The 57,671-nt window shown below is 69.2% G+C and carries 50 protein-coding genes and 2 pseudogenes (1 of these 52 running past the window's edge); 22 read left to right on the top strand and 30 right to left on the bottom strand.

The window, feature by feature from the left end:
* A protein-coding gene (locus tag D5S19_RS29860) for a serine/threonine-protein kinase (RefSeq protein WP_120026678.1) crosses the window boundary here: on the top strand, positions 1 to 894 show its 3' portion. It extends 273 nt beyond the left edge of the window; only the last 894 of its 1,167 coding nucleotides appear in the window; the start codon falls outside the window, past its left edge; the stop codon is at positions 892 to 894.
* 7 nt (positions 895 to 901) lie between these two features.
* On the opposite strand, the gene D5S19_RS29855 is transcribed toward D5S19_RS29860, so the two are convergent.
* On the bottom strand, positions 902 to 1,804 hold the full coding sequence (locus tag D5S19_RS29855) for a LysR family transcriptional regulator (RefSeq protein WP_120026677.1): 903 nt from the start codon (positions 1,802 to 1,804) through the stop codon (positions 902 to 904).
* Between the two features lie 102 nt (positions 1,805 to 1,906).
* Here D5S19_RS29855 and D5S19_RS29850 point away from each other — a divergent pair, with 102 nt between their 5' ends.
* Entirely contained in the window at positions 1,907 to 2,821 is a 915-nt protein-coding gene (locus tag D5S19_RS29850; protein WP_120026676.1) for a DMT family transporter, read from the top strand.
* Between the two features lie 4 nt (positions 2,822 to 2,825).
* Here D5S19_RS29850 and D5S19_RS29845 read toward each other — a convergent pair whose 3' ends face one another.
* The gene (locus tag D5S19_RS29845; RefSeq protein WP_098511490.1) at positions 2,826 to 3,494 is read right to left on the bottom strand and encodes a response regulator; all 669 of its coding nucleotides are present in this window, start codon (positions 3,492 to 3,494) and stop codon (positions 2,826 to 2,828) included.
* A 40-nt stretch (positions 3,495 to 3,534) separates the two neighbouring features.
* Positions 3,535 to 4,884: a PspC domain-containing protein gene (locus D5S19_RS29840; RefSeq protein ID WP_407641803.1), complete on the bottom strand. Its 1,350-nt coding sequence runs from the start codon at positions 4,882 to 4,884 to the stop codon at positions 3,535 to 3,537.
* 228 nt (positions 4,885 to 5,112) lie between these two features.
* On the opposite strand from D5S19_RS29840, the gene D5S19_RS29835 reads away from it, so the two are divergent.
* The 6 genes from D5S19_RS29835 (at position 5,113) to D5S19_RS29810 (ending at position 10,301) form a co-directional block, all read left to right on the top strand.
* Positions 5,113 to 5,661, top strand: coding sequence for a DUF3558 family protein (locus D5S19_RS29835; protein ID WP_120026675.1), 549 nt, complete (start codon positions 5,113 to 5,115; stop codon positions 5,659 to 5,661).
* Between the two features lie 223 nt (positions 5,662 to 5,884).
* Positions 5,885 to 7,327 carry a hypothetical protein gene (locus D5S19_RS29830; protein WP_120026674.1) on the top strand — a complete coding sequence of 481 codons (1,443 nt, stop codon included), beginning with the start codon at positions 5,885 to 5,887 and terminating at the stop codon, positions 7,325 to 7,327.
* A 43-nt stretch (positions 7,328 to 7,370) separates the two neighbouring features.
* Complete coding sequence (locus D5S19_RS29825) at positions 7,371 to 7,874, top strand: hypothetical protein (protein ID WP_120026673.1); 504 nt, start codon at positions 7,371 to 7,373, stop codon at positions 7,872 to 7,874.
* Positions 7,871 to 8,425 (top strand): DUF3558 family protein, encoded by a 555-nt coding sequence (locus tag D5S19_RS29820; RefSeq protein WP_147397532.1) that lies wholly within the window; start codon positions 7,871 to 7,873, stop codon positions 8,423 to 8,425. Before D5S19_RS29825 ends, D5S19_RS29820 begins: the two co-directional genes overlap by 4 nt.
* A gap of 396 nt (positions 8,426 to 8,821) precedes the next feature.
* Positions 8,822 to 10,087, top strand: coding sequence for a PspC domain-containing protein (locus D5S19_RS29815; protein WP_233574240.1), 1,266 nt, complete (start codon positions 8,822 to 8,824; stop codon positions 10,085 to 10,087).
* On the top strand, positions 10,080 to 10,301 hold the full coding sequence (locus D5S19_RS29810) for a hypothetical protein (RefSeq protein WP_120026670.1): 222 nt from the start codon (positions 10,080 to 10,082) through the stop codon (positions 10,299 to 10,301). Before D5S19_RS29815 ends, D5S19_RS29810 begins: the two co-directional genes overlap by 8 nt.
* Positions 10,302 to 10,373: 72 nt before the next feature.
* On the opposite strand, the gene guaA is transcribed toward D5S19_RS29810, so the two are convergent.
* Positions 10,374 to 11,930 (bottom strand): glutamine-hydrolyzing GMP synthase, encoded by a 1,557-nt coding sequence (gene guaA / locus D5S19_RS29805; RefSeq protein ID WP_120026669.1) that lies wholly within the window; start codon positions 11,928 to 11,930, stop codon positions 10,374 to 10,376.
* A gap of 120 nt (positions 11,931 to 12,050) precedes the next feature.
* On the opposite strand from guaA, the gene D5S19_RS29800 reads away from it, so the two are divergent.
* From D5S19_RS29800 to D5S19_RS29790, 3 genes are all read left to right on the top strand, one after another.
* Positions 12,051 to 12,599, top strand: coding sequence for a DinB family protein (locus tag D5S19_RS29800; protein WP_120026668.1), 549 nt, complete (start codon positions 12,051 to 12,053; stop codon positions 12,597 to 12,599).
* Positions 12,600 to 12,723: 124 nt separating this feature from the next.
* Positions 12,724 to 13,758 carry a zinc-binding dehydrogenase gene (locus D5S19_RS29795; RefSeq protein WP_120026667.1) on the top strand — a complete coding sequence of 345 codons (1,035 nt, stop codon included), beginning with the start codon at positions 12,724 to 12,726 and terminating at the stop codon, positions 13,756 to 13,758.
* Positions 13,759 to 13,801: 43 nt separating this feature from the next.
* Positions 13,802 to 15,247, top strand: a complete 1,446-nt coding sequence (locus D5S19_RS29790) for an aldehyde dehydrogenase family protein (RefSeq protein WP_120026666.1) — start codon at positions 13,802 to 13,804, stop codon at positions 15,245 to 15,247.
* 61 nt (positions 15,248 to 15,308) lie between these two features.
* On the opposite strand, the gene D5S19_RS29785 is transcribed toward D5S19_RS29790, so the two are convergent.
* The 3 genes from D5S19_RS29785 to guaB form a co-directional block, all read right to left on the bottom strand.
* Entirely contained in the window at positions 15,309 to 17,015 is a 1,707-nt protein-coding gene (locus tag D5S19_RS29785; protein WP_120026665.1) for a GMC family oxidoreductase, read from the bottom strand.
* Between the two features lie 355 nt (positions 17,016 to 17,370).
* Positions 17,371 to 18,510, bottom strand: a complete 1,140-nt coding sequence (locus D5S19_RS29780; RefSeq protein WP_120026664.1) for a GuaB3 family IMP dehydrogenase-related protein — start codon at positions 18,508 to 18,510, stop codon at positions 17,371 to 17,373.
* Between the two features lie 191 nt (positions 18,511 to 18,701).
* On the bottom strand, positions 18,702 to 20,213 hold the full coding sequence (gene guaB / locus D5S19_RS29775; RefSeq protein ID WP_120026663.1) for an IMP dehydrogenase: 1,512 nt from the start codon (positions 20,211 to 20,213) through the stop codon (positions 18,702 to 18,704).
* A gap of 128 nt (positions 20,214 to 20,341) precedes the next feature.
* Between guaB and D5S19_RS29770 the strand changes: the two genes are divergently transcribed.
* On the top strand, positions 20,342 to 20,737 hold the full coding sequence (locus D5S19_RS29770; RefSeq protein ID WP_199730771.1) for a DUF5319 domain-containing protein: 396 nt from the start codon (positions 20,342 to 20,344) through the stop codon (positions 20,735 to 20,737).
* A 359-nt stretch (positions 20,738 to 21,096) separates the two neighbouring features.
* Here the strand turns inward: D5S19_RS29770 and D5S19_RS29765 are convergent, their stop codons facing one another.
* From D5S19_RS29765 to D5S19_RS29745, 5 genes are all read right to left on the bottom strand, one after another.
* The gene (locus D5S19_RS29765; protein WP_120026662.1) at positions 21,097 to 22,050 is read right to left on the bottom strand and encodes an anti-sigma-D factor RsdA; all 954 of its coding nucleotides are present in this window, start codon (positions 22,048 to 22,050) and stop codon (positions 21,097 to 21,099) included.
* A 1-nt stretch (position 22,051) separates the two neighbouring features.
* Positions 22,052 to 22,624 carry a sigma-70 family RNA polymerase sigma factor gene (locus tag D5S19_RS29760; RefSeq protein ID WP_098511513.1) on the bottom strand — a complete coding sequence of 191 codons (573 nt, stop codon included), beginning with the start codon at positions 22,622 to 22,624 and terminating at the stop codon, positions 22,052 to 22,054.
* A 539-nt stretch (positions 22,625 to 23,163) separates the two neighbouring features.
* Positions 23,164 to 23,760, bottom strand: coding sequence for a response regulator transcription factor (locus D5S19_RS29755; RefSeq protein ID WP_020662719.1), 597 nt, complete (start codon positions 23,758 to 23,760; stop codon positions 23,164 to 23,166).
* Positions 23,761 to 23,891: 131 nt separating this feature from the next.
* Positions 23,892 to 24,941, bottom strand: coding sequence for a hypothetical protein (locus tag D5S19_RS29750; RefSeq protein ID WP_407641802.1), 1,050 nt, complete (start codon positions 24,939 to 24,941; stop codon positions 23,892 to 23,894).
* 9 nt (positions 24,942 to 24,950) lie between these two features.
* Positions 24,951 to 25,859, bottom strand: coding sequence for a MerR family transcriptional regulator (locus D5S19_RS29745; protein WP_199730770.1), 909 nt, complete (start codon positions 25,857 to 25,859; stop codon positions 24,951 to 24,953).
* Between the two features lie 247 nt (positions 25,860 to 26,106).
* Here D5S19_RS29745 and D5S19_RS29740 point away from each other — a divergent pair, with 247 nt between their 5' ends.
* Complete coding sequence (locus D5S19_RS29740) at positions 26,107 to 26,409, top strand: WhiB family transcriptional regulator (RefSeq protein WP_170069712.1); 303 nt, start codon at positions 26,107 to 26,109, stop codon at positions 26,407 to 26,409.
* Positions 26,410 to 27,122: 713 nt separating this feature from the next.
* Here D5S19_RS29740 and groL read toward each other — a convergent pair.
* Together groL and groES are read right to left on the bottom strand one after the other, a co-directional pair.
* Complete coding sequence (gene groL, locus D5S19_RS29735) at positions 27,123 to 28,733, bottom strand: chaperonin GroEL (RefSeq protein WP_120026660.1); 1,611 nt, start codon at positions 28,731 to 28,733, stop codon at positions 27,123 to 27,125.
* Positions 28,734 to 28,831: 98 nt separating this feature from the next.
* Complete coding sequence (gene groES, locus D5S19_RS29730; protein ID WP_009072407.1) at positions 28,832 to 29,125, bottom strand: co-chaperone GroES; 294 nt, start codon at positions 29,123 to 29,125, stop codon at positions 28,832 to 28,834.
* 296 nt (positions 29,126 to 29,421) lie between these two features.
* Between groES and D5S19_RS29725 the strand changes: the two genes are divergently transcribed.
* Positions 29,422 to 31,350, top strand: coding sequence for a peptidoglycan recognition protein family protein (locus D5S19_RS29725; RefSeq protein ID WP_120026659.1), 1,929 nt, complete (start codon positions 29,422 to 29,424; stop codon positions 31,348 to 31,350).
* 80 nt (positions 31,351 to 31,430) lie between these two features.
* Positions 31,431 to 31,853: pseudogene (locus tag D5S19_RS29720) on the top strand (UDP-N-acetylglucosamine 2-epimerase); the annotation flags it as partial.
* Between the two features lie 219 nt (positions 31,854 to 32,072).
* On the opposite strand, the gene tsaD reads toward D5S19_RS29720, so the two are convergent.
* Genes tsaD through tsaB form a run of 3 tightly spaced genes read right to left on the bottom strand, consistent with a single transcriptional unit; the run spans position 32,073 to position 34,260 of the window.
* A complete protein-coding gene (tsaD, locus tag D5S19_RS29710; RefSeq protein WP_120026657.1) occupies positions 32,073 to 33,119 on the bottom strand; it encodes a tRNA (adenosine(37)-N6)-threonylcarbamoyltransferase complex transferase subunit TsaD in 1,047 nt (348 codons plus the stop codon).
* Complete coding sequence (gene rimI / locus D5S19_RS29705; protein WP_120026656.1) at positions 33,119 to 33,598, bottom strand: ribosomal protein S18-alanine N-acetyltransferase; 480 nt, start codon at positions 33,596 to 33,598, stop codon at positions 33,119 to 33,121. Before rimI ends, tsaD begins: the two co-directional genes overlap by 1 nt.
* Positions 33,595 to 34,260 carry a tRNA (adenosine(37)-N6)-threonylcarbamoyltransferase complex dimerization subunit type 1 TsaB gene (gene tsaB, locus D5S19_RS29700; RefSeq protein WP_120026724.1) on the bottom strand — a complete coding sequence of 222 codons (666 nt, stop codon included), beginning with the start codon at positions 34,258 to 34,260 and terminating at the stop codon, positions 33,595 to 33,597. The genes rimI and tsaB overlap by 4 nt, the downstream gene beginning before the upstream one ends.
* A gap of 282 nt (positions 34,261 to 34,542) precedes the next feature.
* Here tsaB and D5S19_RS29695 point away from each other — a divergent pair.
* The 5 genes and pseudogenes from D5S19_RS29695 to D5S19_RS29680 all read left to right on the top strand — a co-directional run.
* A pseudogene (locus D5S19_RS29695) lies at positions 34,543 to 34,758 on the top strand (ESX secretion-associated protein EspG); the annotation flags it as partial.
* Between the two features lie 93 nt (positions 34,759 to 34,851).
* Positions 34,852 to 36,270, top strand: a complete 1,419-nt coding sequence (locus tag D5S19_RS29690) for an acyl-CoA synthetase (RefSeq protein ID WP_120026722.1) — start codon at positions 34,852 to 34,854, stop codon at positions 36,268 to 36,270.
* Between the two features lie 172 nt (positions 36,271 to 36,442).
* Positions 36,443 to 37,057 carry a hypothetical protein gene (locus D5S19_RS31835; RefSeq protein WP_147397531.1) on the top strand — a complete coding sequence of 205 codons (615 nt, stop codon included), beginning with the start codon at positions 36,443 to 36,445 and terminating at the stop codon, positions 37,055 to 37,057.
* Between the two features lie 26 nt (positions 37,058 to 37,083).
* A complete protein-coding gene (locus tag D5S19_RS29685) occupies positions 37,084 to 38,367 on the top strand; it encodes a carboxyl transferase domain-containing protein (RefSeq protein WP_120026721.1) in 1,284 nt (427 codons plus the stop codon).
* Between the two features lie 499 nt (positions 38,368 to 38,866).
* On the top strand, positions 38,867 to 40,204 hold the full coding sequence (locus D5S19_RS29680; RefSeq protein ID WP_456061918.1) for an MFS transporter: 1,338 nt from the start codon (positions 38,867 to 38,869) through the stop codon (positions 40,202 to 40,204).
* Between the two features lie 59 nt (positions 40,205 to 40,263).
* Here the strand turns inward: D5S19_RS29680 and tsaE are convergent, their stop codons facing one another.
* Genes tsaE through D5S19_RS29645 form a run of 7 tightly spaced genes read right to left on the bottom strand, consistent with a single transcriptional unit; the run spans position 40,264 to position 46,963 of the window.
* Positions 40,264 to 40,737 (bottom strand): tRNA (adenosine(37)-N6)-threonylcarbamoyltransferase complex ATPase subunit type 1 TsaE, encoded by a 474-nt coding sequence (gene tsaE / locus D5S19_RS29675; RefSeq protein ID WP_456061917.1) that lies wholly within the window; start codon positions 40,735 to 40,737, stop codon positions 40,264 to 40,266.
* Entirely contained in the window at positions 40,725 to 41,813 is a 1,089-nt protein-coding gene (locus D5S19_RS29670; RefSeq protein WP_199730769.1) for an alpha/beta fold hydrolase, read from the bottom strand. The genes tsaE and D5S19_RS29670 overlap by 13 nt, the downstream gene beginning before the upstream one ends.
* Positions 41,810 to 42,928: an alanine racemase gene (gene alr, locus D5S19_RS29665; protein ID WP_120026653.1), complete on the bottom strand. Its 1,119-nt coding sequence runs from the start codon at positions 42,926 to 42,928 to the stop codon at positions 41,810 to 41,812. The genes D5S19_RS29670 and alr overlap by 4 nt, the downstream gene beginning before the upstream one ends.
* 29 nt (positions 42,929 to 42,957) lie before the next feature.
* Positions 42,958 to 44,058: an ABC transporter ATP-binding protein gene (locus D5S19_RS29660; protein WP_120026652.1), complete on the bottom strand. Its 1,101-nt coding sequence runs from the start codon at positions 44,056 to 44,058 to the stop codon at positions 42,958 to 42,960.
* A gap of 3 nt (positions 44,059 to 44,061) precedes the next feature.
* Positions 44,062 to 45,501, bottom strand: a complete 1,440-nt coding sequence (gene xylB / locus D5S19_RS29655) for a xylulokinase (protein WP_120026651.1) — start codon at positions 45,499 to 45,501, stop codon at positions 44,062 to 44,064.
* Entirely contained in the window at positions 45,491 to 46,294 is an 804-nt protein-coding gene (locus D5S19_RS29650; protein ID WP_120026650.1) for a DeoR/GlpR family DNA-binding transcription regulator, read from the bottom strand. Before D5S19_RS29650 ends, xylB begins: the two co-directional genes overlap by 11 nt.
* 51 nt (positions 46,295 to 46,345) lie before the next feature.
* Positions 46,346 to 46,963, bottom strand: a complete 618-nt coding sequence (locus D5S19_RS29645; protein ID WP_120026649.1) for a TetR/AcrR family transcriptional regulator C-terminal domain-containing protein — start codon at positions 46,961 to 46,963, stop codon at positions 46,346 to 46,348.
* A 61-nt stretch (positions 46,964 to 47,024) separates the two neighbouring features.
* Between D5S19_RS29645 and D5S19_RS29640 the strand changes: the two genes are divergently transcribed.
* Positions 47,025 to 48,545 carry an MFS transporter gene (locus D5S19_RS29640; RefSeq protein WP_120026648.1) on the top strand — a complete coding sequence of 507 codons (1,521 nt, stop codon included), beginning with the start codon at positions 47,025 to 47,027 and terminating at the stop codon, positions 48,543 to 48,545.
* A 3-nt stretch (positions 48,546 to 48,548) separates the two neighbouring features.
* On the opposite strand, the gene D5S19_RS29635 is transcribed toward D5S19_RS29640, so the two are convergent.
* Positions 48,549 to 49,991: an NAD(P)H-hydrate dehydratase gene (locus D5S19_RS29635; protein WP_120026647.1), complete on the bottom strand. Its 1,443-nt coding sequence runs from the start codon at positions 49,989 to 49,991 to the stop codon at positions 48,549 to 48,551.
* A gap of 15 nt (positions 49,992 to 50,006) precedes the next feature.
* Positions 50,007 to 51,869 carry a glutamine--fructose-6-phosphate transaminase (isomerizing) gene (glmS, locus tag D5S19_RS29630; protein WP_120026646.1) on the bottom strand — a complete coding sequence of 621 codons (1,863 nt, stop codon included), beginning with the start codon at positions 51,867 to 51,869 and terminating at the stop codon, positions 50,007 to 50,009.
* A gap of 218 nt (positions 51,870 to 52,087) precedes the next feature.
* Here glmS and D5S19_RS29625 point away from each other — a divergent pair, with 218 nt between their 5' ends.
* Entirely contained in the window at positions 52,088 to 52,918 is an 831-nt protein-coding gene (locus D5S19_RS29625) for a poly(ethylene terephthalate) hydrolase family protein (protein ID WP_120026645.1), read from the top strand.
* 21 nt (positions 52,919 to 52,939) lie between these two features.
* On the opposite strand, the gene D5S19_RS29620 is transcribed toward D5S19_RS29625, so the two are convergent.
* The 4 genes from D5S19_RS29620 to glmM all read right to left on the bottom strand — a co-directional run bounded on the left by D5S19_RS29620 (position 52,940) and on the right by glmM (position 57,605).
* Positions 52,940 to 53,320: a hypothetical protein gene (locus D5S19_RS29620; protein WP_120026644.1), complete on the bottom strand. Its 381-nt coding sequence runs from the start codon at positions 53,318 to 53,320 to the stop codon at positions 52,940 to 52,942.
* A 14-nt stretch (positions 53,321 to 53,334) separates the two neighbouring features.
* Positions 53,335 to 55,824, bottom strand: a complete 2,490-nt coding sequence (locus tag D5S19_RS29615) for a hypothetical protein (protein WP_120026643.1) — start codon at positions 55,822 to 55,824, stop codon at positions 53,335 to 53,337.
* Positions 55,821 to 56,132, bottom strand: coding sequence for a hypothetical protein (locus D5S19_RS29610; RefSeq protein ID WP_120026642.1), 312 nt, complete (start codon positions 56,130 to 56,132; stop codon positions 55,821 to 55,823). The genes D5S19_RS29615 and D5S19_RS29610 overlap by 4 nt, the downstream gene beginning before the upstream one ends.
* A gap of 135 nt (positions 56,133 to 56,267) precedes the next feature.
* Positions 56,268 to 57,605: a phosphoglucosamine mutase gene (gene glmM / locus D5S19_RS29605; protein WP_120026719.1), complete on the bottom strand. Its 1,338-nt coding sequence runs from the start codon at positions 57,603 to 57,605 to the stop codon at positions 56,268 to 56,270.
* Positions 57,606 to 57,671: the final 66 nt, after the last annotated feature.

Genomic DNA, 57,671 nt, shown 5'->3' with positions numbered 1-57,671 from the left:
GTGATGGAGTACATCCCGTCTCGCGGGATGTCGGTCTTCCTGACCGAGTACGGCGCGCTGTCCGCGGAACAGGCGGCGGCGCTGGGCATCCTGCTCGGCGACGCGATGGCCACCATCCACGCGGCCGGGATCGTGCACCGCACCCTGGAACCGGGCACGGTGCTGCTGGCCGACGACGGTGGCGTCAAGCTCACCGACATCGGCATCACCGGCGGCGGCCCGCACGCGGCGTACCGGGCACCCGAGGTCACCCGTGGCGGGCCTCCTTCGCCGGCCGCGGACGTGTTCTCGCTGGGCGCGACGCTGTACACCGCGGTGGAAGGGGTGCCGCCGTTCGGCGAGGACGGCACGGCCGCCGAACGGCCGCCGCAGAACGCGGGCGTGCTGACCGGGGCGTTGCAGAAGATGCTCCGCAGCGACCCGACGATCCGGCCGACGATGGCCGACACCGTCATCGCGCTGAAGGCGATCACCGAAGGGCAGGAGCGGACGGCGTTCGTCCCGCCGACCGCGCCCGCGATGCCGACCATGCCGGTCGCCTGGATGGCGCAGCAGCCGGGTGGAGGACCTCCCGGCCAGCAGGCTCCACCGAGCCTGCAGGCACAGCCGACTCAGCAGATTCAGCCCGGGCCGCTCATGCAGCTGCCGGTCCAGCAGGTACCGCAGGCTCCCGCGCCGCCGCAGCCGATGGTGCCGATGCAACCACCGCAGCCGATGCTGCAGTCGCCCGCTCAGCCGACCGCGCGGTACCAGCCCACCCCCGAGCAGCGGGCAGCCGCCGCGCAAGCCATGCGGGAGAAGGCCGCGGCCCGGCGGCGGATGATCCTCACCGTCGCCGCGGTGCTCTGCGCGGTGCTGATCGGCATCGGCGTGGCCGAGCTGCTGTTCGTCTGACACGGGCTCAGGCGACGTCCGCGACCGCTTCCTGCATCGCGGCGATCAGCGTGCGCACGGCCGGGCTGCCGGCCATCCGCCCGGCCACCGCGGCGTGGATGGCCCGGCTCGGCTGCGGATTGCGGACCCGGCGCACCACCACCCCCGGATGCGGGGTGCCGAGACCGAGCGCGGGCACCAGGCCGACGCCCAGCCCGGCCGCGATGAACCCTTGTGCGGTCGGGTAATCCTCGGACTCGACCACGATGTTGGGGTGAAAACCGGCCGACGCGCAGGCGCCCGCCAGGATCGCCCGGCAGGCACCCGGCAGCGGGTCGATGCCCACCCACGGTTCATCGCCGAGTTCGGCCAGGTCCAGCACGCGTTTGCGGGCCAGCGGGTGGGTGCGTGGGAGCACCGCGCAGTACGGATCGTCGAGCAGGTGCACCAGCTCGATCCCCTCGGCGGGCCGGGCGGACCGCGGGACGACCACGATCGCCACGTCCGCGCGGCCTTCCTCGACCTCGGGCAGCGGGTCGAGTGGCTCCATCAGCTTGAGGTCGAGCCACACGCCGGGGTGTTCCCGGCGGACTGCCGCGACGGCCTGCGGCACCATCGACGCGCCCGCGGTGGCGAAGTAGCGGATGGCGAGCTTGCCGGTGCGGCCTTCCTTCAGCTCGGTGAGTGCCGCCTCGGCCCGCGCCAGCTCGGCGCTGAGCGCTTCGGCGTGGCCGGACAGCAGTGTGCCCGCAGGGGTGGGCCGGACACCACGGCCGACGCGTTCCAGCAACGGCGTGCCCGCCTCGCGTTCGAGGACGGCCAGCTGCTGGCTGATCGCCGAAGGCGTGTACCCGAGATTCCGCGCCGCGGCACTGATCGAACCGCTCGTGATCACCGACCGGAGCACTTGCATACGCCGTACGTCGAGCATGGCCGAATAGTACAGCTGTGCTTAATCGTCCCTGCAGTTATTTTCGCTTGTTCTTACGTCTCATCGCGGTGAAGCTGGCTGTCAGGAGACGAAGGAGGCACGGTGGGCGAGACCAAGACGTTGCTGCGGATCGCGGCGCTCGCGGTGATGTGGGGGTCGAGTTTCTTCTGGATCAAGCTGGGACTCGCCGCGTTCTCACCGGTACAGCTGGTGCTCGCCCGGCTGACGCTGGGTGCGGTGGTCCTGCTGGCGCTGTGCCTGCTCGGACGGCGCCGGCTGCCCGCGGACCGCCGGGTCTGGGGCCACCTGGTGGTCGCCGCGTTCTTCCACAACGCCTTGCCGTTCCTGCTCTTCGCCATCGGGGAGACCACTGTGGACTCCGGCATCACCGGCGTGCTGAACTCCACCACCCCGCTGTGGGTCCTGGTGGTCGCCCCGTTCCTCGGTGTGCCGAACCGGATAACCGGGACGCGGGTAGCCGGGCTCGTCGTCGGGCTCGCCGGGATTCTGCTGATCTTCGCGCCGTGGCAGGCCTCCGGTCTGCTCAGCTGGGGCTCGCTGGCCTGCCTGACGGCTGCGGCCAGCTACGGGTTCGCCTTCGTCTACGAGGGCCGCTACCTGTCCGGCACCGGTCTCTCGCCGTACGCGCTTTCGGGCGGGCAAATGCTGCTGGCGACCGGATTCCTGCTGCTCGTGATGCCGTTCGGCGGGTTGACGACGGTGCACCTGAGCCCGCTGGCGGTGAGCGCGGTGCTGGTGCTCGGCGTCGGCTCGACCGGGATCGCGTTCGCGCTCAACTACCAGCTGCTGGCCAGCGAGGGCGCGGTGGCGGCGTCCGTGGTCGGGTACCTGCTGCCGGTGGTGTCCGTGCTGCTGGGCGCGGTGTTCCTGCACGAACAGCTGAGCGTCCGGGTGATCCTGGGCATGGTCGTGGTCCTCGGCGGCGTCGCGCTCACCCGGCTGCAGCGCAAACCCACGGCCATCGCGGAACCGGCGCCCGTGGCGGAACGGGTCTGACGCTTCAGACCAGACGGCGGTCGGAGGCCCAGCGGGACAGCTCGTAGCGGTTGGACAGCTGGGTCTTGCGCAGGACACTGGACACGTGCGTCTCCACCGTCTTCACGGAGATGAACAGCTCAGAGGCGATCTCCTTGTACGCGTAGCCTCGCGCCAGCAGGCGGAGGACGTCGCGTTCGCGAGGCGTGAGCAGGTCCAGCTCGGGGTCGTTGATCGGCGCGGAGCCGGGACGGTCGGCGAAGGCGTCGAGGACGAAGCCCGCCAGCCGCGGGGAGAACACCGCGTCGCCGTCGGCCACCCGGACCACCGCGCGCACAAGCTCCTTCGAGGAGATCGTCTTGGTGACGTAGCCGCGCGCGCCGGCGCGGATCACCGCGATCACGTCCTCCGCCGCGTCGGACACCGACAGCGCTAGGAACACCACATCCGGCAGCTCCGGACGGACCCGGCGGAGCACTTCCGCACCACCACCGTCGGGCATGTGCACGTCCAGCAGGACCACCTGGGGCCGGGCCCGGGCGATCCCGGCGACCGCTTCGGCCACCGAGCCCGCCTCGCCGACCACCTGCACCTCGTCGGTGATCGAATCCAGCTCCGTGCGCACTCCGGCACGGAACAACGCGTGGTCGTCCACGAGGAAGACCTTGACCGGCTCCCGCTGGCTCTCCGTCACGACTGCACTCCCTCACTCGCCTGCCTTGAGCATAGCCAGGTCAAGCCGCGGTCTTGCCCGCTTTGACCGGCATGGCGAGCTGGACCTCGGTCCCCTCGCCCGGCGCGGTGCGCAGTGTGCACGTCCCACCATGGCGTTCCATCCGGCCGCGGATCGAATCGGCCAGCCCGTGCCGGTCGCCCGGCACCAGGTCCGGGTCGAAGCCCTTGCCGCGGTCCCGCACGAACACGGTCACCGCCGTGGGCTCGACCTCGGCGAACACACTGACCTCGCCGACCCCGGCATGCTTGGCCGCGTTCACGATCGCCTCGCGCGCGGCCTGCACCAGCGCGGCGAGCGGTTCGTTCAGCTCGACGTCGCCGACCACGACCTGACCGACCGAGATGGCGAACTGATCCTCGACCTCGCCGCACGCGGTGGCCAGCGCCTCCGACAGCTGGCGGGCGCCTTCTTCCTCTTCCTTGGTCCGTTTCTCACTGGGCTTGCCGTACCCGTCGGGTCCGTACAGCCAGCCGCGCAGCTCACGCTCCTGCCCACGGGCCAGCCGGGCGACCTCGTTCGGCTGATCGGCCTGCCGCTGGATGAGCGCGAGCGTCTGCAGCACCGAATCGTGCAGATGCGCGGCGATCTCCGCACGCTCGTCGGTGCGGATGCGCGCCCGGCGCTCGTCGCCGAGGTCACGGACCAGCCGCAACCAGAACGGCACGGTCAGCACGGCGACCCCGAACAGCGTCGCGAACACCGCGATCAGGGCGAACTTCACCTGGTCGAAGCTGCCGCTCTGGAACACGGTCACGCCGATGCCGGTGATCACGAGCGCGGCCCCGGCAAGGATGCGGATGATCGCGGAAACCCGCCCGCCTTCGCCGACCAGCGCCCCCGCCACCCCGTCGCGGGCGCCCCGCCATCGCCGTCGCTGCGACTCGTCGGCCTCGCGCCAGACCACCCCCGCCCCGATCACGGCGAGTGCCAGCGGAATCACGACCCAGCCCCGGATGGCCCCGGTGAGCGTGCCGCTGGCGATGCCGAGCCCGACGCCGAGCGCGATCAGCCCGTAAGCCTGCTGGCGCTCCTTGGGGTTCGGCTGCGTCTCCGGCTCGTCGTCCCGCTGCGGCACGAACACCCAGAGCAGCCCGTAGGCGAGCAACCCGGCCCCGTTGAGCGCCGACAGCAGCGCGAAGGCAGTCCGGACCCAGACCACCGGCACCCCGAGATGCTCCGCCAGCCCACCGGCGACCCCGGCCACCGCCCGCCCGGACCGCTGCCGGTACATCCGCGGCCGCTCCGGCCCGGCCCCGGTCACTTCTCCCGAACCGGACCGGACCGGCAGCACCCCGCCTGCGGCCTCCGTACCCCGTACCGGGGCGCCGATGTCGAGAAAGTCCTGCACAGATCCATCGTCACACGACACGGCGAAGCGGACATCGGGGAAGCCCCTGATCATCGGATCGGTCGGAGTTCTGCTGACAGGCCGAGGCGGCCCCCAGTAGCTTGTACGAGCAGAGAGCGAGCGATCACAGGATGCAGGGGTGAGGGGTATGGCGGCAGGGGCGCACTTCGGGACCGGAAGCCCCGTCCGAACCGGCGCTGCTGCCGAATCTCGGACTCTGAACGACCGGTGAACGACGCACAGGCCAAACGGGCCGTCGCGACTCTCGGTGTGGCCGCGATGGCGTTGCTGACCGGGTGTGCCAGCTCGGTCAGCGGGTCACCGCAGCCTGGCGCTTCGGCAAGCGCGTCACCACCGGCTGCCGCGAACCCGTTCGCGGCCATGAATCAGTGCGCTCTGCTCGACGAGCTTCTCGCGGGGCAGGGCTTCCCGAAGGCAAGCCCGGATGTCGCTGATCCCGACCATGCCTGCGGGACCAGCAAGCCGTCCAGCGCCACGACCCGCGGCCTCGACGTCGGATTGAACCTGCAAGCCGGTCGAGGATACAAGGAGAACATCACCGATCCGGGCAAGGCGCGGACCGGCGATGTCAACGGCCGACCCGCCATCGAGGAACCCGCACCGCTCGGTTCACCGGGTCAGTGCAGCATCGCGATGTCCGTCGAACCCGGTTCCCGTGCGATCGTGGACGTTAGCTCCGGCTCCGACACGGTCGCGGCCTGCGACACTGCCAAGCAACTCGCCGTGCAGTTCGAACCCAAGCTCCCGAAAAGCTGATCACCGTGCCCGCACAGGGCCTGGCGAAGTGGACATCCGGGAAGCCTCTGATCATTTGGAGGGACAGATGGTTCAGCCCTGCCGCTCCGACGGAAAGCCCGCCGCTGTGAGAATCGCCGAAGCCCCCGTCCGTCGCACCGGCAGTCGGTACGATGCGTGAGGCGCCATCAACTGGTCACGGTGTGTACATTGCGGGCCGACGACAGCGGCGGGGAGGCCGACGATGACTGAAGAGCACCGAGCGCAGCAGGTCGAGTCCGCTGGCGACTTCTATGCGCGGACTCAGCAGACGAACGAAGTCTTCAACGTCGGCATCGACAGCCCGGACGTCCGCAGGGCCACTGAGCAGGCCGCCTCGCAGTACTCGGTGCAGCAGGGCGAGCAGCTCCTTGAAGGCCAACAGACCCGCTCGGACGCGCCGGCGCCGGACGCGAACTACGCCTCCCACAGCCACGACGAGCTGTACAAGATGGTCCACGACGGGCTGGACTTCCACACCATCAACGACCGCAGCCAAGTGACGAACCACTACGGCAACTGGCTCGCCCAGGCGTCCAACGCCTTCCGCGACGCGGCCAAGACGGCCGGCGCCGAATGGCAGGGCGCCGCCGCCGACCTGGCGCACTCGTTCTTCCAGAGCACCGCCGATCACACCGAAAAGACCGGTAGCGCGATGCAACTGGTGTCGAACCGGTACTCCCAGCAGTCGGCCGCCGCGGACTACGCGCAGAAGAACATGCCCGAGCCGACCGGCTTCAATCAGCAGGCCGAGCTGGACAAAGCCACGCAGCAATTGACCGGCGGCAACCCGCTGACCGCGGCGGTCACGATGAACCAGGTCAACCAGAAGCAGCAGCAGGCGGACGCCGCGCACCAGCAGGCGGTGCAGGTCATGCACGGGCTCGACAGCACGTATCACGAAACGTCGACCACCCAGCCGACCTACGCCCCACCTCCCCAGATGGGCGGCGACAGCACGCACGCCAGCAGCGCCGCCCCGGTCACCACGCCCGGCGGATCCGTCTCGAGCGGCCCTTACTCCGGGCCCGGCGGTGGCGGCTTCTCGTCCGTGGCCCCGCCCGGCTCCCCCGGCAACGCCACGTTCGCCGCGCCCCCTCCCTCGGTCACCGGTGGGGCCGGCAACGCCCCCATTCCCGCCCCCGGCATCAGCACGGGCGCCGGAACGTTCAACAACCCAGCCAACACCGGCCCCGGTTTCCGTGGCCCAACCGGCCCCGGCGGCATCGGCGGCCGCCTCTCCCCCGACGCGCTCAGCATGGGCGGCGGAGGCAATGTCGGCAATGCGGGCGAGAACACACCGCGCAGCCGCCCCGGTATCGGCACCGGCCGCTCCGGTGGAGGCTACGCAGGGAGCCGTGTCTCTGGCGGCAGCGGAGGTGCCACCAGCGCACCCGGCGAGGGAGAGGCCACCGGCAAGGGCAAAGCGGGCGGCCTCGAACGTGGCGCCAAGTCCGCGGCCGAAGCCTCGAAGAGCGGTAAGCCCGGCGCTGCCGGCGGGACCACCGGTAGCGGGAGGAAGAAGGAAGAGGACAAGGAGCACACGAACAAGATCCCGGCCCAGCTCGACCCGGACGAGGTCTTCGAAGTCCACCCCGAGCGTGGTCCGGATGGGGAGAAGATCACCCCGCCGGTGATCGGCGGCTGAGAGTTCCCAGCGAGAACGCGTATACGGACACAGGAGTCAAGAGATGGCAGGCATCCACTGGGCCGCACCCCCACCGGCGACCGGTGACTCTTCTCCTGCTGCCGCGGCAGGGAATGAGTTCATCGACGGACTCACCGAAGGACCTGGCAGCCGCGAAGCCGCAGAGAAAATGCGCAACGCCGGAAATACACTGAAGACTCTCGCGCAGAACGGGAAGTTCTCCGTGAACGAGGCCGGGTTTCAAGCCTACGCAAAGGCGTGCAAATTCTTCCTCGACGGCTTCGATCATATGTACGGTGACCTGGAGTCCCTGACTCAAGCGGCAGCAATGGGCAGCTCCGACTACGCGCGCAAGGTAGCCAAATTCAACACCTCCGTCGCCAACGACGGAACACACGAGTCAATGCTCCCGAACATCGAAATGATGCGCGACGCAATCAAGGCGGCCTTCGAAGCAATGGAGCTGGCAAGAAAGAATTACCGAGAAAGCGATAATGAGAACGCGATATCATTCATCGAATTGAGCAAGAAGCTGGACAGCCAGTGACGAAAACAGGAACTTCAGCGCAGCTGATCGGCGCCATGCTGCTCACCCTTGCCGTCACCGGCTGCAGCAGCACAGTCAATGGAGCACCAGAGCCCGCCGGCGCCTCAACTCCAGCCGCCACCCCCACCGGCCCCGCCAACCCGTTCGCCACACTGAATCAGTGCTCGCTGGTGAACGAAATACTTGCCGGTCAAGGTTTCCCACCGGCACAGCCGACTATCGCGGACGCCAAACGTACATGCCGGGCGACGATCCCAACATCGAGCGCCGATACCGATGGCATAGGTGTCGCAATTTCGCTGCAGAACGGGCAGAAATACACTGAGAACATCAACCATCCCGACACTGCACGCAATGGCGATATCGACGGACGCCCCATCATCGAGCAGCCCGAACCACTGAGAGTTAAGGGCGGTTGCCAAGTAGGTATGGCAGTGGGAGATAACGCACGCGCACTAGTGATGGTCGTCTCTGGAAGCGATACGAAAAGAGCCTGCGCCAAGGCTGAGGAAGTCGCCACGGCCTTAAGCGCAAGGCTTCCTAAAAATTGATTCGATGACGGTGTCAAGTGGTGGATGCACCAGTTGACACCGCCCCGGCTCACAGAACTCGCGGAGCGGAAAGATCGGCGGGCGGCCGTTCATCGAGCAACGCGAGCCGCTCGGGGTCTCCGGCGGCTGCCAGATCGGCATGGCCGTCGGCCCCAACGCGCGCGCCCTCGTCATCGTCTCAGGAGCGACACGACGGTCGCGTGCGACAAGGCTCAGGCTGTCGCCGTCGCGCTGGACGCCAAGCTCCCCAAGAACTGACGACGTCGCCCGGCAAATTGATCATCATTCTCAGGCGCTCGTAGCCACCGCCCCGCCGCCGAACCCCGGACCACCTCCGGGGAAACTCAGGGACCACCCCCGATGCGTCGCCCCGCCGGGTCCCGCATGCTCTTCGGTATGAGTGCTGTGTCCAGGGGGAATCCGCTGAACGGGTTCGAGGAGACCGTCAAGGACTTCTGGGGTAGCCGGCCGCGGCGCCCGCAATCCGGGCGGAAGGTGGCCGGGGTGGCGGCCGGTCTGGGGAATCGGTACGGCATCGATCCGGTCGTCATCCGGGTGGCGCTGGTCGCGGCCACGGTGTTCGGGGGGTTCGGGCTGGCCTTCTACCTGCTGGGCTGGCTGCTGTTCCCGGCGGAGGGGGACGAGGTCTCGGGAATCGAGGCGCTCGCCGGGCGGGGTCGCTCCAGTATGTCGAAGGGCTTCGCCCTGGTGCTGGCCATTGCTCTGCTCCCGGTGCTCGGTTTGACGTTCACGGGGGGCTGGTTCGACGGAGGGGGGCTGATCGGGCTGGCCCTGCTCTCTCTTGGTCTTTACCTCCTGCACCGCAGCCGCGGGCAGGACAATCGCCCCGTTCCGGTCGCCGCGTTCGCGGCGGGACCGGCCGAGGCCGGAACCGGAGCGTTCACCATGAGCAGCGACGCGACCACGTCCGCCACTGCGGCCGCGGGACCGGGCTGGGATCCGCTGGCCGCCGATCCGGCGGGCTGGGATCTGCCCGCGCCGAGCCCGCCCGTCCCGCCGGTGCCGCCCGAGCCGGAGTATGAACGGCTGCGGAATTCGAAGATCGGGCCGGCCGTGTTCGGGCTGGCGGTGATCGTGGCCGGGACCGGGATCGCGCTGAACCTCAACGGTGTGCCGTGGTTCTCCCTGCAGCACATCATCGGGATGGTGCTCGCGGTGCTCGGGGTGGGCATGGTGGCGGGCGCGTTCGTCCGCGGCTCGCGGGGGCTGGTCGGGCTGGCCGTGCCGCTGTCGATCGTCGGCATGCTGCTCACCACGAGTACCTTCGGCGATCTCGATCTGCGAGGCGGGGTCGGCGACCTGAGCGCCACGCCGCGTTCGGTGGCCGAACTGCAGCCGGAGTATCACCACGCGGCAGGGCAGCTCAACCTCGACCTGACTCAGCTGCCGCCCACCGGCCCGATCACCACCACCGTCAACAACGGCGCCGGCGATACCAACATCGTGGTGCCGGCGAACGCGGACGTGACCTACAGCTGCGAAACCAGCGCAGGCAACGTCAACTGCTTCAACCGCTCGTCCGACGGCGTCGGCCAGCCCCCGCTGACGGGCACCGACAACGGAGAAGACGGTGTCGGCGGCCAGCAGATCACGCTTCACGTCACGAACGGCGTGGGCACAGTGGAGGTGCACCGTGGCTGAGAACTACGACGAACCGAACGCCCCGGCCCGCCGCCGCGGAGTGGACGTGTTCACCCTCGTCGCCGGGATCGCGACCCTGCTGGTCTCCGGTTACGTGCTCAGTGACGGCACGAGCTGGCTGCCGTCGTTCGACTTCCGCTGGATCGTCGCGGGCGGCGCGGTGTTCATCGGGCTGCTGATGCTCGTCGCGTCGTTCGGCAAACGGCGGCGCTGACCCGAAAAGCTGTGAAGGGAACCTTCACGGACGCAGAGTCCGTGAAGGGTCCCTTCACAGCCTTGATGAGGCCTATTCCCACTCGATGGTGCCCGGCGGCTTGCTCGTCACGTCCAGGACGACGCGGTTGACCTCGGGCACCTCGTTGGTGATCCGGGTCGAGATCCGCTCCAGCACCTCGTACGGCAGGCGGGTCCAGTCCGCGGTCATGGCGTCCTCCGAGGACACCGGACGCAGCACGATCGGGTGACCGTAAGTCCGGCCGTCGCCCTGTACGCCCACGCTGCGCACGTCCGCCAGCAGCACCACCGGGCACTGCCAGATCTCCTGGTCCAGTCCGGCCGCGGTGAGCTCCTCGCGGGCGATCGCGTCCGCCGCGCGCAGCGTCTCCAGCCGGTCCGCGGTCACCTCGCCGATGATCCGGATGCCCAGCCCGGGGCCGGGGAACGGCTGGCGGCCCACGATCGTCGCGGGCAGCCCCAGTTCGAGCCCGACGCGGCGGACCTCGTCCTTGAACAGCAGCCGCAGCGGCTCGACCAGCTCGAACTGCAGGTCGTCCGGCAGGCCGCCGACGTTGTGGTGGCTCTTGATGTTCGCGGTGCCCTCGCCGCCGCCGGACTCCACCACGTCCGGGTAGAGCGTGCCCTGCACCAGGAACTTGTAGTCGCCCTGCGCCTTGAGGTCGCGCTCGGCCTGCTCGAACACCCGGATGAACTCGCGCCCGATGATCTTGCGCTTCTCCTCCGGGTCGGTGACCCCCCCCAGCGCGTCGAGGAACCGCTCCCGCGCGTCCACGGTCACCAGGTTGACCCCGGTGGCCGTCACGAAATCGCGCTCCACCTGCGTCCGCTCCCCCACGCGCAACAGGCCGTGGTCGACGAACACGCAGGTCAGCCGGTCCCCGATGGCGCGCTGCACGAGGGCGCCGGCGACCGCCGAATCGACCCCGCCCGACAGCCCGCAGATCGCCCGCCCGTCGCCGATCTGCTCGGCGATCCGCCATACCTGCTCGTCCACAATGGACGAAGTGGTCCACTGCGGACGGATACCGGCGATGTCGTGCAGGAACCGGCGCAGCACCTCCTGCCCGTGCGGCGAATGGGCCACTTCCGGGTGGTACTGCACGCCGGCGAAACGCCGTTCGACGTCTTCGAAGCCGGCCACCGCCGCGCCGTCCGAGGAGGCCGTGACAACCGAGCCCGCGGGCGCTTCGGTGACGCTGTCATTGTGGCTCATCCACGCCGTCTGGTGCGCGGGAAGCCCGGCGTGCAGCACGCCGCCCTCGCCGATGGTCCGTACGTCGGTGCGGCCGAACTCGCGCACGCCGGTCGGCTCGACGACCCCGCCGAGTGTCTTCGCGAGCAGCTGGTGGCCATAGCAGATGCCGAGAATGGGTACGCCCGCTTCGACCAGCTTCGGGTCCATCCCGGGTGCGCCGTCGGCGTACACGCTGGACGGGCCGCCAGAGAGGATGATCGCCGCCGGATTCTTGGCCAGCAGCTCGTCGGCGGTCGAGGTGGACGGCACGACTTCGGAGTAGACCTGCGCCTCACGCACCCGCCGTGCGATCAGCTGGGCGTACTGCGCCCCGAAGTCCATGACGAGTACCGGGCCGGTGGGAGTGGCCAACTGACGACCTCCAGGCGAATGAGCACGTTGACCTCCATCGTCCCAGGTGGGCCGGGTCACGTCGGCGCTGGCCCCGGAACGAGGACCGCGCCTGACCGCGATCAGGCCTACCGTGCCGGTATGACTGTCGATTGGACCACCGAATTGCACGATCAGCTCGACTGGCACTGGCAGCACCACGTGCGTTCGAGGCTGGACGGGATCACCGACGAGGAGTACTTCTGGCAGCCCGTGCCGGACTGCTGGACCATCCGCCCACGTGCGGAGAATCCGGACGGCCCGGGATCCGGCGATTTCACCGTCGACTTCGCCTTCCCCGAGCCGACGCCGCCCCCGGTGACCACGATCGCGTGGCGGCTGTCGCACATCATCATCGGCGTACTCGGAATGCGCGCGGCGTCGCATTTCGGCGGCCCGCCGATGAGCTACGACACCTTCCCGTACGCAGGTACAGCTACCGAAGCGCTGAAGCAGCTCGACGACGCGTACGCGAACTGGATCGAGGGCGTACGCGGGCTCGACGCCGAAGGGCTCGCGAGGCCGTGCGGCCCGGCCGAAGGGCCGTACGCGGATGCGCCGCTCGCGGCGTTGATCCTGCACATCAACCGGGAGGCGATCCATCACTCGGCCGAAGTACTCCTGCTGCGCGACCTCTACCGAAATCGCTGAGCGCAGGCGCGCAGAAGAGCCCGGACATCAGTCACTTTCCCCGGTCAAAGATGCGCCAAGGGGAATGAATTCCCACGCTGAGGACTCACAACCAGGTGGGGCGACCGATCTGGAAAGGATCTTCATGCGAGCGACACTCATCTACGGCGCGGGCGACGTCCGGGTGGAGACCGTGCCGGACCCGAAGCTGGTAGAGCCCTCTGACGCCGTGGTCAGGGTCGTGCGCGCGTGCGTCTGTGGCAGCGATCTGTGGCCTTACGCCAGCCTGCCCGCCCGCGAGCACGGCAGGCCGATCGGGCACGAGTTCCTCGGCGTCGTCGAGGAGACCGGCGCGGATGTGACCGGCGTACGCAGGGGCGACCTGGTCGTCGCGCCGTTCAAGTACTCCGACGGCACCTGCGAGTTCTGCCGCGAAGGCCTGCAGACGTCGTGTCTGCACGGCGGCAACTGGGGCGAGCCGGGCGTCGACGGTGGGCAGGGCGAGGCCGTACGCGTGCCACAGGCAGACGGCACGCTCGTACGGCTGCCACACACTGAGGACGAGGAGTTGCTTGCTTCGCTGCTCACGCTGTCCGACGTGTTCCCCACCGGGCACCATTCCGCCGTCACTGCGGGCGTCAGCAAGGGCAAGACCGTGACGGTAATCGGAGACGGCGCGGTAGGCCTCTCCGCCGTACTGGCCGCGAAGCGGCTCGGCGCCGAGCAGATCGTCCTGATGGGGCGGCACCCAGCGCGCACCGACCTCGGCCGCGAGTTCGGCGCCACGGACGTGGTCACCGAACGTGGTGAGGAGGGCGTCGAGAAGGTCCGCGAGCTGACGGCCGCGCGCGGTACGCACACGGTGCTGGAATGCGTCGGCACGTTGCCCGCGTTCGAGATGGGCCTCGGCGTCGTGCGGCCAGGCGGCGCGCTGAGCCGCGTAGGTGTGCCGCAGTACCCGGAGGGCCCGATCGGGCGACCGGTGTTCCTGAACAACATCACCATCACCGGCGGTGTGGCGCCGGCTCGGCACTACATCCCGGAGCTGCTGCCGGACGTGCTCGAAGGCCGTTATCAGCCGGGCCGGGTGTTCGACCGGACTGTCGGTATCGAGGACGTGCCGACCGGCTATCAGGCCATGGCCGACCGTGAAGCGCTGAAGGTGCTCGTGGCGTTCTGACGCCGACGTGCCACGGCCCGCGAGGCCGAATACCTTGGTGCGCATGGACACGATCACCCCACAGCCGCGGGCGGCATGGGTCGCCGGGAAGGCCGAGCAGGGCGCGAGCACGCTGGAGGTGCACCACCCGCTGGACGGCAGCGAGGTGGCGACCGTCGCGGTGCCCGGTCCGGAGCAGGTGGAGCGGGCGGTGGCTGCGGCGGCGGGCGTCGCCAAGGAATTCCGGCGCAGCCCGGCGCATCTGCGTGCCGGCGCGCTGGAGCACGTGTCCCGCGGGCTTGCGGCCCGCGCCGAGGAGATCGCCGAGGTGATCACCGCGGAGAACGGAAAACCGCTCAAATGGGCCGAGGCCGAGGTGAACCGGGCGGTGTCGGTTTTCCGGATCGCGGCCGAAGAGGCCCGCCGGTTCAGCGGAGAGGTGCAGCGGCTCGACGCCGACCCGTCCGGGGACGCACGACTGGCGCTCACCCGACGAGTACCGCGCGGGCCGGTCCTCGGCATCGCCCCGTTCAACTTCCCGCTGAATCTGGTGGCCCACAAGGTCGCGCCGTCGCTCGCGGTCGGTGCGCCGATCATCGTGAAGCCCGCGCCGCGCACCCCCTTGTCCGCGCTCGTGCTCGGTGAACTGCTCGCCGAGACGGACCTGCCCGAGGGTGCGTTTTCCGTGCTGCCGCTCGGTAACGAGGAAACCCGGGCCCTTGTCGCCGACCCACGGCTGCCGGTGGTCTCGTTCACCGGGTCCGGCCCGGTCGGCTGGTCCATCGCGGACGCCGCCCCGCGCAAGCATGTGGTGCTGGAACTCGGTGGCAACGCGGCCGCGGTAGTCCTGCGCGACTGGCCGGATCCGGAGGGCGCCGCGCACCGGATCGCGACCTTCGGCAACTATCAGGCCGGGCAGTCCTGCATCGCGGTGCAGCGGGTGATCGTGGATTCGGCGATCGCGGACGAGTTCGTGCCCGCGCTGGTGGAGGCGGTCGAAGCGCAACACACCGGCGATCCGTACGACCGCAACACCGACGTAGGCCCGGTGGTCGACGAGGCGGCCGCGAAACGGATCATCGCCTGGGTCGAGGAAGCGGTGGCCGGGGGCGCTCGCGTCCTCACCGGAGGGACCCGCGAGGGCACCTCGGTCGCGCCGACCGTGCTCGCCGATGTTCCGGCGGATGCGAAAGCGTGGGCGGAAGAGATCTTCGGGCCGGTCCTGGCAGTGTCCGTTGTGGACGGTGTGGATGAAGCTCTTGCGGCAGTGAACGATTCGGCGTACGGCTTGCAGGCCGGCGTGTTCACCAGCGACGTACAGCTGGCTTTTCACGCCTCCGCGGAACTGGAGGTGGGCGGCGTGATCATCGGCGACGTGCCGTCCTACCGCGCGGACCAGATGCCCTATGGCGGCGTGAAGGGCTCCGGCGTCGGCCGGGAAGGCGTGCTGGCGGCGATGCACGACCTCACCGAGGAACACGTCACCGTCTTCACCGGCGTGGAACTCTAGTCTGTGAAGGGACCCTTCACAGACTCAGAGGCTGTGAAGGGACCCTTCACAGCCCGCAGTCTCAGCGTCGCAACGCGGCCGGCGCGTCCGAGGGCACGGCGGGGTTCTTCGGCGTCACCGGGTCCAGCCGCCGGTAGCCCTCGCTCTGCGACGGACGCCGATCCGGCTCGCCCTTGTTCGGCCAGAACGAGAACGCGCGCTCGGCCTGTGCGGCGATGGTCAATGAGGGGTTCACCCCGAGGTTCGCGGTGATCGCCGAACCGTCCACAACGGACAGTCCGGGATAGCCGAAGACGCGGTGGTAGGGATCGATCACCCCGGAGCCGGCACTGTCGCCGATCGGCACCCCGCCGATGAAATGCGCGGTCAGCGGGATGTCGAAGATCTCCCCCCAGGTACCGCCCGCGATCCCGCCGATGTGCTCGGCGGCACGTTCGTTCGCCTCGTGCCCGGCCGGGATGAAGCTCGGGTTCGGTTCGCCGTGGCCCTGCCGGGAGGTGTATCTGCGCCTGCCGAACAGGCCACGCCGGGTGTAGGTGGTGATGGAGTTGTCCAGGCTCTGCATCACCAGCAGGATCACCGTGCGCTCGCTCCAGCGATACGCGTTGAGCAGCTTGGCCGACTGCACCGGATGCTTGGCCAGGAACGTGACGGCCTGCCGCCAGCGGGGAATCTCCGACGAGCCGTCCGTGGCCACCGTCTGCAGCAGGCTCATCGCGTTGCTGCCCTTGCCGTACCGCACCGGCTCGATGTGCGTGTTGTCGTCCGGGTGAATCGACGAGGTGATCGCCACACCGCGGGAGAAGTCGCGGCTTTCGTCCACTGTGGCGCGTCCGGCCCCGATGATGGCCTCGGAGTTGGTCCGGGTCAGCTCACCCAGCCGGCGCGACAGCTTCGGCAGCAAACCAGTGTCTTTCATACGGTGCAACAGGTTCTGCGTTCCCCAGGTACCGGCGGCGAACACCACCTGGGAAGCGGTCACCGTGGCGCGGAAGCGCCGCGAGCGGGTACCCGTCTTCTGCAGGGTGACCTGATATCCCGCGCCATCCGGGCACACCGACGTGACCGTGGTGAGCGGGATGACTTTCGCACCGCCCTTTTCCGCGAGGTACAGGTAGTTCTTCACAAGCGTGTTCTTCGCCCCGACCCGGCAACCGGTCATGCACGAGCCGCATTCCGTGCAGCCGACCCGATCCGGCCCCGCACCACCGAAGTACGGGTCGGCGACAGGCTCACCGGGCTTGCCGAAATACACCCCGACCGGTGTCGGGTGGAACGACTCGGACACGCCCATGTCCTGCGCGACCTGGCGCATCACCACGTCCGACGGCGTGCTGGTCGGATTCGTGACCACGCCGAGCATCCGCCCGGCCTGGTCGTAGTGCGGCGCCAGCTCGGCTTCCCAGTCGGTGATGTGTGCCCACTGCCGGTCGGTGTAGAACGGTTTGAGCGGGCGGTACAACGTGTTCGCATACACCAGCGAACCGCCGCCGACCCCCGCGCCGGCCAGCACCATCACGTTGTTGAGCAAGTGGATGCGCTGGATTCCGTAGCACCCCAGCCGCGGAGCCCACAGGTACCGTTTGAGGTCCCACGAGGTCTTCGCGAACTCGTCGTCGGCGAACCGCCGTCCGGCCTCGACCACCGCGACCCGGTAGCCCTTCTCGGTCAGCCGCAACGCCGCGACGCTGCCCCCGAATCCGGAGCCCACCACGACGACGTCGTAGTCCGGTTCGGTCCGCACAGTGGTGGTGTTACTGGCAGTCACAGGTCGCAGCGTAACCCCGGCGAGGCCTCCTGACCAGAGGTAAGTTACCGGCGGGTCACAGCACTCCGCGTAGCCGGGGTGTGCTGCTCCCAGGAAAACCGCGTCCTGGTCGGCCCGGCTTTTCCGGCCGAAGATCGGTGCTGGAAGACCTTGGAAGAGACCGTCGCGGCACCGGCGTCCGGGCGGCCAGCTCGCTGACCTGGCATCGGTCGGATTCGGGCTGGCGGGTCACGTGGGACCGCACGACCTGGTACGCCATCGACGCAGAAGCGCTCGCCGTCGCGATGGACACGCTGCCCGGCCGGGACGAGCGGAACGGCCCCCGCGCGTGCGGGGGCCGTTCCCTCCAGCAAGCTCAGCCGCGCACGGTCAGGCCGACGCGCTGGAACTCCTTCAGATCCGAATAGCCGGTCTTGGCCATCGCACGGCGTAGGGCACCGAACAGGTTCACCACGCCCTCCGCGTCCGAGGACGGGCCGAAGAGCAGCGTCTTCAGGTCCACGGCGTACTCCGAATCCGGACCGGCGACCACCCGCGAACGCGGCAGCGACGGGTGCGCGGCCGCGGCCGTCCAGTACAGACCCTGGCCCGGCGCGTCCGACGCGGCCGAGAGCGGCGCACCGAGCATCACGGCGTCCGCGCCGCAGGCGATGGCCTTCGCGATGTCGCCGGAACTCGTGATGCCGCCGTCGGCGAGTACGTGCACGTAGCGGCCACCGGTCTCGTCGAGGTAGTCACGACGGGCCGCGGCGGCGTCCACGATCGCGGTGGCCATCGGCACCCCGATGCCGAGCACGCGATCGGTGCTGGTGACGCCCTCGGAGTAGCCGTGCCCGACGATCACGCCGGCCGCGCCGGTGCGCATCAGGTGCATCGCGGTGCGGTAGTCGCTGACACCGCCGGCGATCACCGGCACGTCGAGCCGTCCGATGAATTCCTTGAGGTTGAGCGGTTCCGCGTCCCGCTGGACGTGCTCGGCGGAGATGATCGTGCCCTGCACGAGGAGGATCTCCACCCCCGCGGCGAGCAGATCCGGGGTCAGCTCGGCGGCGTTCTGCGGGCTGACCCGCGCGGCCACCGTGACGCCCGACTCGCGGATCGTCTTGATCGCCTCGGTCAGCAGGTCGAGCCGGACCGGCGCGGCGTGCAGCTCTTGCAGCTCCCGCACGACCGCGGTCGGGTCCTCCCCGTCCTCGGCGGCCCGGACCAGCCGGAAGATCGCCTCTTCCACGTTGGCGTGCCGCGCCCAGAGCCCCTCGGCGTTGAGCACGCCGAGCCCGCCCAGCTCACCGATCGCCACCGCGGTCCCGGGCGAGACGATCGCGTCCGTGGGGTGGGTGATCAGCGGCAGGTCGAACCGGTACGCGTCGATCTGCCAGGCCGTGGACACCACCGACGAGGACCGCGTCCGCCGCGACGGCACGATCTCCACCTCGTCCAGGCCGTAGGCCCGCCGAGCGGTGCGGCCCATGCCGATCTCGACCAGATCCCGCACGTGATGTCCCTTCTCGAGCCGACGACAACACTGTCCATTGTCGCCAGCCGGGGTCGGTGAGCTGCGCACGGGGGGCGGTTTCAGAACGAAACATCGGTGTGCGGCACCGGCTCCCGGTCGAACAGCCGACCCACCCGGATCTGCGCCGGCTCGGTACGGTGCCAGACCTCGCCCGGCGCCGGGAAACCGGACTACCGGGTCGTGTAGTTGGGCGCCTCGACCGTCATCGTGACGTCGTGCGGGTGGCTTTCCTTCAGCCCGGCTGCGGTGATCCGCACCAGCTGCGCCTCCTGCAGCTGCGCGACCGTCGAGGCACCCGCGTAGCCCATGCCCGCCCGCAGGCCGCCGACGAGCTGGTGCACGACGTTCTCCAGCGGGCCGCGGAACGGGATGCGGCCCTCGATGCCCTCGGGCACCAGCTTGTCCTCGTTGAGCACGTCGTCCTGGGCGTACCGGTCCTTGGAGTACGACTTCGCCTGGCCGCGCGACTGCATGGCGCCCAGCGAACCCATCCCGCGGTAGACCTTGAACTGCTTGCCATTGACCAGAATCAGGTCACCGGGAGACTCCGCGGTACCGGCCAGCAGGCTGCCCAGCATGACCGTGGACGCGCCGGCCGCGATCGCCTTCGCGATGTCGCCGGAGTACTGGATGCCGCCGTCGGCGATCACCGGCACCCCGGCCGGGCGCGCGGCCTGGTCGGCCTCGTAGATCGCGGAGATCTGCGGCACGCCGACGCCCGCGACGATGCGCGTGGTGCAGATCGAGCCCGGGCCGACACCCACCTTCAACCCGTCGACCCCGGCGTCCACCATTGCCTGCGCACCCGCGCGGGTTGCCACGTTGCCGCCGACGATGTCGACGGTGTCGCCCAGCTCCTGCTTCAGCAGCCGTACGGCGTCGACGACGGCGCGCGAATGTCCGTGCGCAGTGTCGACCATCAGCACGTCTACGCCTGCCTCAGCGAGCGCCATGGCGCGCTTGTGCCCGTCCGCGCCGACGCCGACCGCCGCACCGACGATGAGCCGGCCGTTCGGGTCCTTGCTGGCGTTGGGGTACTGCTCGGTCTTGACGAAGTCCTTGACCGTGATCAGGCCGCGCAGCTTGCCCGCGCCGTCGACGATCGGGAGCTTCTCGATCTTGTGCCGGCGCAGCAGGCCGAGTGCGGCCTCCGCGGTGACGCCGACCTGCGCGGTGACCAGCGGCGCCTTCGTCATGACTTCGCTGACCACGCGGGTGTGGTCGACCTCGAACCGCATGTCGCGGTTGGTGATGATGCCCACCAGCGAACCGGACGCGTCGGTCACCGGGACACCGGAGATGCGGAACCGCGCGCACAGCGCGTCGACCTCGGCGAGCGTGTCGTCCGGCGAGCAGGTGACCGGGTCGGTGACCATGCCCGCCTCGGACCGCTTCACCACCTCGACCGCGGCGGCCTGCTCCTCGACCGGCAGGTTCCGCTGCAGCACGCCGATGCCGCCCTGCCGCGCCATCGCGATCGCCATCCGGCCCTCGGTGACGGTGTCCATGGCGGCCGAGACCAGCGGCACGTTGAGCGTGATGTTGCGGCTGAGCCGGGTACTCGTGTCCACCGCGCTGGGCATGATGTCGGATTCGGCAGGCAGCAGCAGCACGTCGTCGAAGGTGAGGCCGAGCATCGCGAATTTGCTGGGCACGGCGGGGGTGATGCTTTCGCTGGTCATGCGGGCGAACGGCCTTCCTGGCGGGAGTGAGCGGAGCGGTGGTGGACGGGCTCGGACCTTCCCTTCATGATATCCGCGCCGCGCCCCCGGCCCGGGCGGGTGGGGACGGGCGCCACACTGCGGGTAGCGTGCAGGTCGTGCCGCACGATGTGTTGCCCCCCGACCCCTTTCAGGACGATCCGGACGACCCGGCCCGGGCCTTCCTCGATTCCGACGACCAGCCGGGCGAGCCGATCAGCTCGGACGAACGCACCGAACTGCTGGCCGACCTCTCCGATCTCGCCGTCTACCAGGCACTGCTGCAGCCACGCGGGGTCCGCGGCATCGTGGTCGACTGCGGGGAGTGCGACGAGCCCCATTACCACGACTGGCACCTGCTGCGCGCCAGCCTGGAGCAGCTGCTGTCGGACGGCCGGATGCGCCCGCACGAACCGGCGTTCGACCCGAACCCCGGCGACTACGTGAGCTGGGACTACTGCCGGGGCTTCGCCGACGGAGTGACGGCGAACGAGAGCGCCTACTGACAGTCGTCTTCCCCTTCGCGCCCTGGTGAGGTTGCTCACCAGGGCTTTTTCCCCGTATCCGAATGTTGTCCACAGGGTTGTCCACAGGGGGTGATAGCTGTGGATAACCCAATCAGGGGATGCCCGGTGCGGCGGTCTCGACGCGTGGTCCCGGCGTGTGATCGGGGTGCCTGGATCGCTCCGCATCCCGACGGTTTTCCCTGGTCGAACGGGTCCGGCCCGGGAGCCCGGATCGTGCGGCCGGTCGTCGATCGGGCCGTTCCGCCCGTTCGACGGTGCGGAAGGCCGCTTCGGCTGACCGGACCACGACCGTAGGGCTCGCGAGTTTCCGTTGGCTACGCCAATCTCGGCGGACCAGGTCACGAAGCGCTGGTCGTGCCGTTCAGGCTCGCCGCCGTGCCGTTCTGCGTCGACTCGTTGCGTGGGCTGCCGTTGGTGCCGCTGCCGGATCCCGGTTCGTGCGGCGGAGCACTGGAACTCGGCGCAGGAGGATCGGTGGTCACCGAACTGGGCGGCGCGGAGGTCGTCGGAGCCGGCTGGCTGGTGCTGCCGGAACCGGGCACTGACGTCGGAGCGGCAGCGGTGGGCTGCTGCTGTGGCTGGCTGGTCGGCGGGTTCTTCACCGGCGGCGCGCTCGCCTGCGTCGAGGGCAGCTGCCCGCCGGTCGGCGGGGCCGGGACGCCGAGCTGCGCGGCCAGCTGGCGATGCTGCTCCAGGAGCTGATCGCGGTTTTCCGCGTCGGTCACCTGATTGAGCGCGGCCTGCGCGTCGGCGAGTGCGCGACGGGCATCGGCGAGCCGGTTGTCCGCCAGTGCCAGGTTGGCTTTCTCCAGGTCGAGCTTCGCCGTGGCGGCGGCCTCGACGGAACGAGCGTGATCGCCGTACAGGACCTTCGTGAGCCCCCACAGCGTGTCTCCGGGCTGAGCGTCCCGGGCGGCGAGGCCGGTGCCGGTGAACGCGATCGCGGCGGCGGCACAGGCGGCGGCCACGGGGACGAAGATGCGGCGTCTTCGGCTGCGCGCGGCCTGCCGGTGGGCCAGCGAGGCGTTCTTCATCGTGGCGACGGCGGTGCCGACATCGACGAGCTCGGCGAGCGGCTCGCTGTCGACGTCCCTTCGCCAGGACAGCAGGAGCGCGTTGAGTTCCTGGTCGCCGAGTTCGTCGGCGAGCGCCGGATCGGTACCGCCGAGTGCGTCGAGCAGTGCGTCATCGGCCTGGATCGCCGTGAGGTCACCGTCGGCCTCGGCTTCGTAGCCGGTCAGGCCACGGGTCTGCGCGGAAGGCGTCAGATCGCGGTCGTCGTGGTCGGCCACTTCAGATCACCTCCTCAGCGGCGAGCACCTTGCGCAGCCGGGCCAGCGCGCGGTGCTGGGCGACACGGACCGCGCCGGGTGTCGACCCGACGGCCTCCGCGGTTTCCTCCGCCGACAGCCCCACGACGACCCGCAGCACGACGATCTCCCGCTGCTTGTCCGGCAGCACCTGCAACAGCTGTGCCATCCGCTCGTTCAGCTCGCCCTGCAGCGCACGCTGTTCCGGGCCGACGCCGCTCTCGACCTCGTCCGGGATTTCGGCGACCGGATCCGCGCGGTTGCGGCCCGCCGCTCGATGCGCGTCCGCGACCTTGTGCTGCGCGATCCCGTAGACGAACGCCAGGAAGGGGCGGCCCTGGTCACGGTACGAAGGCAACGCCGTGAGCACCGCGAGACACACCTCCTGCGCAACATCGTCAGCCGAAGCGAACGAACGCTCCTGCCTACCAACCCGAGCGCGGCAGTACCGCACCACAAGGGGACGGATGGCCGCAAGCAACCGCTCGACTGCCTGAGGTTCTCCCTCGACAGCGGCGGTGACTGACTCTTCCAGTCCATCCCCCACAGTGGCCATCGCAGACAACAGTCCCAGTGTTACGTGTAGGCGTGCAAACAATCCGGCGCGTGGTCATCCAGCCCAGCCACCGGCCACAGTTACCGTACCGTCGACGTCGAGACGGACAACCGCCAGAGGTGGCGACCGGCGGGCCACCCGCCCGCCCGCCCGCTTCGGACGACCCGTTACCGCAGCTCAACGGCGTTTTCGACACTCGCGGCGGCGGCCCGTCCAGCGGAGTGGGATCAGCCACGGCCTCCTGGAGCAACAGAACCATACTGCCGTCGTAGAGCGAATGGCCCAGCGCCATGGTGCAGCCGGACGCATGGGCCGCTCGCGACTGGTCCATCCGGATACCGCGCGGACAAGCCGCGACACTCTGCGTACCACCAGGCAGAACTATCCGCGCGTCTCGACTTGTCGCGGGGCTTGGCCGGCGCTTTCACGTCCGGGCGCCGGAGGACCCGGACACAGGTACGGGCCAGGGCTTCACGCCCTGGCCCGTCGTCACCGTGGCTTGTGGTTCGGCAACCCCGTCTCGACCCGTTCGTCCGGGGTCAGGACACCAGTCCGCGGCGGAAGCCGTGCGCCACCGCTTGCGCGCGATCGCGCACGCCGAGCTTGCGGAACAGCCGGCGGGCATGCGTCTTGACGGTGTCCTCCGACAAGTACAGCTCCCGGCCGATCTGGCCGTTGCTCTTGCCCTGGCTCATGCCGCGCAGCACCTGCAGCTCGCGCTCGGTGAGCTGGACGCCGGGGTCGGACGGTTGCCGCGGCGCGGGCACCGAAGTGCTCGCGAGCGTGTGGGCGAGTGCCGCGACCAGCTCGGGACGCGAGGCGTCCCAGCGCAGGTAGCCGCGGGCACCGCCGGCGATCGCGGCAGCGATACTGCCCGCGTCGTCCGGGGCACCGAAGACGATGACGTTCGCCTGGGGGTTGGCGGAGACGAGCCGACGAGTGGCTTCGACGCCTGTCGGGACCGCGCGCTGCGTCCCGACCAGCACGACGTCGACCGGCTGACGGGTGTACCGGGCCAGCAGCTCGTCACCGTGCGCTACGCAGTCGATGCGACTGACCCCTGGGACCGCGGACATCACGCGGGTGAGCCCTTCGCGGACACTGCGTCGGTCGTCGCAGATCAAGACCGTCGTCACGGGGTTTCCTTCCTGCAGCCGGGTGACATTCCACTTCCCCTATCGGACGCTTTAGCTCGAACCTTGACACGATCCGGTGGCTTTTTTTGAAGTTTCTTAGCCCGGATGCCGGAACCGCCCTTCCAGCAGGCTCACCCGGCCCCCGCGGGCACCCACGGCGACTCCCGTGCGATCCGCATCACGCAAGGATCGGCTTGCCGTAACACTGCGTGCAACACCTCGCGGCTTCTGAATCGATACCGTTCGGCGTGCCCGGTGTCCAGGTCCGCCGTGACCTGCGCCGCCACCCAGGTAAGTGAATGAAGTTCATACTTTTCGGCCTCCTCGAGCGCCACCCCGAGCAGCTCGAGCGCCCCTTCCTCTCCGGCGGCGGTCAATGCCACACCGAGCACGATCGCGGACTTCACCGCGTGCCGCCGTGCCCCGCGAACCCGCGCGATTTCGAGCGCCCGTCTCGCCGGTGCGACCGCGTTCGCGTGCTGCCCGTCAGCCAACTCGATCTCGGCGGCGACCCAACCGCCCCGTACCGCCGCCCGCCACCGCCGGTCCGCCTGAGCCGCCCGAACGGCCAGCCGCCGAGCCGCTCCGAGCCGCCCGAGCGCGAGATTGTCGGCCGCGAGACCGAGCAACGCGTCCGCCCGCGCCCCCGCGACGTCCAGCCCGTCGGGTTCGAAGCTCGCACGGTTGGTCCCCACGGCCGCGCTTCGGTCGACTGGAGTTGCTCCAGTCCGAGCACCGCCGGGATCGGCAGATGCCGGATCGGCTGCGTCCGTGACGGCAGTGGGCAGCCCAGCACTGTCCGGATCGGCCGGGTGCCGAACGGCGCCTTTCGGGTCGCCGGTGGGATGCCCTGGGCCAGAGTCCGGCTGAGCGCCGTACGCCCCGGCTCCCACCAACAGCAACGCCGCACCGTCCAGCTTCCGAGCAGCGGCGTGGCCGCCGAGTTGCCGTCGGTGGGACGCGAGCGTGCTGCCGGCGAAGGACGCGACGACGGGATCGGGCTCGCGGCGTAGCCGGTCGAGGAGGGTGGTCGCGGCGGCGTACCGGCCGCGGGCACCCAGAACGATCGCGGTCAGCAGGCGTTGCCTGGGCGGGGTCCCCGGCACGTCACCGGAAAGCAGGCGGGCACCGATCAATGGCGGGTCGCCGAACGCGAGGGCGGTCAGGGTCGCTTCGTCCACTCGCTCTTTTTAGCGCGGACCACCGACAAGGACGTGCTCGACGCGGTCCGCAGCGATCGACAGGTCCGGAAGCAACTCGACCTTCACCGGCAACGACACCGGATCCCAGCCCGGGCCACAGGCGAACAGGCGGCTGCGTTGCCGGCCACGTGATATCCGCGCGAACACCCGCGGGTCGGCAGCAGCACGACGGCGTGCCCAAAGCACGACGGCTGCCGGCGCGCTCCTCCGTACGGTCACCGCGAGCACCTCCGGGGGCAGCGGTGTGCCGAAAAGCTGCGCACCGACCCGGCGACCGGCCAACGAAGCCGACAGCGCGTACAGCGGCATCGTGTCGCGTTCCTCAGGTACGCACGCGAGCAGCACCGGACGTTGGTTACGCGGTTGGTCAAGCACTGGCGTCGCCCGTACTAGGGCCGCGTACACGCACTCCGCCAGCATGTACTCCACTTCGGCGCCCGCATGCACGCCACGCCACCGCGCGCCGAGCGCCATGAGCACCGGGTCGACAACGCCGGACCACGCGGGCAATACGCCCAGCTCGTCTATGGCGTCCGCGAGCATCCGCTGTACTGCGCCGACGTCCATGGCCAACGCCGCCGTGCTCAGCCGACGCGCGAGGCGCGACGGTACTTCGCCGTCATCGGGCGCAGGACTCGGCGTGGCGACTGTGGCCGGCTCAGGCGGCACCGGCACGGCTTCGACCCGCGGCATCTGCTCCAACGCGTACCGCGCTGCTTCGGCCGTCGACGCACCGCGAAGCAGCGCGCGCTGCATCAATTCGAGACGGCCGATGTCGGAGCTGCCGTAGCGGCGGTGGCGGCCGTCGGTGTGCCTGCTGGGACCGAGGCCGTAGCGGCGATCCCAGGTACGAAGGGTGGACGGGGCGACCCCGAGCCGACGGGCGACCGAGGCCACCGGCAGGGTGGGTTCTCCTTCGCTCGATCCGGATCCCACCCGGTCAATATCCAGGCCACTCGCGGCCCCGGCAACCCGAACCAAAACCCCAGCTCACACATCCGGGGGATGCCTAACGGCTGAATCGCCGCAGATCTATTGAACAACTATTGGCGCGCTTCTAACGTTACGGCCGTTGCACCGAATGGAGTATCGGCACCACAGCAGAGCAGCTAATGGCATCGACCGGATGACGGAGGCGGTCAGGATGGCAGACACGCGCAGGCTCCCCGGCCCCAATGCGGACATGTGGGACTGGCAGCTGGAGGGGTCGTGCCGGGGGATGGACAGCGCGTCCTTCTTTCACCCGGACGGAGAGCGTGGGCCGGCGAGAGCCCGGCGCGAGGCGAGGGCGAAGGCGATCTGCCTGTCCTGCCCGGTGCTGGAACTGTGCCGCAAGCACGCACTCGCCGTGCACGAGCCGTACGGCATCTGGGGCGGCCTCTCCGAATCGGAGCGGGAAAACCTCCTCCGGCAGGACAAGCGGGCGCTGACCATGGCGCACAGCTGACCCACAACGGCAGCGACGGGGCGGTGTCCACATCGGACGCCGCCCTTTTCGCTGCGCGTTGCCGTGTGGGTGCCGCGGGGCCTTCCGCCGTGCGTTTGGCTGCCTGCCGCGCTTGCGTTGTGGCCTGACGCGGGTTGCCGGCTTCCGTCCAGCGGCCTGCCCGGCTGCACCACCCCGGGCGTCGACGCTGCCTATCGGGCGGATACGCCCCGCCTCACGAACCGGGACCCCGGCCTCGGCCGACCAGCCAGAGCCACACATCCTCCCCGCCACCCGCTGAGGCTCCATGGCTCGGTGGAATTCCGGATGACTCGTTGAAGTTCCCTCAGCCCCCCAACCTCAGCAGCCCCCGCCACTCCCAGGGGGGACAGCCCCAGCCCAAGTCTATCCGCCACACCAGACAAAACCCGGCCATCCACCAAGTCATCCACAGCACCGACGAGTTGGGGACAACCAAAAACACGCAGGCCAGAGCACCCAGCAGAGAGCAGGCCAAGCACAGACACCGAGCGCCAAGCAAGAAATCCGGGAGACCCACCGAACGACCCCCAGAAACGCCGAAGGGGCGGCCCTCCCGAAGGAGAACCGCCCCGAGGCGGAGACGCGAACTCAGCGCCCGGAAACCGCAAGGCCCCAGAGAACCCGCAGCAACCAAGGCGACCAAGCCGGCGAAGGCGACCAAGGCCGCCCCAGCCGAAGCGCCCGAGAAACCCTCAGTGCGAGTGCCCGTGACCGGCGGCCTCGGGCTCCTCGTCGACCGGCTTCTCGACCACGGAGCTTTCCGTGGTGAGGACGAGCCGGGCGATGGAGGCCGCGTTGGCCACGGCCGAGCGGGTCACCTTGACCGGGTCGACGATGCCGGCCGCGATCAGGTCGGTGAGTTCGCCGGTGGCCGCGTTGAAGCCCTGACCCCAGTTCTGCTCCTGGACCTTGTTCACGATGACCGCGCCCTCGTGGCCCGCGTTGGTCGCGATCCAGAACAGCGGGGCGGTGAGCGCGTCGCGGACGATGGCCACACCGGTGGCCTCGTCGCCGGAGAGCTCGAGCCCGGCGAGTTCCTTGACCGCGTGCACCAGCGCCGAGCCACCGCCGGGCAGGATGCCCTCCTCGACGGCCGCCTTCGTCGACGCCACGGCGTCTTCGATGCGGTGCTTGCGCTCGTTCAACTCGGTCTCGGTGGCCGCGCCGACCTTGATCACGGCCACGCCGCCGCCAAGCTTCGCGAGCCGCTCCTGCAGCTTCTCGCGGTCCCAGTCGGAGTCGGTGGTCTCGATCTCCTTGCGGATCTGCGCGGTCCGGGCGTCGATGGCGTCCTTGGTGCCCGCGCCGTCGACGATCGTGGTGTCGTCCTTGGTGACCACGATCCGGCGAGCCCGGCCCAGCTGCGCGAGGCCGACCTCGGACAGCTTCTGGCCGATCTCCGCGGAGACCACCTCGCCACCGGTGACCACGGCTAGGTCGTCCAGGAACGCCTTGCGGCGGTCACCGAAGAACGGCGCCTTGACCGCGACCGCGGTGATCGTCTTGCGCAGCGAGTTGACCACCAGGGTGGACAGCGCCTCGCCGTCCACGTCCTCCGCGATGATCAGCAGCGGCTTCTTGGCCTCGACGACCTTCTCCAGCACCGGGAGCAGATCGGCCAGCGCCGAGATCTTCTCGCGGTGCAGCAGCACGTAGGCGTCCTCAAGGATCGCCCGCTGGTCCTCGGGGTCGGTGGCGAAGTGCGCCGACAGGAAACCCTTGTCGAACTGCACACCCTCGGTGATCACCAGCTCGGTCGCCAGCGTGGACGACTCCTCGATAGTGATCACGCCGTCCTCGCCGACCCGCTCCACGGCTTCGCCGAGCAGCTGGCCGATGGTGGCGTCGCGCGAGGTCACGGTGCCGACCTGGGCGATGTTCTCTCGGCCCTTGACCGGGGTGGCCCGGGCCTTGAGCACCTCGACGACCTTGTCCGCCGCGGCCTCGATGCCCTTGCCGACCGAGGTCGGGTTGGCGCCGGCGGCGACGTTGCGGAGACCGTGCTTCACCAGCGACTGGGCCAGCACCGTGGCGGTGGTGGTGCCGTCGCCGGCGACGTCGTTGGTCTTGGTGGCGACGTTCTTGGCCAGCTGCGCGCCGAGGTTCTCGAACGGGTCTTCGAGGTCGATCTCCCGGGCGACGGTGACCCCGTCGAGAGTGATCGTCGGCCCGCCGAACTTCTTGTCGAGGACGACGTGCCTGCCGCGCGGGCCGAGGGTGACCTTGACCGCGTCGGCGAGCTTGTTCACCCCGCGCTCGAGCGCGCGACGAGCGTCCTCGTCGAAACTGATCTGCTTGGGCATAGCGCTTTCCGCTTACCTTTCGGGTGTCGTGCGACGCAAAACGCCCCGCACCCCGGCATGAGCGGGGCCCGGGGCGTCTTTGCGCTGCGAGTGACGCGTCAGTTGATGACGGCCAGCACGTCGCGGGCGGAGAGGATCAGGTAGTCCTCGCCGTTGTACTTGACCTCGGTACCGCCGTACTTGGAGTAGATCACGACGTCGCCGACAGCCACGTCCAGCGGAACGCGGTTGCCCTTGTCGTCGATCCGGCCCGGGCCCACGGCCAGAACCTTGCCCTCCTGGGGCTTCTCCTTGGCGGTGTCGGGGATGACGAGGCCGGAAGCTGTCGTCTCCTCGGCCTCGCTCGTCTGGACAACGATCTTGTCCTCGAGCGGCTTGATGTTCACGCTCACCGGGTTGACCTCCACGGTCGTCGAAAGCGTCGGCATGATGACTTACGGCTCATACCACCCCCGCCGTCGCGGGTGCCGGGGCGTGTCCGGGCCGTGCGATTAGCACTCTATCCATGGGAGTGCCAGCTTCGCAAGGAGGGCCCGCTCGCGCAGAGCGAACAGCATCGATCCTCACCTGACGGTGTCGTCGCAGCGGCAGAAGGCCACACTCCCACGCCCGGGTTCATTCCCGTCCACCATCAGGTCTTTCTGGTTGGATTCCTCCCGAACGGCATCCGACCCTGGGGGTTTCCGCCATGGCCCGTCCGGTTTCCCGGCTTCTCCGGCGGCTGGCCGCGGCAGGAGCCGCCGTCGTGCTCGCGGCCGGCCTGGCCGTGCCCGCTCAGGCCGCCGAGTCTCCCCGGCAGCGTGAGTTCACCGACGCGGCCGCGGAGTTCGGTGTTCCGCTCGACGTCCTGCTCGGGGTGTCCTACCTGGAATCCCGCTGGGACGACCACGCGGGCTCACCGAGTACGTCAGCGGGATACGGGCCCATGCACCTCACCGACCTGCGCGAGGCCGGCGGAGTCGGCAGCGAATTCGACAGCGGCGAAGATCCCCGAGGAGACGACGCCCGCCCGGCGCTGCACCCAGCCGCCTTCGCCGTGAAGCCCGCCGCTCCCCCGCCCAGCCTGCAGACTGTGGGCGAAGCTGCCGCGCTGTTGCACACCGACGCAGCGAAGCTCCGTACGGACGCGGCGGAGAACATCCGAGGTGGCGCCGCACTGCTCGCGGACTACCAACAGCAGCTCGGCGTACACAGCTCGGCCGCGAAGGACTGGTACGGCGCCGTCGCGCGCTACAGCGGCGCTGAGGACACGACAGCGGCCCGTACGTTCGCAGACGAGGTCTTCGACACCATCAGCAAGGGCCAGTCCCGCACGACGAATGACGGTCAGACTCTCACGCTCGCAGCAGCCCCAGGCGTCACGCCTGACCGTACGCAGGTTACGCGGCTCGGCCTTCGCCCAGACGCGCCGACAGCGGCGGAATGCCCGAAGACCGTGGCGTGCGAATCAGTGCCCGCGCCGTACCAGGAACTCCCCGAAGGGGGTTACGGCAACCACGACGTCGCGAACCGCCCACAGAGCCAGAAGATCGACTACATCGTCATCCACGACACCGAGACCACCTGGGACACCGCGCTCAAGCTCGCGCAGAAACCCAGCTACCTGGCGTGGCACTACACCGTGCGCTCGTCGGACGGCCTGATCGCGCAGCATGTGCCGACGAAGGACGTCGGCTGGCACGCGGGCAACTGGTATGTGAACTCGAAGTCCATCGGGATCGAATACGAAGGCTTCGGCGCGAAGGGCACTTGGTACACCGAAGCGATGTACCGGTCCTCGGCCAAGCTCGTCGGCTACCTCGCGCACCGTTACGGGATCCCGCTCGACCGCGCGCACATCATCGGGCACGACAATGTGCCTGGCACCACGCCGTCGACCATTGCCGGCATGCACTGGGACCCGGGTCCCTACTGGGACTGGTCGCACTATTTCGATCTGCTCGGCGCTCCGCTGCGCCCCACCGCGCGACCGGGCTCGGGGCTGGTCACCATTGCTCCATCGTTCGAGCACAACCGGATCACCTTCACCGGCTGCGACCAGAACGGCTCCGGAAATCCTTGCCCCGTCATGAATTCCGAAGCAGTTGTGCTGCATACCGATCCCGCCGGCTCCGCGCCGCTGCTGAAGGACACCGGACTACACGGCACCAACCCGTCCACAATGGACGTCTCTGACGTCGGCAGTCGAGTGGCGACCGGGCAGCGGTACGCGGTCGCAGGGACGCAGGGCGACTGGACGGCGATCTGGTATCTCGGGCAAAAGGGCTGGTTCCACAACCCGCGCAACGCCCCGGTCGCTGTGCCCGCACGCGGTTTGGTGGCGACCCCGAAGCCCGGTCACGTAAGCGTCCCGGTCTACGGTCGCGCGTACCCGGAAGCGTCCGCGTACCCGGCGAACGTACCCGTACAGGAACTCGCGCCAATGCCGTACACACTCGCGGCGGGCCAGAAGTACGCAGTGGGCAGCGTCGTCGACTCCGAGTACTTCTCGGCGACGACCTTTGATCCCGCGAAGCACGTCGTCGTACGCGGCAAGACGAAGTACGTGGAGATCCAATTCGGCCATCGCGTCGAGTACGTCAAGCTGGACGACGTACAGCTGCAGCCAGCGGCCTGAGGCTTCAGCCCCTCTTTCACGCCGCATTGCAGTATCTGCATGGCGACGGTTCTTCGGGGACACTCGAAGAGGTGAAAGTGGTGGACGTGATGTTGCTGGCCGGTACCCGGCCGGAAGCGGTCAAACTGGCCACGCTGGCCCAGGCGCTGGACACGCGTCCCGGGTTGCGACCGTTATTCGTGCACAGTGGCCAGCACCCGGGCATGGTCGAGCAAGCTCTGGCACCGTTCGACCGTGCCGTGGACGGCTGGCTGGAGGTCCCGCCGCGGAGGTCCGGCACGCAGGCGGAGCTGATCTCCGGCATGCTGCCCGCGCTCGACGAGGCGTTGCGGCGGTACGCGCCGAGCGCGGTCGTCGTACAGGGCGATACCGCCACGGCGCTGGCCGGCGCGCTCACCACGTTCTGGCTCGGCATCCAGGTGGTGCATCTGGAAGCCGGGCTGCGTACGCACGACCTGGCGTCACCGTTTCCCGAAGAAGGCACCCGGCAGAACGCCCAGAGGCCGTGACAGCGGGCTGCGCCTGGCTCGTGGGCACCGACGTGGACCTGATAGTCACAGCCGCGGGCCACGTGCTGTCCGGCGACCTCCGTGCAGCACCTGCAGCCAATCCGTACGGCGACGGCAATGCAGCCGTACGGTCGGCCGTGGCCATCGAAGCGCTGCAAGGGCTCGCATACCCAGCTTCGGCGGCAGACTTGCAGACCGCCACCAGTTAAGCCGTCAGAGGGACACAGTCTGCACCGGAAGGCCGGGGTTGGCGGAGAAGCTCAACGGGGCCGCTGAGCGGCCCGCAGCCACCACGTGGGCGCCTAGAGCCGCGATCATCGCGCCGTTGTCCGTACACAGGCGAGGCCGGGGTACGCGCAGTTCGATACCGGCTTCGGCACAACGTTCGGCAGCCAGCTCGGACAGTCGCGAATTCGCGGCGACGCCACCGGATATCACCAACGTGCCGATTCCCTGTTCGCGTGCGGCACGGATCGCCTTCGCGGTGAGCACGTCCGCGACAGCTTCCTGGAAGGAAGCTGCCACATCGTCGACCGGAATCCCGTTGCCCGCGCGCTCTGCGTTTTCGACCCAGCGCGCGACCGCCGTTTTCAAACCAGAGAAGGAGAAGTCGAACTTCGCGTCGCGCGGACCGGTCATCCCGCGGGGGAACGCGATCGCTGAACCGTTGCCCCGCTTGGCCGCCTTGTCGATCGGCGGTCCGCCGGGATACGGCAGGTCCAGCACCCGGGCCACCTTGTCGTAGGCCTCGCCGGCCGCATCATCCACAGTGGATCCAAGTTCGGTGATGCGGGACGCGATGTCGTCCACCCGCAGCAGCTGGGTGTGCCCCCCGGAAACCAGCAGCGCGAGCACCGGCGAAGGCAGCGGGCCGTGTTGCAGGGTGTCGACTGCGATGTGGCCGGCGAGGTGGTTCACGCCGTACAGCGGCACATCGAGCGCCGCGGCGTACGCCTTCGCCGCCGAGACACCGACAAGCAGCGCGCCGGCGAGTCCGGGGCCTGCAGTGACCGCGATAGCATCCACATTGGACAGCTTGAGCCCGGCAGCGGCGAACGCCCGCTCCGCCGTCGGCACCATCGCTTCCAAATGCGCACGGCTGGCCACTTCCGGGACTACGCCGCCAAAGCGCGCATGCTGGTCGACGCTGGAAGCGACCTCGTCCGCGAGCAGCTCCACCGCACCGTCGTCGTGCAACCGGACGAGACCGACGCCAGTCTCGTCACAGGAGCTCTCGATGCCCATGATGACGCGGGACATCAGGGGGCCACCTCGTCTCGTGCCGGGGCCTGCGCGGGGCGGGCCATTGTGTACGCGTCGGCTCCGGACGGCTGGTAATAACGCTTCCGGATGCCGAGCTTCTTAAAGCCGTGTGCCTCGTACAGGCCTACAGCGGTGTCGTTGTCGGTACGCACCTCAAGGAACACCGGCGCCGCCAAATCGTCGGCGCGCGCCAGCAGCGCGCGTAGCAACGCCTTGCCGACACCGTGCCCCTGCGCTTCGGGGACGACGCCGATGGTGTGCACCTCCGCCTCGTACTCACCACGACGGCCGACCACCGCCAGCCCCGCGTAGCCGAGGAACTCTTCGTCGTCCGAACGCGCGGCGAGGTAGTAGTGGCCCTGATCGAGTTCCGAGTGGAACGCCCGGCTGCTCCACGGGTCGTCACCGGGGAAAAGGAGCTTCTCGATCTCCACGCACTTCGCGACGTCAGTACGACGCAGCTTCCCCAGCTTCATGGTGCAGTCACCCGCTTGCGTCCTGCGGGCTCCACAGCGTCCGGCCGACGCAAGTACAACGGCGTGAGCGGCTTCGGCTCCGTACGCGCAAGCAGTTCGTCACGCGCGGTACGTACAAGCCCCGCCGGCGACGGAAACCGCGGCTCGATCGGCACTACACCGACTGCGTCCGCGTACGTGAGCGCCCCGTCCCCCGCTGCGACCCGGATGTCCGTCTTCAACTCGGCAGGCCGCTGTACGTGCGGTCCATCAACGCGCGCACCCTCTGCGTCGTACGCCGCCCAGTAGACCTCGCGACGACGCGCGTCGGTAACCACGAGGAAGGGCTTGTCTGTGCGTACGACTTCCGCTGCTATCGCATCGAGGCTGCACACCGGGTACACCGGAATGCCGAGCGCATGTCCGTACGCACCCGCCGTGGCCATCCCCGCCCGCAACCCCGTAAAGGGCCCCGGCCCCACACCGCAAACGATTGCGTCCAGCTCGCGCAGCGTTACACCCGCCTGCTCGGCCGCCGCCAGCGCATGCGGCGTGATGAGCTCCCCGTGCGCCCGCGCGTCAACCGTCACCCGCTCCGCCCGGACGATGACCCCGGACCCGTCCACCACGGCAATCCCCGCCGTCACCGCCGGGGTCGCCGTGTCGATCGCCAGTACCAGCACGATTTCCCAGGGTAGCCCTGCGACCGGCCCGTACCCGGAGCGGGCAGCCGGCCGCGCCACCACCACCCGCCCCGGGCAGGCGATGATGCCTCCCGTGACGAACCCCATGCTCCGTACTGGAGCGATCGGACTGCGGAATCACCACCCCCGAAAATCGCGGAATTTCAGGCCAGCACATAGGTGAAATAACGCTATTAACGACCAGCCGGCGGAGACAGGCAATGACGAACTCGTGATGAAAACCACCTCCCACACCGCTCCAGCCAGCCTGCTGCTGCTCGCACCGGCGCCGGCCAGATCACCGCGACCACCCGCGACCGACTCGGCCGCCGCAGGACGAGCAGCCACAACACCTGCACCTACTACGACACCCACCACGGCCGTTACCTGTTCACCTTCAGCAAAGAACCCGGCCACAACCGCTACATCAACGTCGCACCAGCCCGCCCCCAAACAATGATCACGCAGCTACACGCACTCCTGCACAACCTCCACTGACCCATTCCGACGTGTGAATCGCATCGCAGGTGCGCATGGTCCGGCCGCGGTACGGTGCGATGCCAGGTGCCGCCGACGCAGGAGGTCCCCGAAGTGCCCGATCCGCTGTTCCCCGCGATCCACGCCGGTTCCGGGAAGGAAGCGCTCCGGTTCGGGGACCGGTCGCTGACCTACGCCGGGCTCGGCGCCGCCGCCGGCGCGCTGGCCGCCGAGCTGCCCGCGGGCAGGGTCGCGGTGTGGGCCACCCCGACCCTGCACACCAGCGTGGCGGTGGTCGCGGCATTGCTTGCCGGGATTCCGGTGGTGCCGCTCAACCCGAAGATCGGCGAACGCGAGCTCGCGCACATTCTGGCCGACAGCAGCCCCGCGCAAATCCTCGCCGAGCCCGGCGCCGAGCTGCCGGACGGGCTCGCAGGGCTGCCGCGCCGCGACATTCCCCTCGAAGGCGCCGGGGCGCCACCCGCCGAGCCGGACGCGGAGACCCCGGCGCTGATCGTCTACACCTCCGGCACCACCGGCCCGCCCAAGGGCGTGGTGCTCCCCCGCCGGGCGATCTCGACCACGCTCGACGCGCTGGAGAGCGCCTGGCAGTGGAGCGCTGAGGACGTGCTCGTGCACGGGCTGCCGCTGTTCCACGTGCACGGGCTGATCCTCGGCATCCTCGGACCGCTCCGCCGCGGCGGTTCGGTACGTCACCTCGGACGGTTCTCACTCGAAGGCGTGACGAGGGAGCTGTCCACCGGTGCCACGATGTTGTTCGGTGTGCCGACGATGTACCACCGGATTGCCGAATCCGTGGCCACCGACGAGGAGCTGACCGCGGCGTTGCGGCGAGCGCGGCTGCTGGTGTCCGGGTCGGCCGCGCTGCCGGTGCACGACCACCAGCGGATCACCGCGGCGACGGGCCAGCAGGTGATCGAGCGGTACGGGATGACCGAGACGCTGATGAACACCAGCGTGCGAGCCGACGGGGAGCGCAAGCCCGGTTCGGTCGGTGTCCCGCTGGCCGGGGTGGACCTGCGGCTGGTGGACGAGTCCGGTGCGGAGATCGACGGCCGGGACGAGGTCGGCGAGATCCAGGTCCGCGGGCCGAACCTGTTCACCGAGTACCTGAACCGGCCGGACGCGACGGTGGCCGCGCTGGACAACGGCTGGTTCCGCACCGGCGACATGGCCACCCGCGACGACGACGGATACGTACGGATCGTCGGCCGCAAGGCCACCGACCTGATCAAGAGCGGCGGTTACAAGATCGGGGCCGGGGAAATCGAGAACGCGCTGCTGGAACATCCTGGCGTCGCCGAGGCGGCGGTGACCGGTGAGCCGGACGACGATCTCGGCGAACGGATCGTGGCCTGGGTGGTGCCCGCCGGGTACCGGCCGGATGCCGGCGAGGTGGCCGACCACGTGGCGAAGCTGCTCGCCCCGCACAAGCGGCCGCGCGTCGTGCGGTATCTGGATGCGTTGCCCCGCAACGACATGGGCAAGATCATGAAGCGAGCACTCGGGTGAGGACGGCAGGTGAGCTGATCATCGGGATGGCGGCGGCATGTACCGAACTGCCAACGGGCGAACAGCGAACTGGACTGCCCGATTCACCGACGGGGCCACCCACAGACGCACACCGCCCCGACCGAACGCACCGGCGGAACCGATATGGGCAAAACGTGAAGCGAGCATTCCGGTGACCGGCACACGTGTCCTGACCATCGAGATGGCGACAGCATTCACGGAACTACCGACCGACTGTCGCGAACCGAACCATCCGATCCATCGGCCGGGTTACCCGCGGACGTATGCAACCGCAACCAAGCGCACCGGCAAGACCACCATGGGCGCAGAACCTGAAGTGAGCACTCCGGTGAGCACGGCACGTGCGCTGATCATCGAGATGATGACGGCATTCACCGAACTGCCGACGGGTGATACCGAGTTGCCAACGGACGACGGTAAACCGGGCGATAGCGAACCGGGAGACAGTGAACCGGACGACGTCGGCTCGATGATGCCTGGTGGACGGCATCGACCAGGCGACGCCAGCTGCACAACGCCAGCCGGACAACATCAACCAGGCGACACCGAACGCACAACGCCAGCCCGAAAGCGTCGGCCAGGCAGTATCAGCTGCGCAACACCAGCCGGACAACACCGGCGGGGCAGCGCCGACTGGGCGGACAAACCGATCCACGGGCGGTGCCGCTGGCGGGCGTGCTCAGGTCGCCCGCCGGCGCAGGTAGTCGCGAACGAACATGCCCGCGTTATCGAGATGGGCGAGAAGATGAAGCAGGCACTCGCGTGACCACTGCACGTGCGCTGATCACGGGGATGACGTCGTCATTCACCGAGTTACCTGTCGACAGTGGGGACCCGGATAATCCGATCGGCTGGCCGGAGTACCGGCAGACGCACGCAGCCGCAGCCGAACGTACCGGGGAGACCGAATCGGTCGTAGTCGGTGAGGCGCGCATCGATGACGTGCCGGCTGTGGTGATCGCTTGGGAGTTCGGCTTTCTCGGGGGTTCGCTGGGGCAGCGCACGGGTGACCGGATCGAAGCTGCGTTCAGCCATGCGAGGGAAAGAAAACTGCCGGTCGTGTCCTTGATCGCGACCGGTGGCAGCCGGATGCAGCACGGGATGCGCGCGCTTTCGCAGCTCCAGCGGATCGCCCGGGCGTCGGCGGCGGCGCGGGCGGAGGGTGTCGCGCAGATCTCCGTGTTGCGTGACCCGACGACCGGAGGTGGCTGGGCGACGCTCGGCGCAGGTTCCGACGTCGTACTCGGGTTGCCTTTTGCACAGGTGGGTTTCGCAGGCTCGCGCGTACGGCCGGCAACGTCGCCTTCGGAGGCGTATACCGCCGAAGCGAAGTTCGAGTGGGGACAAGTCGACCGCCTCGTCGAGCAGGATGAGCTTGCGGAGGTGCTCGCGCGCTGGTTGCGTTTGCTCTCCTCGCCAACGGCCGAACCCGCACCGCCGCCTACCGCGTTGCGTGAGGTTTCCTTGCCTGAAACGGGTTGGGAAGCCATACAGGCCGCGCGCGCCTCTTCGCGGCCACGCGCCGCGGAATACCTCGACGCATACTTCGACTGGAGAGAGAACGTCCAAGGCGACCGCGCGGGCAACGTCGACTCAGGGGTGCTGTGCGGCTTCGGCTGGCGGGATGGACGCACGATCGCGTACGCCGCGCAGTGCGGCACAGCGACGCGCCCGGCCGGCTTCAGGACCGCGGCGCGTATGGTGCGTACCGCATCCCGGCTCGGCATCCCGGTGCTGACGCTGGTGGACACTCCCGGCGCGGCGAACGACGCGGACGCCGAGCAGGCCGGTGTCGGCCCGGCGATCGCGGAACTGTTCGAAGCGATGGCCACCGCCACCGTGCCGGTCACGACCTTGGTGATCGGCGAGGGCGGTTCCGGCGGGGCATTGGCATTCGCCGCTCCGGAAGCGACCTGGATGGCACCGGACGCCTATTTCTCGGTGACGTCCCCGGAAGCGGCTGCCGCCATTCTGAAGCGCCCGCTTCGGGACGTCCCGGAAGTGACGGAAAGACTTCGGGTACGGCCCCAGGACCTGGTCGACCTGGGGCTCGCCCGAGGCATTGTGCGGCCCTGACGAAAGGTCCCTCAGGCCTCGGCGCGGACCTTCCAGTTGCGCTGGGCGTACGCGACGAGTCCGGAAGCCACCGCGACTCCCGCGGTCGCACAGCTGGCAATGGCCACGAATACTGCCGTCATTACGGCTCCTCCTCACTGGGTGCAACGCGCCGGCTTCCGCGATCGGATCCGGGTGATCCGCACGGGGCCGCCCGGCGCTTGCCGATTGGTCCTGCTATTCGGTGTTGCACTTGGTACACCGCCTGAAACGGGAGCGGTGTTACCGGCCCTGCTCAACCCGATCGAGTGAGACACATCACGTTATGCTGCCGGGTCGCCCTTACTGGGTATCGATCATGGGGCTCTGCCGGACAGACCGGTCGGGAGGGAGCCCGCAGCCGGGAATCCGACCCCGGCAGGAAGGGAGCACTGTGGCACAGGCAGCTGAGGCCGGGGGGACGGCGCAAGGTTCATCGGGAGAATTCACGGTCACCGATCCCGCGACAATGCGCCGGGCCGTGGGTGCGGCGGCCGTCGGGAACATCACCGAGTGGTTCGACTTCGGGGTCTACGGGTACCTCGCGACGACCATCGAGGCCCAGTTCTTCCCGCCGGACAACCACGCGCTGGCCCAGCTGGCGACCTTCGCCACGTTCGCGGTCGCGTTCCTGGTGCGCCCGCTCGGCGGGCTGTTCTTCGGCCCGCTCGGCGACCGGATCGGCCGGACCAAGGTGCTGGCCATCACGGTGATCCTGATGGCGACCGGGACATTCCTGATCGGCCTGATCCCGTCGTACGCCCAGATCGGCATCGCCGCGCCGATTCTGCTCGTCTGTGCCCGGGTCCTGCAGGGCTTCTCGACCGGCGGCGAGTACGCGGGCGCGATGACCTTCATCGCGGAGTACAGCCCGGACCGCAAGCGCGGGTACTTCGGCAGCTTCCTGGAATTCGGCACCTTTGTCGGATATGCGCTCGGTGCCACGGTTTCCTCGGTGCTGCCGCTGATCTCCACCCCGGCTTTCATGGACTCGTGGGGCTGGCGGATCCCGTTCATGATCGCGCTTCCGCTCGGTATCACCGGCGTCTACCTGCGGACGAAGCTCGAAGAGACGCCCGCGTTCCAGCATCTGCTCGAAGAATCCGGCGCGCGCGAGGGCGCCGCGGCCAAGCATGTACTGCGGGACATCTTCGCGAAGTACTGGCCCGCCATGCTGCTGGCCGGTGGCCTGGTGGTCACCTGGAACGTCACCAACTACATGCTCACCGCCTACTTGCCGACCTATCTCAAGGACTCGGACACGATGGAGGCGCACGGCGGGCACGCCATCTCCTCCACCGCTTCGGAATGGCTGCAGATCGCAGTGTTGTGGGCAGCTGTGTTCATCATTCCGCTGCTGGGCAGGCTCAGCGACAAGATCGGCCGCAAGCCGATCCTCTGGGTCGGCGCCGGAGGCCTGGTCGTGCTGGGTATCCCGATGGTGCTGCTACTCAAGAGCGGTTCGGTGATCGCGGTGCTGATCGGGCTGGTCCTGATGGGCCTGCTGCTGATCTGCTTCTCCGCGACCGGCCCGTCCACCCTGCCCGCGCTGTTTCCGACCGAGGTCCGCTACGGCAGCCTCTCGATCTCGTTCAACATCTTCGTGTCCGCGTTCGCCGGTACCGTTTCGCTGGTGATGAGCGCGTTGGTGCTGGCCACCGGCGACCTGAACTGGCCGGGGTACTACCTGATCGTGGCCGGAGTGGTCGGCGTGATCACGTTGCTGAAGCTCAAGGAGCCCGCGAACAAGCCGCTGCCCGGTTCGCCGCCCGCTCCCGCCACCGTGGAAGAGGCCCGCGAGCTGGCCGCCGGTCGCTGAACGCCGTATAAGAGCTGTGAAGGGACCCTTCACGGACTCTGAGTCCGTGAAGGGTCCCTTCACAGCATTCGGCTTGGGGACACCGGCAGTGGGCGAGCGGTCCAGGTGCCGTGGGGTTCGAGGGTGGCGGTGCGGGTGTCGTCGTCGTGGCGGGACAGGCGGACGACCAGGTGGTCCTCGTTGAGCCGGTCCGCGCTGTCTTCGCCCCATTCGACGACCACTGCGGAGCTTTCCAGGTCGGTGTCCAGGTCGAGGTCGTCCAGCTGGGTCAGGTCGCCGCCGAGGCGGTAGGCGTCCACGTGGATGAGCGGGACGCCGCTCGGGCCGGCGGCGTGTACGCGTGCCAGTACGAAGGTGGGCGAGCTGACTCGGCCACCGACGCGCATGCCGTCGGCGATACCGCGGGTGAGCGTGGTCTTTCCTGCGCCCAAGGGACCGGCCAGCAACACGAGGTCGCCTGCGCGCAGCGTCGCGCCCAGCGCGCGTCCGAACGCCATCGTGTCCTCGGGGGTCTCCAGGATCACCTTGTCCACCACCAGTTCCGCCGGTTCGGGGCCGCGCTGCCACCACAGCGTTGCAGTAGGTCTATGAGATGGCTGTTCACCAGCTCGGGTTGTTCGAGCAGCACCATGTGGCCGGCGCCGCGTACGCGCACCAGCTCGGCATCTGGCAGTTCGGCTGCGATTCGTTCGGCGTGCGAGAAGGGCGTGAAGCGGTCCGAGTCGCCGCCGATCACGAGTACCTGCGCGTGTTTCAGGCCGGCTAGCGCGGCATAGCGGTTGTGACTGCCGAGTGTGTCGACGAAGTTCAGCAGCCCGCGTACCGACGTCACCCCGAGCATTTCCAGCATGAAGTCGACCAGCCGTGGTGATACGTCGCGGCTGCCGAAGGCGAGCCGACGCGTCGCCTGCCGGGTGAGCTGTCCACCAGCGGCGCGTACGAATTCCACGAGCCCTGGCTGCCAACCCGCCAGCTCACCGACGCCGCGAGTGAGCGGGTTGTACTTCGACAGCAACGAACGTGGCAACCCGCGTGCGCCGACTTCGCCGGCTGCGGTGGCGATGAACGCGACGCCGCATACGCGTTCCTCGAACAGCTCCGGACGCTGCGCCGCGAGTTCCATGATCACCATGCCGCCCATGGAGTGTCCCAGGAAGACTATCGGCCCCTCAGGTACCAACGCGCGCAGCACGCTGTCGAGATCGTGCGCAAGCTGTTCGATGGTCGACGTCTCGGGGGAAGCTTTGCCGGACTGACCGTGGCTGCGATGGTCGTAGTAGACCTGCCGTACGCGAGGCAACCGCAGCGAAGCGACGTCGCGGCGCTGGAAGTGCCACGAACGGCGAGACAGCGCGAAGCCGTGTACGCCGACAAGGGTCAGCTCCGGCTTCTCGCCGTCCGAAGGATCGATTTCCTCCACCGAAAGCGGCGTGCCGTCCTCAGCGGCGACAGTCGACGTCCGGTCCGGCTTCAACTCTCCCAACGGCTCTACGGGGGGCGAGTCCTCGCTCGGCTTCCGCTGTTGCGCGGCCACGACCGCGGCTGCCGCGCCGGTGGCCAAAGCACCCACGCCGCCGATGACTGCCCACAACCGTGCTGAAGGCTTCACAACCGCTCCCCCACGTAGCGTCGCTGAACCCGAGGCCGGTACATCGATGTGACGATCTCGTAGTCGATGGTGCCGAGCTTGTCCGCCCACTCGCGCGCGGTCGGCTCCCCCGCGTCCCCCGCGCCGAACAGCACGACCTCGTCCCCCACGGCCGGCGCATCGTCGCCGCAGTCGACCACCAGCTGGTCCATGCACACCCGCCCGACGACGGGACGACGACGGCCGCCGACCCACACGTCCATGCGGCCCGACAACGAGCGTGGCACGCCGTCTGCGTATCCGACGGGTACGAGCGCCACGGTGGTGTCGCGCGGCGTGGTCCAGGCCTGTCCATACGACACGGACTCCCCGGCAGGCAACCGTTTGATGAGCACCACGCTGGACCGGAAGGTCATCACCGGGCGCAGGTCGTCGGCGGTGTCCACCGGGTTGAGCCCGTACATGGCGATGCCCGGACGGACCAGGTCGAAGTGCAAGTCGGGCCGAGTGAGCAAGGCCGCGGAGTTCGCCAGGTGCCGGATCGGATCCAGCCCGGCTGCCCGCGCGCGGTCGTACGCGTCGGTGAATCGCTTCGCCTGCGAGTCGATCGACGCGTGGCCGGGCTCGTCCGCGCAGGCAAGGTGCGACCACACCGCGACGGCATCGATCTCCGGGGACGCAGCCGCCGCCTCGACGAGCGCGGGCCACGCTGCGGGCGGACAACCGTTGCGGGACAAGCCAGTGTCGATCTTCAGGTGCACTCGTGCCCGTTTGCCGGCACGGCTGGCGGCGTCGGCGATCCGTCGCAGTTCGGCAAGCGAGCTGGCACCTAGGTCGACGTCTGCCTCGATGCCCGCCGCGAAGTCCACTTCGGGCACGTCGAGCCAGCTGAACAGCCGCGTGGTCAGCCCTGCTGCTCGCAGGGCCAACGCCTCGGCGAGAGAGCACGTACCCAGCCAGGTCGCGCCGGCCTCGACCGCAGCGCGGGCGACCGGCACCGCGCCGTGCCCGTACGCGTCGGCCTTGACCACGGCCATCACCGCCGCACCGGAGGCACGCGAGGTCAGCAGGGAAACGTTGTGTCGCACAGCGTCGAGGTCGATCACGGCCTCGGCCCGTGGGGAACTGGCAGTCATAACGACCACCAGTTTCCCACGGCGGAGGATCAGGGCAGGCGCTGCCCGGAGGTGCCGGAGAACACGTGCAGCTCGTCCGGACGGATCCGCAGGTGCAGGGTGTCGCCGATGGTGGGTGGGGTACGCGGGTCGACGCGCGCGACCACGTTGCGTGACGAGCCTTCCGCGGTGGCTTCGCCAGCGGCGGTGAGCCTGCCGTAGACGTACGCGTCCGAGCCGAGTTCCTCGACCAGCTCGACCTTGATCGGCAAAGTCCCCTCGGCGTCGGTGGTCACCTCCAGCGACTCCGGGCGGAAACCGAGCGTGACCGCGTTACCGTCTGCCGCAGCACGCACCTCCGGGGTAAGCGGGACGCTCGCATCACCGACTTCGGCGCCTTCGGCAGTGAGCTTCGCGGTGACGAGGTTCATCGCCGGGGACCCGATGAAGCCTGCCACGAAGACGTTCGCCGGCTTGTCGTACAACGCGCGCGGAGTGTCGCACTGCTGCAACAGACCGTCCGACAGCACAGCGACGCGGTCTCCCATCGTCATGGCTTCCACCTGGTCGTGCGTCACGTACACGGTGGTGACGGCGAGCCGACGCTGTAGCGCGGCAATCTGCGTACGCGTCGAGACGCGCAGCTTCGCGTCGAGATTGGACAGCGGCTCGTCCATGAGGAACACCTGCGGTTCACGGACGATCGCACGGCCCATCGCGACCCGCTGACGTTGACCGCCGGAGAGCGCCTTCGGCTTACGGTCGAGGTACTGCTCGATGTCCAGCAGCTTCGCGGCGTCGAGCACCTTCTGCTTGATCTCCGACGCCGGACGGCCGGCGATCTTCAGCGCGAAGCCCATGTTCTGCGCCACGGTCATGTGCGGGTACAGCGCGTAGTTCTGAAACACCATGGCGATGTCGCGCGAACGCGGCGGCAGCTGCGTGACATCGCGATCGCCGATCCACACCGCGCCTTCGTCGATGTCCTCGAGACCGGCGAGCATGCGCAGCGCGGTGGACTTCCCGGAGCCGGACGGGCCGACCAGCACCAGGAACTCGCCGTCGGCGATTTCCAGGTTCAGCGCATCGACGGCGGGGCGCTCGGTGCCGGAGTACCGCCGAGTCGCCTTGTCGTAGGTGATAGTGGCCATCAGTCAGTCCTCTCCGAACTTCACGGGGACCCTGTGCGCGGCCTGGCGCGCTTCAAGGTGGCGACGCTGGATTTCCTTGCCCACGAAGCGCTGCCCCTCGACCGGCTCGTCCAGCTCAAGCCGGCTTTCCGATCCTTCGCCCAGCCACGCCGGCGGTTCGGCAGTGCCGGCGAGCGCCCAGGCGGCCTGACGCGCGGCACCGAGTGCGACGTACTCACCGGCTTCCGGGATGACTACAGGCACACCGAGCACGATCGGCGCGACCGCGCGCACCGCAGCGGACTGCGCGCCGCCACCGATGAGCTGTACGCGCCGTACGTCCATGCCTTGCGCGCGTACGGCGTCCAACCCGGCTGCAAGCCCGCACAGCATGCCTTCCACCGAAGCGCGCGCGACGTTCTCCGGTGACATGTTCGTCCGCGTAAGGCCGTGCAACGAGCCCGTGGCGTCAGGGAGGTTCGGAGTGCGCTCGCCGTCCAAGTACGGCAGCAACGTCAGCCCGCCTGCGCCCGCTTCGGCGGACAGCGCGAGACGGTCGAACTCCGACAGTCCTACGCCCAGCATCGCAGCACCGGCAGTCAGTACACGGGCAGCGTTAAGCGCTGCAGTCAGCGGGAGAAACCGGCCGGTGGCGTCGGCGAATCCGGCGACCAATCCGCTCGCGTCGGCGGAACCGTGCTCCGTGACGCCGAAAACGGTGCCACTGGTACCAAGGGAGATTACGGCGTCGCCCGGTGCCAGTTCCAAGGCCAGGGCAGCCGCCATGTTGTCTCCCGTACCCGCGGAGACCAGCATGCCGTCGGAAGTATGCCCAGCAACGTCCGACGGGCCGAGCACGGTAGGCAGCTCCGGCGTACGGCCGCCGAAGGCGTGCGCCAGCACGTCGTGCCGGTAAGCGTTCTCCAAGGGCGAGAAGTACCCCGTGCCGGACGCGTCGCCTCGATCGGTCACCGCGGTCTCGGGACGGTCGAGCAGCCGCCAGGTGAGCCAATCGTGCGGCAGCAGTACGCGCGCGACGCGATCAGCAAGCTTCGGCTCGTGCTCCGCGAGCCAACGCAGCTTGGTGACGGTGAAGCTTGCGACGGGCACCGAACCGACCGACTTCGCCCACACGCTGGGGCCACCCAGCTCCTCCGTGAGGTCCTTCGCTGCCTGAGCGGAACGGGTGTCGTTCCACAGCAACGCGGGGCGCACGACCTCACCGGCTTCGTCGACAGTGACCATGCCGTGCTGCTGGCCGCCGATGCCGATGGCCGACACGCCCTCCAGCACGCCGCCGGTGGCTTCGCCGAACGCCTGCCACCAGGCGGCCGGGTCCACCTCCGTGCCCTCCGGGTGCGGTGCGCGACCGGTACGCACGACTTCGCCGGTGCGCGCGTCACAGACCACCACCTTCGTCGACTGGGTCGACGAATCGACCCCGGCCACCAGCTCAGCTGTCATAGGGCTGCCCTTCCTCGACGTGTTCCACCATCTCGACGGCCGTACCCGCGTTGAGCGCGGCCTCGATCTCTTCGGTCGGTGTGGCATCGCTGGTGATCAGCAAGTCGTAATCGGCGACCGTGCCGTGCGCGTACGTGGCAGTGCGACCGAACTTCGCGTGGTCGATCACGAGCACGTTGCGGTTCGCGAAGCGCAGTACGGCCTTCTTCAGCTCGGCATAGTCGCGTACGGGGTGAAAGAGCCGACCGACCGCGACTGCGCTCACCGAGACGAACGCTATGTCCGCGCGAGTGCGCTCCAGCAACGCGAGCACATCGGGACCGGAGCAGGAGTCGTACTCAGGGTGATAGCGCCCACCGGCGACCACGATTTCGACGCCTTCGCCGAGCAGCCGGGCGGCCTGCAGGGAATTGGTGACCACGGTCAGGCCCTCGACCCCGGAAAGCCGCTCCACCAACGGAAACAGCGTGGTGGAGTCGTCCACGAAGACCGTCTGGCCGGGCTCGACCTGCCGGATCGCGGCGCCGGCGAGCGCCTCTCGCTCGCCCTGGTGCAGCGTGAATCGGCTCGCGGTTTCCATGGTGAGCGCCGGATACGCCTCAACCTTGCCGCGCAGCTTCCGCAACAGCCGCCGCTCGGCGAGGTCGTCGAGGTCGCGGTGCATCGTCATGAGACTCACCCGGAACCGCGCGGCGAGGTCGTCGATCCGCACCTCGCCCGCCTCGATGACGTGGTCGAGGATCTCCCGACGACGCTGCTCGACCGAGGCATCGGACGAGCGAGTCTTGGACACGCCTCACTCTTACCAGATATTGCACCAAGAGTTAACGCATAATTCGATAACTCACGGCGCTTCGAGCACCTCCGCCGACCGGAGGATCTGCTCGAGACCGAAGCGGAAGCGGGCGTCGAACTCGGCGGAGTGGAACTCGTCCACCATCGAACTGAGCACCGGAAACTCCTCCGGCACGCGCTCCGGCAGGTCGGCCCCCGCGGCGGCCTGCTCCTCCTGGACGAGACCGAGGGTGAAATAGAACAGGCTCCAGCTCGTCCAGATCGCGGTCCGGCGAGTGGGACACCCCTTCAGCAGCGCGGTCACCACGTGCTCACTGAAGCCGAGCGTCCGCGGCCCGAGGACGAAGGTGCCGGCGACGACCCGGGCGCCGTCTCGGTGTCCGAGCATCGCGCTGCGCAGCCGCTGGTGCAGCTCGACGGTCCGGGCGTCCCAGCCACTCGGCAGATCGTCCAGGCTCATCTCGGCGAAGATCGCCTCGGCCAGCAGGTCCATCAGCCGCGATTTGGTGCGGATGTGCCACATCACCGTGTTCATGCTGACCCCGAGATCCGCAGCAATGGCCCTGGTGGACAGCTTTTCCAGGCCACCACGGTCAAGCACCGCGAAGGCTGCCTCGATCACCTGATCGAGTGTGATCCCCACCTTGATCGGTTGCCTCTTGGTCACCGCCCAAGTATACCTGACAATAACCTCTTACTTAGTCACTGATAGAGAAGGGCCCGGGATCATGCAGACCGGAGCACAACCCGCGACCCGGCCCGGCCGGACGCTCGCCGCGGTCATCCTCGCCGTGGTGGTGGTCCTGATGGGGACCACGATCCTCAACGTCGCGCTGCCGACCATCCAGGCAAGCCTCGGCGCGAGCACCACCGAACAACAGTGGATCCTGAACGCCTACACGCTCACCTTCGCCGGATTCCTGCTCGTCGCGGGAACCGCGGGTGACCGGTTCGGGCTGAAACGGCTGCTGATCTGGGGGCTGATCGCCTTCGCGCTCACGTCGGCGGCCACCGGTTTCGTCGGCTCCCCGACGGCGATCATCGTGCTGCGCGGGCTTTCCGGGATTGCCGCGGCGATGATCATGCCGACGAGCCTCGCGATCATCATGCGGGCCTTCCCCGCCGAAAAACGTCCCCGCGCCATCGCCACCTGGGCCGCGGCCTCCGGAGCGGGCGCCTCATTCGGCCCGGTCCTCGCCGGAGCCATACTCAGCTCGGGCCTGTGGTGGGGTTCGGTGCTCGAGCTCATTGCCGTATTCGCCGTGGCCGGTCTCGTCGCGGCACTGCGCTGGGTACCGGGAATTCCCGGCAGTGGCACCGGAAAGCTGCGGATGATGCCGGTGCTCGGGTCGCTGGCCGGGATCTGCCTGCTGGTGCTCGGCGTGGTGCACGTCAACAGTGGCGGCTGGGGCGCGCCGGGTACCTGGCTGCCGATCGCCGCCGGAATCCTCGTCCTGGCAGGTTTGCTGCTCGCGGAGGTCCGGCATCGCGAGCCGCTGGTCGACGTGCAGCTGTTCCGGAACGGCTCGTTCACGATGGCGACGGTGGCACTGACGATCGTCACGCTCGTCGTGTTCGGCTACCTGTACTACACCGTGTTCTACCTGCAGACAGAGCTCGGTTTTTCGCCATTGAAAGCAGGTCTGGTCCTGCTTCCGCCGACGCTCGGCTCGATGATCGGCGCCCCGCTGTCGCGCTGGGCCGCGACCAGGATCGGCGCCCGCGCGACCATGGCGGGCGGGCTCGCGCTCATGACCGCGGCCTTCCTCGCCGCCATGACCCTCGGCAAAGACACCAGCATCGCGTGGTTCATGGTGGACAGCGGGGTGCTCCAGCTCGGCTTCGCGACGGTGCTGACACCGGCCACCACCCTGGCGACGTCCACGGTGCCTGCCGAACGCTCCGGCGCCGGGTCCGCGCTGCTGAACACGCTGCGCCAGCTCGGCGGCGCGCTCGGGGTCGCGGTGCTGGGGTCGGTCCTGTGGTCGAGCTACGGCTCCACGATGACCGACCACCTCGCGGCCGCCCCCGAGGCCGTCCGGCAGACGGCCACGAAGTCCCTGAGTGCGGCGCTGTCCACGGGCGATCCGGTTGCGGTGACCGCCGCCGGCCCAGCGTTCCTGGACGCCATGCAGCTGACGAATCTGGTCGCCGCCGCCATCACCGGACTCGCCTTGCTGGTGGTCCTTCTGGTGCGCACGAAGCGCCACGCGGCACCGGAACCGGAACTGGCGTCCGCCGCTTCGTAGCGATCACGCGACGGCGCGGATCAAGCGGAGTGCGGCAGGAATCGCGTCGACCAACCCCGAGGCTGACGTCGGTACGTCTTCGGCGGCGAGGGCGCCGGCCAGGGAATGCACCTGGGCGGCGGCTGCGGCGGCGAGCCACGGGTCGAGACCGGCCGCGAGCAGCGAGCCCACCAGGCCGGTCAGCACATCGCCGGAACCTGCGGTGGCCAGCCACGAACCGTGTGGCTGGTTCACCGCGACCCGGCCGTCCGGCGCGGCGACCACCGTGCAATGTCCCTTGAGCAGCACCACCGCGTCGTACTTCGCGGCTGCTTCGCGGGCGGCGGCCACCCGGTCCGCACCCGGGCGACGGCCCATCAGCCGCTCGTACTCACCCGCGTGAGGGGTCAGCACCAACGGCGTGTCCGGGTCGCGCGCGTCGAGTACTTCGGGCGTGTGCGCGATGATCGTGGTCGCATCGGCATCCGCGCACACGGGCACGCCTTGGCCGAGGATGTGCCGCAGGACCTCGCGGCCTTCCGCGCCCGTGCCGATGCCGGGGCCGACCACCCACGCCTGCACCCGGCCCGCGTCAGTGACCGAACCGGTCGCGACGATCTCCGGCCAGCGTGCCCGGACCACGTCCGCGGCATGCCCGGCGTAACGCACCATGCCCGCCGTCGCCCGCACCGCGGAACCCGAGGCGAGCACAGCGGCGCCCGGGTAGGTCGCCGAACCGGCCGCGATGCCGACCACGCCCTGGCTGTACTTGTCGTCCCCCGGACCGGGCACCGGCCACACGGCGGCGATGTCCGCCGGCTCCAGCCGGTACAGATCCGGCTCGCCGAGCGAAGGCCGCAGGCCGATGTCCACCAGCACGACCACACCGCACTCCTGCGGCGCCAGCGCGTGCACCGGCTTGAGCGCACCGAAGGTGACCGTGCGCGTCGCCGTGACATGCGGGCCGTCGGCGGCACCGGTGTCCGGATCGACGCCGCTGGGCAGATCCACCGCGACCACCGGCGCTGCCACCAGCCCGGCCAGCCGCGCAGCCTCCGGACGCAACGGGCCGCGCGCGGAAATACCGACGATCCCGTCGACCACGACATCGGCCCTGGAAATCCACTGTGGACCGTCCACAGCAGACACTGACCGGCCGCCGGAACGGCGCAGCGCGGCCAATCCCGCCGTGTGTGCCTTCGCCGGGTCCAGCAGCACCGCGGTGACCGCGACCCCACGCCGACGCAGGAAGGCGCCCGCCCACAACGCGTCGCCGCCGTTGTTGCCGGACCCGACGAGCAGCACGGCCCGCCGCCCGGACACCCCGCCGGTGCCCTCGGCCAGGACCGCGGCCACCTGCGTGGCCAGGCCGAACGCCGCCCGGCGCATCAGCTCGCCGTCCGGCGTCACCGCCAGCAGCCGGTCCTCGGCCGCCCGGATCCGTGCGGTGGTCCAGATTCCCTGCACGGCGGCGGCCTCCCGCTATTCGACGGTGACGGACTTCGCCAGGTTACGCGGCTTGTCGACGTCGTACCCGCGCGAGCGGGCGATCTCCGCGGCCAGCACCTGCAGCGGAACCGTGGACACCAGCGGCTGCAACAGCGTCGGCACGGCGGGCACCTCGATCAGCTCGTCCGCGAACGGGCGCACGGTCCGGTCGCCTTCCTCGGCGATCACGATCGTGCGCGCGCCTCGGGCCTGGATCTCGCTGATGTTCGACACCAGCTTCGAGTGCAGCACCGCCCGGCCCTTCGGCGACGGCATCACCACGACCACCGGCAGGCCCTCTTCGATCAGCGCGATCGGACCGTGCTTCAGCTCGCCCGCCGCGAAGCCCTCCGCGTGCATGTACGCGAGTTCCTTGAGCTTCAACGCCCCTTCGAGCGCCACCGGGAACCCGACGTGCCGGCCGAGGAACAGCACCGCCCGCGAATCCGCGATGCGCCGCCCCAGGTCCCGCGTCTGCTCCACAGTGGAGAGCACCTTCCGCACCGCGGCGGGCATGGCCTCCAGCTCGGCGAACTCGCGGGCGACCTCGTCCGGGTACTTCGTGCCGCGGGCCTGCGCCAGGGCGAGACCGACCAGGTAGTTGGCCGCGATCTGCGCGAGGAACGCCTTCGTGGAGGCGACGCCGATCTCCGGACCGGCATGCGTGTAGAGCACCGCGTCCGACTCACGCGGGATCTGCGCGCCGTTGGTGTTGCAGACGGCCAGCACGCGGGCCTTCTGCTCCCGCGCGTGCCGCACGGCTTCCAGCGTGTCCGCGGTCTCGCCGGACTGGGACACGGCGACCACGAGCGTGTCCCGGTCGAGCACCGGGTCGCGGTACCGGAACTCCGAGGCCAGCTCCACCTCGACGGGCAGGCGGCACCAGTGCTCGATAGCGTACTTCGCGACCAGGCCCGAGTGGTAGGCCGAACCGCAGGCGACCACGAACACCTTGTCCACGTCGCGCAGATCCTGATCGGAGATGCGCTGCTCGTCGAGGATGATCCGGCCGGCCTCGAAGTGCCCGCGCAGCGTGTTCGCCAGTGCCTCGGGCTGCTCCTCGATCTCCTTGAGCATGAAGTACTCGTGGCCGCCCTTCTCGGCGGCCGAGAGGTCCCAGTCCACGGTGAACGGCTTGGCCTGTGCGGCTTCGCCGTGGAAGTCGGTGACCCGGTACCCGTCCCGGGTGATCACCACGAGCTGGTCCTGGCCCAGCTCGACCGCCTCACGGGTGTGCTCGATGAAGGCCGCGACGTCCGAGGCGACGAAGTGCTCGCCCTCGCCGACCCCGACCACCAGCGGCGAGGACCGGCGGGCCGCGACGATCGTGTCCGGCTGGTCGGCACACGTGACGACCAGCGTGAACGCACCTTCCAGCCGACGGCACACGGCCGCGACGCTGGCCGGCAGGTCGCCCTTGGTCTCGCCCTCGGTGTAGGCGCGGGCGACCAGGTGGGCAGCGGTCTCGGTGTCGGTGTCGCTGGCCAGCTCGACACCGGCGGCTTCCAGCTCGGTACGCAGCGCGGCGAAGTTCTCGATGATGCCGTTGTGCACCACGGCGACCCGGTTGCTCGTGTCGCGATGCGGGTGGGAGTTGCGGTCGACCGGCGCCCCGTGGGTGGCCCACCTGGTGTGGCCCATGCCCGCGGTGCCCTCGAATCCGTCCCGGCCCACCTCGTCGAGGCGGGCCTCCAGATTCGCCAGGCGGCCCGCCTTGCGCTCGACGTTCAGCGCGCCGACGCCGTCCAGCACCGCCACGCCCGCCGAGTCGTAGCCCCGGTACTCCATTCGCCGCAGACCACCGAGGACGACGTCCAGCGCCGGCCGATGTCCGACGTATCCCACGATTCCGCACACGCGGACCAGCCTAACCAGACCTGTCCAGTCCCCCACTCCGGTCCCTAACCCACCCGGAGTACCGGCCCTGACCTGCGTAGATATCGGTCATGCGCGTGCGGTTGCACGAGTGTGGCCGGAATCTCGTCACCCCGGCGGACCGGGGTCGCGGCAACCAGGCTGACGGGGCACGTGCGGCGGGCGGGCCCCGGCCGGATGCGGGCAGTAAGGTCACGCGCATGGCCAGCAAGCCCAAGCAGCTGCTCACGGAGCTGTCCCACCCGGGTCCCCACGAGGTCCTGCGCGGCAACCTCGCACTGGTCGGGTTGCCCGGGGTCGTGTTCACCCCGAGCCGCGGGCTGGGACTGCCCGCGCTCGCGTTCGGGCACGGCTGGCTGCAGCCGCCCACCCGCTACCGCCGGCTGCTGCACCACCTGGCCAGCTGGGGCGTGGTCGCCGCGGCGCCCGCGACGCAGACCGGGCCGCTGCCCTCGCACCGGCTGCTGGCCGGCGACCTGCTCACCACTCTGGACGTGATCACCACCATCCGGCTCGGCCCGGACGGGATCAGCGTCGACCCGGACAAGCTCGGCCTCGCCGGCCACTCCACCGGTGGTGGCGCGGCCGTGCTGGCCGCCGCCCAGTCGGCCGCCGCGGGCGACGACGGCAAACCACGCGTCCGCGCCGTCGCGACCGTGGCCGCCGCGCAGACGTTCCCGCCGGCCAGTGAGTCCGCGAAGGTGGTCACCGTGCCCGGCCTCCACCTTGCCGTGGAGGACGACCTGGTGGCCCCCCCGGTCGGCCACGCCGAGGCGATCGCCCGCAACTGGGCAGGCCCGGTCCAGCTGCGCGCCCTCGGGAAGTCCTCGCACCTGGCGGTGACCGAAGGCCGGCACTGGAGCCAGCTGCTCCTGCAGGGCAAACCTCAGCGCGGCACTCAGCAGCTGACCCGCGCCCTGTTCACCGCGTTCTTCCTGACTCACCTGACCGGCACGGACAAGTACCTGCCCCTGCTGGACGCGGACGTGAAGCGGGCGGCCATCGAGCTGCCGGAGGAACCGGCCGCCTGAGCGGGCTCACCACGTGACCGGTCAGGTCGCGAGCCAGTCCTTGTCCTCGTAGTCCTCGTCATCGTGCTGCTTGGCCGGCTGAGTGGCATGACGCGCATGGCTGCCCGGCGAGTTGCTGTGTGCGGAGTCCTCGTCGTCGAAGCCGAACTCCATCTCACCGCTCGGCCTTTCCCCCACGGTGGACTCGGTCGCCCAGCCGCCCGCGGCCTTGGCCCGGCGGCTGCGCTCCTGCAGGCGCACGAACACTTCGCCCTGGACCCGAGCCTGCTTGTCCAGCTTCTCCTTGCTCTCCGCCATCGCCTCGGCGCGGCTGCGGTCGAGCAGCCCGGACCGGGCGGTGCTCTCCGCCTCCAGCGAAGCCAGCTTCGCCCGCATCGCCGCCAGCGCGTCTTCAGTACGCATCGGACTGCCTCCGGCTATCGGGTGCTGGTGGTGTCGTCGTCGAGCGAGCCGCTGATCCGCCGACCCGACGAACCGGAGCCGAACAACCCGCCCGGCGCGCGGTACGGGTTCGACGAGCGCTCCTGGTCCCCGCCACTCGGAGCGGAGCCCAGCCCGCCGCCCATCATCATCCCCATCGCGGGCGACGGCTGCTGATCGTCGTTCCCGGACGGGGTGTTGCCCAGCTCGACGATGGAGGAGTGCCCGGTCATGCCCGCCCCGCCGTGGTCCCCGCCCGAGGGCGCGGTGCCGAGCGGGTCGTCCATGGGCCGCCCGATGCCGTCGTCGGAAGAGAACGGGTTGAGCACGGACTGGGCGGTGGTCGAGTCGTCCGGCCCGGTCTGGGCGACGGGCACGTCGGGCAGCTCGTGCCGGGCTGTGGTGGATACCGGCTGTGGCGCGGGACTGGCGGCGTGATCGTGCCGCGGCGCGGCGTCCTGTCCACTGTGGACAGTTCCGGCCTGAGCGGGGTCCTCCAGGGGCAGGGTGCCGCGGTGTACGGGGTCTTCAGGCGGCTGGGTGCCCTGCTGCGTGGCATCCGTCTGGAGCTGCGAAGGGTCGACCGTGAACCGTGCGGGGTCCGCCTGCGGCTGCGTACCGCCGTGGGCCAGCTGCGACGGGTCGGCCGGGCGGTCGTGGTCGCCGAGGGTGTAGGTGACCGGCTCACCCGTGCCATCGTCGACGGTCACGACGGTCGGTCCGTCCGGGCCTTCGGGCCGCTCGGCGGTGATCTTGAGACCAGCGTCGTCGATGTGGATCTTGCCGTCCGGACTGGGCTGGTACTTCGGGGAGTCGCTTGGCTGGGGGTCGCCCGGTCGACTCGGCGCGCCGGTGTTCGCGCCTGGCTGATCCGGCCCGCCCGCACCCCGGTCCGGATGGCCGGGGGAATGCGCACCGGGCCTGTCACCGAAGTCGAGCTGGTAATCCTTCGCTTGGCCGCTGCCGTCGTTCACGCTGATGCCCATCCGGCCGTCCGTACCGGGCTCGCTCAGCGAAAGCTTGTGCGCACCCTGCTGAACCGTCACGGTCTCTGGCTGCTCGGCGTCGGGCTTGATCGCTTCCCCGGTGCGCGGGTCGATCGGGTAAGGCTGCCCGGTCTTCGGATCCGTCTCCAACGGCTGGTGCGTGACCGGGTTGGCGTTCGGATCGACGGGGGGTGGCGGGGTCGGGGGTTGGGGTGACGGAGCCTGGGGTGGCGGGGGCGTCGCGGAACTGCCGCCGCCGGAACCGGTTCCCGTCCCCGGGCCGCCGGACTGGGTCCCCCCGCTGTCCACCGGCATCGAGCTGAGGTTCGCGAAGGGATCTTCCGGCAGTTGCGTCAGGAAGTCCGTGAGGGCCTTCCACGCACCGTCCACGGCGGTGTGCGTGTTGGTGCACATGGTCTTGAAGTCGCGGAGATAACCGTCGAAGAACTTGCCGAAATTGTCCCGGCAGTACTGGGTGCACTGATCGGCGATGTGGTTGACCGTCTCGTCGTTCAGATCGCAGTCATCGTCATTGATCAGGTCCTGCGACTGCTGATCCAGGAACTTCCCGCAATGCTTGAAATCGTCCTGGCTGGCGTTGCCGCGCAACTCCGCGATCCGGATGATCCGGTCGAGGTCCTGCGCGGTGACCGGGCCGAGCGCGTCGACCCGGTACTTGATCACCCAGTTCGCCTTGTCCCGGCACGCCTTCCCGATCGAACCGCAGGCGCTGCGCACCGCCTCGGCAGCATGCGTCGCCGCGTCGGAGACCGCCTTCGCGTCCTCGGTGTAATTCTTCTGGTAGCTCTTCGCCTGCTCGGCCGCGCTCCCCTCCCAGTTGGCGAGGTCGGTTTGCAGTTCACCGGTGACGTTGGCGGAGGCGTTCCGCACCGCGGTGGCGAGCGCGGTGAACTCGTCGGCCCCCGCGCTGAATTTGGTGAACGGGATCTTCCGCTGCTCGTCGTAGAGCTTGTAGAGATCGTCCTTGTTCGCCGGCTGATAAGTACCGACGACCGCGACCGCCCGGTTGAACAGCGGAACGAACACGTCGAACGTGCGCATGCCCGCCTTGCCGAGATCGAGAATCTCGTCGGAACTGCCCGCCCCGGCGTCCGTCTTCGAGGCCCGGCTCCCCTGGTCGTCGAGCTTGCTCTTCGCGTCGTCGGCGGCCTTCTTGTCGGCTTTCCGATCGTCTTCCTGCCCCTTGTCGTAGAGCGCCTTCGCATTGTTGTAGGCGTTTTCGACCGTGCTGGAATCGCTGTCGGCCCGGTTGACGTCGCCCTCGCTGATGTGGAACTTGTCCTTCAGCATGTCGCGCCAGTGGTTGAAGTCTTCCTTGTCCTTGAACCCGTACCGGCTCGGGTCGGACACATCCTCGACGTAATCAAGGTAACGCAGCGCGAGATCGCGACCGGTGTCATTGCCGACCAGCCGGGGATCGTAAATGATCTCCTGGACTTCCTGCTTGCTCGGAATGTTGTCCCCGGCGCTCGCGCTCACTTGCCGCTCCCGGTCACGGCCTGCGCGTTCGCGTCTTCCCCAGCCTGATACTTCCCGCCAGCCGAATTGAGCCGCTGGGCGAACGCGTCGGAGGCCTTGAGGTAGGCGTCGGCCATTCCCGCCAGGCGCACGACGCCGCTGTGATACGAATCGAAGTTGCCCGTGTGCGCTTCACCGAAGTCGGCCTTGGCGATCTGCACGTCCTTGACCGCAGCCAACGGCTGCTGCAGCGTGGTGCGCGGAACCTCGCCCAGCGCTTTCGCAGCTTTGGTCAACGCCTCCGTGTCGACCTGGTGTCCGCCTGCCATTGCCGTCCCTCCCTGCGCGCACCCGCGCACCGCACCCTAAGACGCAGGCAGGGTGCCACCGGTGCCTTCACACTCGCACCCGGAATGTACCGGCCTGACCGCCGGTAGCGCAGAAAGTCGGGCAACCCGGATGAGTCAGGAGACGGCGGACACCACTCCGGCAAGGCGATCGGCAGCGGCCTGGGCGGTGGCGTGGGCCGGGGCTTCCACCATCACCCGGACGAGTTGCTCGGTTCCGGAGGGCCGGAGCAGGACGCGGCCCTGTTCACCGAGTTCGGCTTCGACCTCGCCCACGGCGTCGCGGACCTCGGTGGAGCCGGCCACGGCGGCCTTGTCCGCGACCGGGACGTTGACCAGGACCTGGGGCAGGCGGTTCATCACCGCGGACAGTTCGGCGAGCGGTTTGCCGGTGGCGGCCATCCGGGCCATCAGGCGCAGGGCGGTCAGCAGGCCATCGCCGGTGGTGGCGTGGGCCGGGAGGACCACGTGGCCGGACTGCTCGCCACCGAGGGCCAGGCCGGAGGCACGCAGCTCCTCCAGCACGTAGCGGTCACCGACGGCGGTGGTCACGACGGTGATGCCGTGGGCCTTCATCGCCAGGTGCAGGCCGAGATTGCTCATCACGGTGGCGACCAGAGTGTCCTTGACCAGCTCGCCTTCCTCGGCGAGGGCGAGGGCGAGCACGGCCATGATCTGGTCGCCGTCCACCAGTTCGCCGGCCGCGTCGACCGCGACGCAGCGGTCGGCGTCGCCGTCGTGCGCGATGCCGAGGTCGGCGCCGTGCTCGACGACGGCGGCACGCAGCCGCTCGGGGTGGTTGGAGCCGCAGTGGTCGTTGATGTTGATGCCGTCCGGCTCCGCGTGCAGCGCGACGACCTCGGCGCCGGCCCGGCGGTAGGCCTCGGGCGCGGCCACCGCGGACGCGCCGTTCGCGCAGTCCACCACGACCTTGAGCCCGGCCAGCGGGTGCGGCGTGGCCTGCACGAGGTGTTCGACGTACTGGTCGGCGGCGTCGGTGATCTCGGTGACCCGGCCGACCCCGTCGCCGGTGGGGCGGGTGAGGGCCGAGGGGTCGAGACCGGCTTCGATCTCGTCCTCGATGCTGTCGGGCAGCTTGTGCCCGCCCGCGGCGAAGAGCTTGATGCCGTTGTCCGGCATGGGGTTGTGCGAGGCGGAGATCATCACGCCGAGGTCCGCGTCGAGCGCGCCGACCAGATATGCGACGGCGGGGGTCGGCAGCACGCCGAGCCGCAGCACGTCCGCACCCGCCGAGGCGAGGCCCGCCACCACGGCGGCCTCCAGCATCTCGCCGCTGGCCCGCGGATCCCGGCCGACCACCGCGACCGGCCGGTGCGAACGGTCGTGCGCGGCGAGCACGCGGGCGGCACTCGCGGCGACCGCGAGCGCCAGCTCCGGGGTCAGCTCGGCGTTGGCCAGTCCGCGTACCCCGTCGGTGCCGAACAGTCGAGCCATCTCGACCTCCTTGTCAAAGCCGTCGAACAATGCTGCCACGGCGACCCCGACAACCTAGCGGCGAAC

This window comes from Amycolatopsis panacis, from assembly GCF_003600245.1.
Classification (GTDB): Bacteria; Actinomycetota; Actinomycetes; order Mycobacteriales; family Pseudonocardiaceae; genus Amycolatopsis; species Amycolatopsis sulphurea.
The sequence above is the reverse complement of the archived record's forward strand: the minus strand, read 5'-3'. Positions and strand labels throughout refer to the sequence as shown.

Excerpts from the sequence above, each read along its gene's own strand:
- D5S19_RS29855 (WP_120026677.1), bottom strand. The coding sequence starts at position 1,804 with ATGCTCGACGTACGGCGTATGCAAGTGCTCCGGTCGGTGATCACGAGC.
- D5S19_RS29830 (WP_120026674.1), top strand. The coding sequence starts at position 5,885 with ATGACTGAAGAGCACCGAGCGCAGCAGGTCGAGTCCGCTGGCGACTTC.
- D5S19_RS29825 (WP_120026673.1), top strand. The coding sequence starts at position 7,371 with ATGGCAGGCATCCACTGGGCCGCACCCCCACCGGCGACCGGTGACTCT.
- D5S19_RS29815 (WP_233574240.1), top strand. The coding sequence starts at position 8,822 with ATGAGTGCTGTGTCCAGGGGGAATCCGCTGAACGGGTTCGAGGAGACC.
- D5S19_RS29800 (WP_120026668.1), top strand. The coding sequence starts at position 12,051 with ATGACTGTCGATTGGACCACCGAATTGCACGATCAGCTCGACTGGCAC.
- D5S19_RS29795 (WP_120026667.1), top strand. The coding sequence starts at position 12,724 with ATGCGAGCGACACTCATCTACGGCGCGGGCGACGTCCGGGTGGAGACC.
- D5S19_RS29790 (WP_120026666.1), top strand. The coding sequence starts at position 13,802 with ATGGACACGATCACCCCACAGCCGCGGGCGGCATGGGTCGCCGGGAAG.
- guaB (WP_120026663.1), bottom strand. The coding sequence starts at position 20,213 with ATGACCAGCGAAAGCATCACCCCCGCCGTGCCCAGCAAATTCGCGATG.
- D5S19_RS29760 (WP_098511513.1), bottom strand. The coding sequence starts at position 22,624 with ATGGCCACTGTGGGGGATGGACTGGAAGAGTCAGTCACCGCCGCTGTC.
- D5S19_RS29740 (WP_170069712.1), top strand. The coding sequence starts at position 26,107 with ATGGCAGACACGCGCAGGCTCCCCGGCCCCAATGCGGACATGTGGGAC.
- groL (WP_120026660.1), bottom strand. The coding sequence starts at position 28,733 with ATGCCCAAGCAGATCAGTTTCGACGAGGACGCTCGTCGCGCGCTCGAG.
- D5S19_RS29725 (WP_120026659.1), top strand. The coding sequence starts at position 29,422 with ATGGCCCGTCCGGTTTCCCGGCTTCTCCGGCGGCTGGCCGCGGCAGGA.
- tsaD (WP_120026657.1), bottom strand. The coding sequence starts at position 33,119 with ATGTCCCGCGTCATCATGGGCATCGAGAGCTCCTGTGACGAGACTGGC.
- rimI (WP_120026656.1), bottom strand. The coding sequence starts at position 33,598 with ATGAAGCTGGGGAAGCTGCGTCGTACTGACGTCGCGAAGTGCGTGGAG.
- D5S19_RS29685 (WP_120026721.1), top strand. The coding sequence starts at position 37,084 with ATGACGTCGTCATTCACCGAGTTACCTGTCGACAGTGGGGACCCGGAT.
- alr (WP_120026653.1), bottom strand. The coding sequence starts at position 42,928 with ATGACTGCCAGTTCCCCACGGGCCGAGGCCGTGATCGACCTCGACGCT.
- D5S19_RS29660 (WP_120026652.1), bottom strand. The coding sequence starts at position 44,058 with ATGGCCACTATCACCTACGACAAGGCGACTCGGCGGTACTCCGGCACC.
- xylB (WP_120026651.1), bottom strand. The coding sequence starts at position 45,501 with ATGACAGCTGAGCTGGTGGCCGGGGTCGATTCGTCGACCCAGTCGACG.
- D5S19_RS29640 (WP_120026648.1), top strand. The coding sequence starts at position 47,025 with ATGCAGACCGGAGCACAACCCGCGACCCGGCCCGGCCGGACGCTCGCC.
- D5S19_RS29625 (WP_120026645.1), top strand. The coding sequence starts at position 52,088 with ATGGCCAGCAAGCCCAAGCAGCTGCTCACGGAGCTGTCCCACCCGGGT.
- D5S19_RS29620 (WP_120026644.1), bottom strand. The coding sequence starts at position 53,320 with ATGCGTACTGAAGACGCGCTGGCGGCGATGCGGGCGAAGCTGGCTTCG.
- D5S19_RS29610 (WP_120026642.1), bottom strand. The coding sequence starts at position 56,132 with ATGGCAGGCGGACACCAGGTCGACACGGAGGCGTTGACCAAAGCTGCG.
- glmM (WP_120026719.1), bottom strand. The coding sequence starts at position 57,605 with ATGGCTCGACTGTTCGGCACCGACGGGGTACGCGGACTGGCCAACGCC.